54 protein-coding genes and 4 tRNA genes (2 of these 58 running past the window's edge) are annotated in these 57,671 nt (G+C 40.9%); 8 read left to right on the top strand and 50 right to left on the bottom strand.

Annotated features, from left to right (window positions below):
* The 37 genes from M4974_RS03145 to pepV all read right to left on the bottom strand — a co-directional run.
* Positions 1-396, bottom strand: the 5' portion of a protein-coding gene (locus tag M4974_RS03145) for a TrmH family RNA methyltransferase (RefSeq protein WP_248706051.1). Its footprint begins 378 nt before the window's first position; only the first 396 of its 774 coding nucleotides appear in the window; the start codon lies at positions 394-396; its stop codon lies beyond the left edge, outside the window.
* Positions 397-403: 7 nt separating this feature from the next.
* Positions 404-1,330, bottom strand: coding sequence for a membrane protein insertase YidC (yidC, locus tag M4974_RS03140; protein WP_248706050.1), 927 nt, complete (start codon positions 1,328-1,330; stop codon positions 404-406).
* Positions 1,331-1,413: 83 nt separating this feature from the next.
* Positions 1,414-2,520: a sensor histidine kinase gene (locus M4974_RS03135; protein WP_248706049.1), complete on the bottom strand. Its 1,107-nt coding sequence runs from the start codon at positions 2,518-2,520 to the stop codon at positions 1,414-1,416.
* A gap of 6 nt (positions 2,521-2,526) precedes the next feature.
* Entirely contained in the window at positions 2,527-3,216 is a 690-nt protein-coding gene (locus tag M4974_RS03130) for a response regulator transcription factor (protein ID WP_089938383.1), read from the bottom strand.
* A 97-nt stretch (positions 3,217-3,313) separates the two neighbouring features.
* On the bottom strand, positions 3,314-3,859 hold the full coding sequence (locus M4974_RS03125) for a DUF177 domain-containing protein (protein WP_248706048.1): 546 nt from the start codon (positions 3,857-3,859) through the stop codon (positions 3,314-3,316).
* A gap of 15 nt (positions 3,860-3,874) precedes the next feature.
* The gene (locus M4974_RS03120; protein ID WP_248706047.1) at positions 3,875-5,041 is read right to left on the bottom strand and encodes a nucleotidyltransferase; all 1,167 of its coding nucleotides are present in this window, start codon (positions 5,039-5,041) and stop codon (positions 3,875-3,877) included.
* The gene (locus M4974_RS03115; RefSeq protein WP_248706046.1) at positions 5,038-5,808 is read right to left on the bottom strand and encodes a class I SAM-dependent DNA methyltransferase; all 771 of its coding nucleotides are present in this window, start codon (positions 5,806-5,808) and stop codon (positions 5,038-5,040) included. The genes M4974_RS03120 and M4974_RS03115 overlap by 4 nt, the downstream gene beginning before the upstream one ends.
* 32 nt (positions 5,809-5,840) lie before the next feature.
* On the bottom strand, positions 5,841-6,209 hold the full coding sequence (gene rsfS, locus M4974_RS03110; protein ID WP_248706045.1) for a ribosome silencing factor: 369 nt from the start codon (positions 6,207-6,209) through the stop codon (positions 5,841-5,843).
* A 15-nt stretch (positions 6,210-6,224) separates the two neighbouring features.
* Complete coding sequence (gene yqeK / locus M4974_RS03105) at positions 6,225-6,800, bottom strand: bis(5'-nucleosyl)-tetraphosphatase (symmetrical) YqeK (protein ID WP_248706044.1); 576 nt, start codon at positions 6,798-6,800, stop codon at positions 6,225-6,227.
* A gap of 22 nt (positions 6,801-6,822) precedes the next feature.
* Positions 6,823-7,137 carry a ribosome assembly RNA-binding protein YhbY gene (yhbY, locus tag M4974_RS03100; RefSeq protein WP_248706043.1) on the bottom strand — a complete coding sequence of 105 codons (315 nt, stop codon included), beginning with the start codon at positions 7,135-7,137 and terminating at the stop codon, positions 6,823-6,825.
* The gene (yqeH, locus tag M4974_RS03095; RefSeq protein ID WP_248706042.1) at positions 7,137-8,276 is read right to left on the bottom strand and encodes a ribosome biogenesis GTPase YqeH; all 1,140 of its coding nucleotides are present in this window, start codon (positions 8,274-8,276) and stop codon (positions 7,137-7,139) included. The genes yhbY and yqeH overlap by 1 nt, the downstream gene beginning before the upstream one ends.
* Entirely contained in the window at positions 8,266-8,802 is a 537-nt protein-coding gene (locus tag M4974_RS03090; protein ID WP_248706041.1) for a YqeG family HAD IIIA-type phosphatase, read from the bottom strand. Before M4974_RS03090 ends, yqeH begins: the two co-directional genes overlap by 11 nt.
* A 102-nt stretch (positions 8,803-8,904) precedes the next feature.
* Entirely contained in the window at positions 8,905-9,525 is a 621-nt protein-coding gene (locus tag M4974_RS03085; RefSeq protein WP_248706040.1) for an aggregation-promoting factor C-terminal-like domain-containing protein, read from the bottom strand.
* A 139-nt stretch (positions 9,526-9,664) separates the two neighbouring features.
* Entirely contained in the window at positions 9,665-10,984 is a 1,320-nt protein-coding gene (locus M4974_RS03080) for an APC family permease (protein WP_248706039.1), read from the bottom strand.
* A gap of 126 nt (positions 10,985-11,110) precedes the next feature.
* Positions 11,111-12,262: a PTS sugar transporter subunit IIC gene (locus M4974_RS03075; protein WP_248706038.1), complete on the bottom strand. Its 1,152-nt coding sequence runs from the start codon at positions 12,260-12,262 to the stop codon at positions 11,111-11,113.
* 62 nt (positions 12,263-12,324) lie between these two features.
* Complete coding sequence (locus M4974_RS03070) at positions 12,325-13,320, bottom strand: D-2-hydroxyacid dehydrogenase (protein ID WP_248706037.1); 996 nt, start codon at positions 13,318-13,320, stop codon at positions 12,325-12,327.
* Between the two features lie 87 nt (positions 13,321-13,407).
* Entirely contained in the window at positions 13,408-14,010 is a 603-nt protein-coding gene (locus M4974_RS03065) for an ATP-dependent Clp protease proteolytic subunit (RefSeq protein ID WP_248706036.1), read from the bottom strand.
* Positions 14,011-14,103: 93 nt separating this feature from the next.
* Positions 14,104-15,048: a DNA-binding protein WhiA gene (gene whiA / locus M4974_RS03060; protein ID WP_248706035.1), complete on the bottom strand. Its 945-nt coding sequence runs from the start codon at positions 15,046-15,048 to the stop codon at positions 14,104-14,106.
* Between the two features lies 1 nt (position 15,049).
* Positions 15,050-16,015 (bottom strand): gluconeogenesis factor YvcK family protein, encoded by a 966-nt coding sequence (locus tag M4974_RS03055; RefSeq protein WP_248706034.1) that lies wholly within the window; start codon positions 16,013-16,015, stop codon positions 15,050-15,052.
* An 88-nt stretch (positions 16,016-16,103) separates the two neighbouring features.
* Entirely contained in the window at positions 16,104-16,712 is a 609-nt protein-coding gene (locus M4974_RS03050) for a JAB domain-containing protein (RefSeq protein WP_248706033.1), read from the bottom strand.
* 34 nt (positions 16,713-16,746) lie between these two features.
* A complete protein-coding gene (locus M4974_RS03045; RefSeq protein WP_248706032.1) occupies positions 16,747-18,141 on the bottom strand; it encodes an MFS transporter in 1,395 nt (464 codons plus the stop codon).
* Positions 18,120-19,313, bottom strand: coding sequence for a bifunctional folylpolyglutamate synthase/dihydrofolate synthase (locus tag M4974_RS03040; RefSeq protein WP_248706031.1), 1,194 nt, complete (start codon positions 19,311-19,313; stop codon positions 18,120-18,122). Before M4974_RS03040 ends, M4974_RS03045 begins: the two co-directional genes overlap by 22 nt.
* 56 nt (positions 19,314-19,369) lie before the next feature.
* On the bottom strand, positions 19,370-20,905 hold the full coding sequence (locus M4974_RS03035; RefSeq protein ID WP_305883169.1) for a DEAD/DEAH box helicase: 1,536 nt from the start codon (positions 20,903-20,905) through the stop codon (positions 19,370-19,372).
* Positions 20,906-20,945: 40 nt separating this feature from the next.
* Positions 20,946-22,124: a serine hydrolase domain-containing protein gene (locus tag M4974_RS03030; protein ID WP_248706030.1), complete on the bottom strand. Its 1,179-nt coding sequence runs from the start codon at positions 22,122-22,124 to the stop codon at positions 20,946-20,948.
* 14 nt (positions 22,125-22,138) lie between these two features.
* A complete protein-coding gene (locus M4974_RS03025) occupies positions 22,139-23,476 on the bottom strand; it encodes a UDP-N-acetylmuramoyl-tripeptide--D-alanyl-D-alanine ligase (RefSeq protein ID WP_248706029.1) in 1,338 nt (445 codons plus the stop codon).
* Positions 23,473-24,852, bottom strand: coding sequence for a 23S rRNA (uracil(1939)-C(5))-methyltransferase RlmD (rlmD, locus tag M4974_RS03020; protein ID WP_248706028.1), 1,380 nt, complete (start codon positions 24,850-24,852; stop codon positions 23,473-23,475). Before rlmD ends, M4974_RS03025 begins: the two co-directional genes overlap by 4 nt.
* Before the next feature lie 62 nt (positions 24,853-24,914).
* The gene (locus M4974_RS03015) at positions 24,915-25,172 is read right to left on the bottom strand and encodes a type B 50S ribosomal protein L31 (RefSeq protein ID WP_089938429.1); all 258 of its coding nucleotides are present in this window, start codon (positions 25,170-25,172) and stop codon (positions 24,915-24,917) included.
* A 91-nt stretch (positions 25,173-25,263) separates the two neighbouring features.
* Positions 25,264-26,550: a UDP-N-acetylglucosamine 1-carboxyvinyltransferase gene (locus tag M4974_RS03010; protein WP_248706027.1), complete on the bottom strand. Its 1,287-nt coding sequence runs from the start codon at positions 26,548-26,550 to the stop codon at positions 25,264-25,266.
* A gap of 75 nt (positions 26,551-26,625) precedes the next feature.
* Entirely contained in the window at positions 26,626-29,079 is a 2,454-nt protein-coding gene (pheT, locus tag M4974_RS03005; RefSeq protein WP_248706026.1) for a phenylalanine--tRNA ligase subunit beta, read from the bottom strand.
* A gap of 2 nt (positions 29,080-29,081) precedes the next feature.
* Positions 29,082-30,131, bottom strand: a complete 1,050-nt coding sequence (gene pheS / locus M4974_RS03000) for a phenylalanine--tRNA ligase subunit alpha (RefSeq protein ID WP_248715741.1) — start codon at positions 30,129-30,131, stop codon at positions 29,082-29,084.
* A 279-nt stretch (positions 30,132-30,410) separates the two neighbouring features.
* A complete protein-coding gene (locus M4974_RS02995) occupies positions 30,411-31,349 on the bottom strand; it encodes a phosphoglycerate dehydrogenase (RefSeq protein ID WP_248706024.1) in 939 nt (312 codons plus the stop codon).
* 9 nt (positions 31,350-31,358) lie between these two features.
* Positions 31,359-33,146 carry an oligoendopeptidase F gene (gene pepF, locus M4974_RS02990; protein WP_248706023.1) on the bottom strand — a complete coding sequence of 596 codons (1,788 nt, stop codon included), beginning with the start codon at positions 33,144-33,146 and terminating at the stop codon, positions 31,359-31,361.
* A 68-nt stretch (positions 33,147-33,214) separates the two neighbouring features.
* On the bottom strand, positions 33,215-34,213 hold the full coding sequence (locus tag M4974_RS02985) for a competence protein CoiA (RefSeq protein ID WP_248715740.1): 999 nt from the start codon (positions 34,211-34,213) through the stop codon (positions 33,215-33,217).
* A 51-nt stretch (positions 34,214-34,264) separates the two neighbouring features.
* The gene (locus tag M4974_RS02980; RefSeq protein WP_371831392.1) at positions 34,265-35,716 is read right to left on the bottom strand and encodes an ABC transporter substrate-binding protein/permease; all 1,452 of its coding nucleotides are present in this window, start codon (positions 35,714-35,716) and stop codon (positions 34,265-34,267) included.
* Between the two features lie 51 nt (positions 35,717-35,767).
* On the bottom strand, positions 35,768-36,517 hold the full coding sequence (locus M4974_RS02975) for an amino acid ABC transporter ATP-binding protein (RefSeq protein ID WP_248706021.1): 750 nt from the start codon (positions 36,515-36,517) through the stop codon (positions 35,768-35,770).
* Positions 36,514-37,959: an ABC transporter substrate-binding protein/permease gene (locus tag M4974_RS02970; protein ID WP_248706020.1), complete on the bottom strand. Its 1,446-nt coding sequence runs from the start codon at positions 37,957-37,959 to the stop codon at positions 36,514-36,516. The genes M4974_RS02975 and M4974_RS02970 overlap by 4 nt, the downstream gene beginning before the upstream one ends.
* Before the next feature lie 62 nt (positions 37,960-38,021).
* Positions 38,022-39,470 (bottom strand): dipeptidase PepV, encoded by a 1,449-nt coding sequence (gene pepV / locus M4974_RS02965; protein WP_248715739.1) that lies wholly within the window; start codon positions 39,468-39,470, stop codon positions 38,022-38,024.
* 140 nt (positions 39,471-39,610) lie between these two features.
* On the opposite strand from pepV, the gene M4974_RS02960 reads away from it, so the two are divergent.
* Positions 39,611-40,600: a sugar transferase gene (locus M4974_RS02960; protein WP_248706018.1), complete on the top strand. Its 990-nt coding sequence runs from the start codon at positions 39,611-39,613 to the stop codon at positions 40,598-40,600.
* Between the two features lie 31 nt (positions 40,601-40,631).
* On the opposite strand, the gene M4974_RS02955 is transcribed toward M4974_RS02960, so the two are convergent.
* From M4974_RS02955 to M4974_RS02945, 3 genes are all read right to left on the bottom strand, one after another.
* On the bottom strand, positions 40,632-41,075 hold the full coding sequence (locus M4974_RS02955; protein WP_248706017.1) for a chemotaxis protein: 444 nt from the start codon (positions 41,073-41,075) through the stop codon (positions 40,632-40,634).
* Between the two features lie 6 nt (positions 41,076-41,081).
* Positions 41,082-43,742 (bottom strand): calcium-translocating P-type ATPase, PMCA-type, encoded by a 2,661-nt coding sequence (locus tag M4974_RS02950; protein ID WP_248715738.1) that lies wholly within the window; start codon positions 43,740-43,742, stop codon positions 41,082-41,084.
* Between the two features lie 231 nt (positions 43,743-43,973).
* A complete protein-coding gene (locus M4974_RS02945) occupies positions 43,974-44,546 on the bottom strand; it encodes an SAP domain-containing protein (RefSeq protein WP_248706015.1) in 573 nt (190 codons plus the stop codon).
* A 423-nt stretch (positions 44,547-44,969) separates the two neighbouring features.
* Here M4974_RS02945 and M4974_RS02940 point away from each other — a divergent pair, with 423 nt between their 5' ends.
* Genes M4974_RS02940 through M4974_RS02925 form a run of 4 tightly spaced genes read left to right on the top strand, consistent with a single transcriptional unit; the run spans position 44,970 to position 48,985 of the window.
* Positions 44,970-45,809, top strand: coding sequence for a MetQ/NlpA family ABC transporter substrate-binding protein (locus tag M4974_RS02940; RefSeq protein WP_248706014.1), 840 nt, complete (start codon positions 44,970-44,972; stop codon positions 45,807-45,809).
* Between the two features lie 36 nt (positions 45,810-45,845).
* Positions 45,846-47,171 (top strand): M20/M25/M40 family metallo-hydrolase, encoded by a 1,326-nt coding sequence (locus tag M4974_RS02935; RefSeq protein WP_248706013.1) that lies wholly within the window; start codon positions 45,846-45,848, stop codon positions 47,169-47,171.
* Positions 47,172-47,207: 36 nt separating this feature from the next.
* Positions 47,208-48,293, top strand: coding sequence for a methionine ABC transporter ATP-binding protein (locus tag M4974_RS02930; RefSeq protein ID WP_248706012.1), 1,086 nt, complete (start codon positions 47,208-47,210; stop codon positions 48,291-48,293).
* Positions 48,290-48,985 carry a methionine ABC transporter permease gene (locus M4974_RS02925; protein ID WP_248706011.1) on the top strand — a complete coding sequence of 232 codons (696 nt, stop codon included), beginning with the start codon at positions 48,290-48,292 and terminating at the stop codon, positions 48,983-48,985. Before M4974_RS02930 ends, M4974_RS02925 begins: the two co-directional genes overlap by 4 nt.
* A 37-nt stretch (positions 48,986-49,022) precedes the next feature.
* Here M4974_RS02925 and M4974_RS02920 read toward each other — a convergent pair whose 3' ends face one another.
* Positions 49,023-49,721 (bottom strand): GntR family transcriptional regulator, encoded by a 699-nt coding sequence (locus M4974_RS02920; RefSeq protein WP_089938477.1) that lies wholly within the window; start codon positions 49,719-49,721, stop codon positions 49,023-49,025.
* Positions 49,722-49,887: 166 nt separating this feature from the next.
* Between M4974_RS02920 and M4974_RS02915 the strand changes: the two genes are divergently transcribed.
* Both M4974_RS02915 and M4974_RS02910 read left to right on the top strand, forming a co-directional pair.
* Positions 49,888-49,959: transfer RNA gene (locus M4974_RS02915), tRNA-Gln, on the top strand.
* Positions 49,960-50,017: 58 nt separating this feature from the next.
* Positions 50,018-50,530: a GNAT family N-acetyltransferase gene (locus M4974_RS02910; protein WP_248706010.1), complete on the top strand. Its 513-nt coding sequence runs from the start codon at positions 50,018-50,020 to the stop codon at positions 50,528-50,530.
* A gap of 15 nt (positions 50,531-50,545) precedes the next feature.
* On the opposite strand, the gene M4974_RS02905 is transcribed toward M4974_RS02910, so the two are convergent.
* The gene (locus M4974_RS02905; RefSeq protein ID WP_248706009.1) at positions 50,546-51,013 is read right to left on the bottom strand and encodes a glutathione peroxidase; all 468 of its coding nucleotides are present in this window, start codon (positions 51,011-51,013) and stop codon (positions 50,546-50,548) included.
* A 113-nt stretch (positions 51,014-51,126) separates the two neighbouring features.
* Here M4974_RS02905 and M4974_RS02900 point away from each other — a divergent pair, with 113 nt between their 5' ends.
* Positions 51,127-51,438: a hypothetical protein gene (locus M4974_RS02900; protein WP_248706008.1), complete on the top strand. Its 312-nt coding sequence runs from the start codon at positions 51,127-51,129 to the stop codon at positions 51,436-51,438.
* A gap of 111 nt (positions 51,439-51,549) precedes the next feature.
* On the opposite strand, the gene M4974_RS02895 is transcribed toward M4974_RS02900, so the two are convergent.
* From M4974_RS02895 to tilS, 8 genes are all read right to left on the bottom strand, one after another.
* A tRNA-Thr gene (locus M4974_RS02895) sits at positions 51,550-51,622 on the bottom strand.
* A 4-nt stretch (positions 51,623-51,626) separates the two neighbouring features.
* A tRNA-Asn gene (locus M4974_RS02890) sits at positions 51,627-51,699 on the bottom strand.
* Positions 51,700-51,819: 120 nt separating this feature from the next.
* Positions 51,820-51,892: transfer RNA gene (locus M4974_RS02885), tRNA-Asn, on the bottom strand.
* Positions 51,893-51,952: 60 nt separating this feature from the next.
* Positions 51,953-53,440, bottom strand: coding sequence for a lysine--tRNA ligase (gene lysS / locus M4974_RS02880; protein ID WP_248706007.1), 1,488 nt, complete (start codon positions 53,438-53,440; stop codon positions 51,953-51,955).
* An 80-nt stretch (positions 53,441-53,520) separates the two neighbouring features.
* On the bottom strand, positions 53,521-54,432 hold the full coding sequence (gene hslO / locus M4974_RS02875) for an Hsp33 family molecular chaperone HslO (protein ID WP_248706006.1): 912 nt from the start codon (positions 54,430-54,432) through the stop codon (positions 53,521-53,523).
* Between the two features lie 50 nt (positions 54,433-54,482).
* Complete coding sequence (gene ftsH / locus M4974_RS02870) at positions 54,483-56,576, bottom strand: ATP-dependent zinc metalloprotease FtsH (protein ID WP_248706005.1); 2,094 nt, start codon at positions 56,574-56,576, stop codon at positions 54,483-54,485.
* A 37-nt stretch (positions 56,577-56,613) separates the two neighbouring features.
* Positions 56,614-57,150, bottom strand: coding sequence for a hypoxanthine phosphoribosyltransferase (hpt, locus tag M4974_RS02865; RefSeq protein ID WP_248706004.1), 537 nt, complete (start codon positions 57,148-57,150; stop codon positions 56,614-56,616).
* Between the two features lie 15 nt (positions 57,151-57,165).
* Positions 57,166-57,671 carry the 3' portion of a tRNA lysidine(34) synthetase TilS gene (gene tilS, locus M4974_RS02860; RefSeq protein ID WP_248706003.1) on the bottom strand. Its footprint extends 787 nt past the window's final position, so only the last 506 of its 1,293 coding nucleotides appear in the window; its start codon lies beyond the right edge, outside the window; its stop codon occupies positions 57,166-57,168.

The raw sequence follows: 57,671 nt of genomic DNA, 5'->3' as shown, positions 1-57,671 counted from the left end.
ATCAGCTGTACGAATCAAAGTCCCAACATTTCCTGGATCTTGAATCTGGTCTAGTAATAACCACATCCCATCAAACACATAACTAGGCTCGAAACTTTTTTCAGGAAGACTAATTTCAGCAAAAATACCCTGAGGCGTATTAGTACCAGCAATGTGCTTAGCTACTTCAGCACTAATTTCAAAGGCTGGAACTCCATGAGGAACATCAGCCAAGTGTGCTTCCATTTGCTCGGGTGTGGCCATTACGGCGTGGAACTTAGCTGAAGCTTTAATAGCTTCTTGAACCAAATGCCAACCATCTAATAAATAGGTGCGATTTTCTTGACGACCCTTACGAGTCGCTAATTTAGTCCAACTTTTAACGCGACTATTTTGATTTGATAAAATTCTTTCCATGCTTAATTTATCCTTTACTATTGCGGTTTTGCTTACCGCTATTCCGTTGTTTTGTATTCGAAGAACTTGCAGTTGCGGTAACATCCCGAGGCGATAAATCAGCAGGCGTAACTGTGGCTGCCGGCTGGCTAGCCATCAAGTCTTCAGCAGTTTTTAACACCTTGAACTCGCGATTAACTTTAGCTTCTAGGGCTGGATACTGAACGTGTAAAATTGCTGTTTGAATCAAAGCAAAAATTCCACCCACGATAAAATATAGTCCAATTGATCCACTAGAAAACATTGAAAAGGCAGCAATCATAATAGGACTCATTAACAACATCATCCCAGAAACTTTCCTTTGTTCTTCGGGCATCCGTTGTAATGACAACCATGCCTGCAATAAATAAATCAAACCAGCTAAAATAGCAAAAACGATTTGAGGCTTATTGAGAGCTAATCCAAAGAAAGTCGCTGATTGCAATCCATGGGCGTGCATGATGGCTGAATACACCCCCGAGAAAATTGGTAACTGAATGGCCATCGTTAAAAAGGAAATTCCTCCGGTCATGCTCACGCCATTTTCCTTATAAAGTGACATTGATGCCGCTGCAGCAGCCTGCTGTTCTTGTGGATTCTTGGCATTTTGAGTAATATCACGAATTTTATCAACTTCGGGTTTTAAAATTCGAAGTTTCAATTGACTCATCGTTGTATTCTTTTGTTGATTGACAAATAGCGGCAAGATTGCTAAACGCAAGACAGCAGTGATAATGATAATTCCCCAACCGATACCGTTAACGCCCCCAACCCAGTGGGAAATCTGTAAAAGAATATCTGCTATTGGCCGCCCTAACCACTGATACATTCGACTGTGAGCACTATAACCACCGGTCAATAAAATAATGTCAAATACAATAAAGACAAAGGTCAAAACACGCTTTATCTGTTTCATGTTGTCTCCTAAATGTTTTATAAAAAATTTAATTCGTTCTATTATAACAAACCCACCTCATAAAAGGGGTGGGTTTTCATATATTAAAGTGGTGAGTTTTCGTCACTAGTTGGTTCCGATACCAAAGGTAAGCGAATCGTAAAAATTGAGCCAGAACCTAGCGCACTTTCAACGGTAATTTCACCGCCATATGCCTTAACTAAGCGCTCTGCAATACTAAGGCCTAGACCATTGCCTCCTTTTTCACGGGAACGAGCCCGATCAACTCGGTAAAACCGATTAAAGACTCGAGCCAAGTCTTCGGATTCAATTCCTTCTCCAAAATCTTGGACACCAATTTCAACCCGAGTAGCAGATTTAGAAAGAGCAAAGTGAATTTCTTTTCGGTCAGTTGAATACTTAATGGCATTGTCAGCTAGAATAATAATAATTTGTTCCAAATGATCTTGGCGAATATTTACCAGGGCAGGCTGCACTAAGTCATCATCAAAGGTTAAGATGAAATCTGGATGTAACATCTTAAAGTCATTGAAGGTCCGGTGAACAACCCCATCAACATCAGTAATTTGATTAACATTCTCGACTGGTACTTGTTCGGCACGAGTCAAGTTTAGCATCTCATTAATTAACGTTTCCATCCGCTTAACTTCCGATAAGGTTGATTGAATCGAATCAGCTAAAACCTCTGGATCATCCTTACCCCATCGATTCAACATTTCCATGTGCCCTTTAACCACCGCCACTGGCGTGCGTAATTCGTGTGACACATCGGAAACAAATTGTTGTTGCGCACCAATCAAATCCTGCAAACGATCAATCATTCGATTTAATATTCGACTTAAATCGGATAATTCATCATCAGGGCCTATTTTAGGGATGCGTTCTGGGGTCATAGGATCACTTTCAAACGCTTGAATTGTTTTTTCAATCACCGTAACTGGAGAAACAATAATTTTGGTAATCCAAGATGACACCAGAAAGACAATCAGGGCACCCAAAATGGCAATCAGCCACATCCAGTGTGATAAGGCCTTCGGCATAACACCATAGTGCTGCTGTAAAATAATAATTACTGCCGCTACAAATAGGCAACAAGTAAGAAAAAAAACCAAAGCCATCCCCAAAGACAACTGCCAACGCAGTGAAAAACGGAAAGACGCTTTAGTTTTTTGATCTTGATTTTCAATCATTTATCGTTAGCTCCGCATTACATAACCAGTGCCACGTACAGTTTGGATATATGATGCCTTACTGTCAGGGTCATCAATCTTATTACGTAAGTAACGAATATATACATCCACAACATTGGTTTCAACACCTGAATCAAATCCCCAAACTTCCTTGAGTAGTTGTTCACGGGACTGAACCACGTTAATATTTTCTACTAAGATTAATAGTAAATCATATTCACGCTTAGTCAAATTAATAATCTGATCACCACGACGAGCGATGCGGTTTTCTTTTTCAATCTTAAGATCTTTAAAATTAATAACTGAACGATGCTTATCGCTGGACTCTGTTTCAATCGTAATCCGACGTAACAATGAACGAACCCGAGCTAATAATTCCTCAATGGCAAAGGGTTTGACAACATAGTCATCAGCCCCATAGTCCAGGCCAGATACACGGTCAATGACAGAATCACGCGCTGTCATCATAATAATTGGTGTACGCTTCACTTCTCTAAGCCGTCGAGCAACTTCTAGTCCATTTAATTCTGGCAACATTAAATCTAATAAAATTACATCAAAATCATTCTTCGTAGCCATCTCTAAACCATCACGGCCATTGTCTACCGTTTGGACGTCATATCCTTCATGTTTGAGTTCTAAGGCGACGAACTTTGCCAAATTTTCCTCGTCCTCAACAATCAATACTTTACTCATAATCACCTCTATTTTTAAATTTATACTTTAAGCTAATTTCTTAACAATCTACCCTATCACATTTTATAGTTATTTTATAATAATTACAATATTTTTCTCATTTTTCGAAGAAATCATTTAACTTAGCCCAACGCGGATCTTCAACATCCTCAAGAGCTTCAACCGGCTGTTCATCATAATTACTTTCACTAATAACTTGCCAATCATTTCCCTTAGGAAATTCTTGATTGGCTGCTTCGGCTGGTGTTAATACCTGACTAGGAAACATCGCGACTAGGTTATCCAAAACAACTTGATCAACATCCAATTGGTCATTTTCTAATAGGAAAACCGCCTCATCTTCTTCAAACTGATTTAATTGTTCTTGCTTACCCACGTAGCGTTCCTGAATGTTTAAATCAATTGGCAATGAAACTGGCTCCATTGATCGGGTCGATGGCAATACCACCTCACCACTAACCTGAACAGTCAAACTGATGATATCACTGGCATTATATTGCACTTTACCAATCACTTTTAAGGGTAAAATTTCTAAAATTAAATCTGAAAAACGTTCTTGGACTAATGCCGATAAACCTAGCTCCGTATCGAGTAGTAAAGGGTTCTCCTGATATTTGACTAATTGCTTTTTAGCTAATTTCATTTTTATAACTCCTTTTTAAAGTTGGATGGGGGCATGTCCAACGTCTTGTTCTTCCGTAGCTTGGTTAGCCAATAACTGCCACACTTTCCCGGCTTTATAATCCAACCTTAAATTAGCTTTGGCTAAGGACATATCTACTCGGCTAATAATCGGTAAAGTGGCTTCGCGTTTAATACTATTCAAATATTGTTGGCCTTGGGCTGTGAAACCTAAAATTCTCAAATAGGGATCCTGCATGGCCGCCTGCATTTGATCAACTTTAATATTAAGCAAAGTATACAACAAAGTTCGCTGAATTCTAGCAAAAGTATACCGTTTTGATTTGACTGACTTAATAAAGGACTGATAGGACTGTGGCCCTTGTTTAGCAGCTGCGGTAGCGGCCAAACGATGTTCTAATCCTTCAGCCATTTGATAAACCTGACCCAATTGGCCAACAGTGTCGGTCAATAAGCGGTACTGTAATAATTGCCAAAATGGTGCTTCAAAATCAATGGTATTTGCGTTATTTTGTACAGCGTCAAAGGTGTTTTCAGGTACAACTGGTACTATTTTTTCTAACTTATGTTTATGTAAAGCTAGCCGAATAGAAGAAGCTGAAGCAATCACCTGATCGGGCCCAAAATCATTATCATGATAACCGGCCTGTTGACGGACAATTGGCCATAATTGTATATCGACTTGCAACTCTAAAACTGCCCGAGCGTATCCAAAGGCCAAAATATCATTAGGTTCCTTAATCTCAAAACCAGTGGTATCGGCTAGTTGCTGGGCATAGGAGCTAGCAAAGGTTTGATTTCGGTTAGTAAAATTCTGACCTTGATTAACCTCAGGAGCTTGCTTTGCTAAGGAAATAAAATCAATATCTGGATTTTCACTACCAAAGACAATGTCATGAATTCCTAAAGCAGCTAATAAGCGTACAGCTCCTTCTGCAAAAAGATGGCTAGGCTGTACCGCATAAAATACTGGTAGCTCAACTACTACATCAACGCCGGCTTCTAATGCTAATTTAGTCCGGGTCCACTTATCTAACAAAGCCGGTTCGCCCCGTTGTACAAAATTACCAGACATAACGGCCACAACGACATCAGCTCCAGTAATTTTTTTAGCTTGGGCAATATGATAACGATGTCCATTATGGAAGGGATTATATTCAACAATTAAACCAACAGCCTTCATTTGATATCCCCCTTGCTGGCTTTAAAGAACCAGCGCGTTGTTTTCAAATTTGGGACTGCTTGACCAAAGTCAGCACTAATTTCAATTTGGTTAAACCCAATTTTTTGTAATAATTCGTAATAAACAGCTTGCTCATAACTTTGTTCATGATGAACTTCTCGTAAAAGATTAAAGGCATCAAGTTCTTCATTGTAGGTGAAGAATTTTAGATCATGATCAACGCTGTTTTCATTTTCACCAGGGAAACTAGTCCACATAAAAATATTCTCTGGATTATCATCATTGTTATAACAATAATTGTCATAACCAACGTTAACTTGATAGGGCGTAATCACATCAAATAGAAATATACCACTAGGTGTTAAATGGTCAAAAACCTGTCGAAGAGCATCCTCTAAATCCTCCAAATTAGGTAAGTAGTTTAAACTATCAGCAAAACTAGTGATAATTGGATATTGAGTAGGCCAGTCACTGAAATCGCGCATATCCCCTTCTAATAGACGGGGACTAACGCCAGCTTGTTCGGCATGAGTTTGAGCTAATTGCAACATATTAGGCGATAAGTCTAATAAATCCACCTGATAGCCAGCTTGCTCCAGTAAAACTGCTAACCGGCCAGCACCCCCACCCAAATCAAGTAAGGGACTTGGATTAGTCATGTCCTGGACATATTGAGCCCAAGCTTGGTACATATCGTTATCAAACAACTCATCGTAACTTTTTGCAAAGGTTGTAAAATTGTCTTCCATTTGATTACCTTTTGTCATACAAAAAGCTGAAGTTCACTACTTCAGCTCTTTTAATCTGCCTGTAAAAATTCTGATATATCAACCAACGGCGCATCGTACCAAAGCTTTTCAAGGTTATAAAAATCACGGTGCTCACTGTCAAAAATATGAACAATCACATCGCCGAGATCAACCAAAACCCACTGTGCTACCTGAAAACCTTCAATAAAGCGAACTGTTCCGCCGGCCTCCTCATATTTATCTTTTAATTCATTGACAATCGCTTGGACTTGCCGATTTGATGGTGCTTCGGCAATGACAAAATAATCAGCCATTAATGAAACTGGCCCCATATCAAGAGCCACAATATCATTAGCCTTTTTACTGTCAATGGCTTTAACGGCAATTTCTAGTTCTTTTTTTGCATTTAATTCAGTCATGATTTCCCTTTCAGATTACTGAGTGACCCAATAATTATATGTGGTCAGTGACTTAGGATAGATTGGCCGTTCATTTTTAGCCAAATATGCTAAAGTGTGAACAACTTGAAAACGAACTCCTTGACCTAAATCCTCATCAGTGATGGTTCGCGCTGCTTGCACTCCTGGAAAATCACGATCACTTTCTAAATAGTCGGCCATAAAAATAACCTGCGATAGTTTAGACATATTAGCCCCGGCACCAGTAGTATGGTCGCGCACCGCTTGTAAAATCAATGAATCGGTAATATCCAATTCATCTTTAATTATTTCGGCTCCGACAATGCCATGCCATACTGGATTCCCCCAATTAACTAAATCAGGATCAAGATGCTTAGCGCTGATTACCGCTAAAAATTCAGCATTAGAGCGTTCTTTAGCATAATCATGCACTAAGCCAGCCACAGCAGCTTGCTCTGAATCAATTTTATTTTGAATTGCTAGTTTCTGCGCATAATCACGAACTCGCAAACAGTGTTCAAAACGTTTCCTAGAAAGCTGATGAGCCACTTTAGCTTCTAACTCAGCCATACTGCCACTATAATACTTCATACTACCTTCCCAAATAAAACTTTTATAATTTGGCGACTAAAGGAGAAAGCTTAGCATATTTTTCTTCTTTAGCTGGCAAGTACAAGACCGCCGTCCGGCCAATCGTTTGGACGACGGTGATCTCAGAGTGCTGGTGTAAAAATTCTGCCAAATCTTTCACATCTACTTCAGCCGTTTGCTGAATTGATACTTTAATTAGCTCCCGCTTAGCTAGTGCAGCCACAACTTCGTTAACCCATTGTTGGTTCAACCCATTTTTTCCAATTGAAAAAATCGGGGACAAGGGGTTGGCACTGGCCCTTAAGTAACGTTTTTGTTTTCCTGATAATTTTTGCATTAAATCATAGCCCTTCGTACTGTAACCGAGACACCCTTGGGCGCCCATCCGGCAATTCGTATACCAGCTGGCAACACAATCCAGCCCAAACCAGCAAATACGAGATCAGTTTTTTCATTTGTATTAAATTCATATTTAACTAAGGAACTCAAATTAGGCTCCGTTGGCTGTAATAAGTTTCCCGCATGCTTTTGATAGAATTCATCAGCGCCTACCAACTTAGTACGATGAAGCGGTAAATTATTCTCAAAATATGCTGTGACAGCGCTACGAGGCCCCTTTTCAAAATCAAATCGCGCTAACCCACCAATAAAAATAGTTTGTTGGTCATTTAGTTGGTAAGTACGTGGTTTGATTTCATTTTTAGGTAGGGCATACTTTAAGTCGTGACTATCTAGACGATGCGCCATTTGATCACTCTTGATAATTCCAGGTGTATCAATTAATTTTTGACCATCAGTCAAAGGAATTTCAATCTTGTCTAAGGTTGTTCCAGGAAAACGAGATGTAGTGATTAATTCTTGGACACCCATCGTTGATTTAATAATTTGGTTGATAAAAGTTGACTTACCCACATTGGTTGTACCCACAACATAAACATCTTGCCCCTGACGTAAATCTTCAATTTTTTGCAAAATTGCATCTAAGTTTTGGGGATGGATTGCTGAGGTCAAGACAATATCAACTGGATCAATTCCACTATCTTTAAGCTGGTCCTTTAACCATTGTTTTAATCGGTTCGCTTTTAAAGATTTTGGCAGCAAATCGACCTTATTTGCTACTACTAATATCGGATTTGACTTACCAACAAAACGGGGAAGCCCATCGATCAAGGAACCACTGATATCAAATACATCGACCACATAAACGATTAATGATTTGGTACTTGATATTTGGTGAAGGATACGCGCAAAGTCATCATCCGTTAATTCTACGGGTTGAATCTCATTATAATGGCGCAAACGAAAACAACGTTTGCACAAAAGCTGATCGCTTTCTAATGATTTTTTTAAAGCACTAATTGGTAAATAACCAGATTGTGTTGCTTTTGTGGTTTGCATACGCGCCCCACAGCCAATACAATATAAACCTTTTTCTAGTTCTTGCTGAATTGTTTCATCGGAGATTTCAGTTGTCACGAAGCGTTTTCTCCCATTTCAGGTTCGGGTTGTGTTTAAAAATAATTTTTTTAGCCTGGGTTTCGATACTGCGGTTTAACCAAGTCTGCCACATATCAGAATCAATTAATCTTTTAACCAAGACACTGCGTATTCCAGCTAAATGGGCAGCCCAAACGTCAGTTAACATTTGATCACCAACCATGATTACCTCTTGGGGCTGTAAATGTCGTTGGCGCATCACAGCCAAAATACCTCTTGGTAAGGGTTTTAAAGACCAGGCCACAAAGTCAATATTTAACGCATCAACGGCTTTAGCTACTCGTTTATTAGTATTATTAGAAATAACAATTAGCTCAATTCCGCCCTGCTTGAGATCCTGTAACCACTGATGTAGTTCAGGCGTCCCATCAGGATTATTCCAAGCCAAAAGAGTGTTATCCAAATCAGTTAAAACGGTCGTAATCCCGTGGTTACGCAGCTCTTCCACTGTTAAATCATAAATTGAATCTACCATGTAGGTCGGAGTTAAAAATTTTAATTGCATAACCATCACCAATTCTTCATTCCTCTGTAATTATACTATAGATAGCGTTTTCCTTCTAACCAAATAAAAAACGCCCTAACATGGGACGCTTTTACAATTATTTTAGTACCAACCATTGGTTTGAAAATGGCCAACTGCATTATCAACGGAACCATAACGATCGGCGATATAACCTTGCATGGCTGATAATTGCACATCGTAGTTACCACGGTAATCTTGTCCAGGAGCATAAGTCGCATAGGCGCTTTCAGATAACTGACCAATACCATGCATACTACCATTTTGGGCGTTGGGATTACCACCACTTTCACGCTCAATTAACCACTGCAAGTTACCACCAGCTGCTTTAGCTGGTGCGGCTGCTGTAGCAACTGAATTAACTGGTGTAACGACCGGTTCAGCCACAGCCTTAGTGGTTGTTTCTGAACTAGCAGTATTACTAACAGTTTGAGTGTCGTTAACAGCTCTAGCATTATTTTGATTAGTAGCACTGTTGTCATCAGTATCGTTAACTAAACTATCACCGTTAACCGGTGCTGATAGTTGAAGCGCTTGAACATTGTTCAAAGAATTTACGGCTGAATTTACTTCCCCGTTGTCAACTACGGCATGAACCTTAGTTGTTTTATTTGAATGCGTTGCAGGCGTTCCTGATTGGGCACCACCCAAAGTTAGAACCACCGCGGCCATAGCAATTGTACTGTATAAAATTTTATTTATCATAATGGATTTATTTTGCCGTTTTTATATAACAGTAGCATTACACTGAGTTACAAAACGATAACATTAAACAGTTTATGAAACTTTTTAACAAAAAATGTATAGAAAAATAGGCTAAAAATCTAATTTAGCCTATTGTGAATTATTTTTGTTTATGACGTAGGTTCAGTAAGACCGGATAGCCCAGCAAAACAATCAAAACCGAAATAAGGACGCCCTGAAAATCATGCATGATTTCAGAAACTTCAATATATAAGGAACCTACAATCGCCACAATCGGTACCAGCGGATATAGTGGCATCGAGAAACTACGATTTAATCCCTGTGGATCTCGTTTTCTTAGGATAAAGGTGCCAGCTAACACTAAAATATAGAACAAGAATGTCACAAAGACAGCATAGTTGGATAACTGATCAGGGTTAGTGAAGAAAATCATCAAAAAGGCAATCCCAATCATCAACCAAATCGCTGCGTTTGGTGTTTTAGAACGATGATGAAGGCTTCTAAAAATATTAGCAAACAAGAAATCGCCATTATCAGCCATCGCATAGAGGACACGCGGAAAAGAAACCACCTTACCATTTAAAGTCCCCAACAATGAGATCAAAATTGCGACACTAAGGAGTCGACCTCCCCAGTAGCCAAAAGCATTGGTCGCCATGGCTAGGGTTGTATTTTCACCCAAGCTAGCAATCTGATTGGCGGTAAGACTACGATAAACGCCAAAACTAACCCCAACATATGCCACAATCACTAGCAGAATACCAAAAACAATCGCTCGCGGTAAGGTCTTTTGCGGGTTCTTAATTTCCCCACTGATATTAGCCAGCGTGACCCAACCATCATAGGCAAATAAAGTAGCTAAGACAGCTACCCCGAAACCACCACCACTAGTATGACCGATAGCTGTGACCGTTTGGCCCAAGGCGTCATGATGGCCAAAGAATAGGCCAAAAACAATTAATGCAATAATTGGTAATAGTTTAATAACCGTAGTTACCATCTGGAAACCGGCACTAAAGCGATTAGGAATTGAATTAATCAAACCCACGCATGCTAAGGCGGCCATCCCAATCCAAATTGAATAGTGACTAGGCAAGTCAAACATGGCCACAAATAAAACGCCGAAATAGGCTGAAATTGCCCCCATCATGGCTGGGCCGTAAAAGACTACCTGCATCCAACCAGCTAAGTATCCCAATGTCCGGCCATAAAGCTGCTCAATATAATGGTAAATACCACCAGTTTTAGCCATTTGAGAACCGACCTCAGCTACGCTCATCCCCGAAGCTAAGGTTAAAATTCCTCCGGCAAACCAGGCCCACATAGCCGTGGTCGTATTACCAGCAACCTGTAAAACACTCCCTTGTTTAAAAAAGATTCCTGATCCAATAATAGTCCCAATGACCAGCGACAGTGATGCCCACAGCCCAAAACCGCGGTGTAATTGTTGTTTTTCCATCACACTCAAACTCCCTATTTCTAGTCTAATAGCTTTTATTCTATCACGGCGATTTATAGTTGGGGATACTTTTCTAATTTTCCCCATAAAAAAAGCTAGATATAAGTATCTAGCTTACTAAACAAATTATAATTCTTGCTTAAAATCACTTGGTTGATAAAGCTTTAACCACTTGCAGCAAATCCACTGAGCAATGAAGCCGGCAATTACCGGTACTACAAGCCAAGCAATCACCGCAACAACGGGCGTAATAAAATGATTCATCACATCCAATGGTACGGCCGGATCTTTAATCATTGACTGAATTGGTGATACCAAACCAATATAACCAAATCCTGCTGTGGTAGGCGTTCCTTGAATATTAAACAAGGCAACCGGAATACCGCTCAAAGCTGCAGTAATCAAAAATGGCACAATTGTAACTGGCTTAGCAAAAACTGAAGGCATCATCCCCTTCATAGCACCCAAAGCAATAGCCAAAGTAGTTCCACGCTTATTAACCTGCCAAGAGTTAATTAGCAAGACCACTGTCGTTGCCACAACACCCATCGCAGCAGCTCCCGAGCCAATCCCATGCAAGCTAATGGCTAAAGCAATTCCCACCGTAGAAACCGGCGTAATAATAATGATAGCAAAGGCCATAGCAATCAAGATTGCCATTGGAATTGGTGCTAATTTGGTAAAAAGCTCAACCCCATCGCCAATCCAAGTTGTTAAATGTCCAACATAAGGTGCTATGGTCTTACCAACGAGACCAACACCACCACCAACTAAAATTGGGCTCAAAATAATAGCAATAGAACCGAATCCGTCTAGATATCGAGCGATTAACCAGGTAACCAAAACTGCTAAACCAGCAACAATCATGGCATTAATCACGTCCCCAGCACCATTGGCAACAAACAAGCGAGTTGGTACTTTGACAGCCTGTGAGGTCATTGGATGTAGCGCACCTTTAGCCAGCATCACCCATTGAATTGAGTTTGAAGCGGCCATGGTTGCAATTGCTACCACCCCAGTATCCAGACTCTTCATGTGGAATTGCATCGCAACTGCCATTCCAATCAAAAATGGAATCATTGATGTAAACAAGGTCAGGATGGCTGTAAAATTAGCTCCTAAAGCAGTATTGCCAAGTCCTGAAAAATGGATAATATATTTCATTACCGCTGAAGGCAAAACCCCAATCAAAATTCCTTGGGCTGAACCACTCAAAACCTTAAAGAAAAACTCTTTTACGGTGAAGCGACTCTCACCGTTAAAAGTAGCATCTGACATTTTTATTCTCCCTCTCCAAAAACAGTAAAAAACCCCGCTAGCCGGGGAAATTTCACTGATACTTAGTACTTAACAGCAATTGCTGGAGTCTCCCCCTTGGCAAAGGCAACTGCTGCATCAAACGATTGGTGAACCATTTCTTGAACAGCCTTAGTTGTGTAGAAAGCAATGTGTGGTGTTACTAACACATTGTCACGAGCAATTAAGTCAGCAATCTTTGGATCAGGGAATTCTTTACCTTCCCAATCCTTGTTGAACAAACCAACTTCGTTTTCGTAAACATCCATAGCAAAGTCGGCAATTTTACCTGAATTTAAACCATCAATTACGGCATCTAAATCCATTAAGTTTCCACGAGCTACGTTTACCAAAACCACGCCATCTTTCATCTTGGCGATTGAATCAGCGTTAATCAAGTGCTGGTTTTCAGGAACACCAGGAACATAAAGTGAAATGGCATCAGCTTGAGCAAATAACTCATCTAAGCTATCAACATAAAGTCCCTCAGCTTGAAGCTCAGCATTAGGATATTTATCGTAAGCAATAACCTTGGCACCAAAGCCCTTCAAAATATTAATTGCTACACGACCAATGTGTCCAGTTCCAATAATTCCAACTGTTTGCATCCGCATTTCACGACCAATCGTTGGGGCCCAACGCAAATCATGACGTACAACCTTTTCATCCATTGGCTTAGTACGACGTAACAAACGAGAAAGCTGAATCATTGAATGTTCAGCAATCGCATTTGGAGAATAAACTGGCACGTTTGAGATATTGAACTTTAATTCACGGGCAGCATCGAAATCAATGTTATCAGTTCCAACGTTACGCAATGACAAGTTCGTTACACCTACAGCAGCCAAAGCTTCCAAAGTTTCACGAGTATAGTCTAATTGTTGATAAACTACAGCTGAATCTGCCCCGGCAGCCAACTTAGCTGTTTCGGGTGTCAATAATTCTTGAGTATAATCAACCTCGATTTCAGGATTAGCAGCTTCCCAATCCTTCAAAGAAGGCTTCTCATCATCACGAATTCCATAAGCAAAAATCTTCATTGTATCCTCCTGATATAACGCGGTATGAGTTTTATTTCACAACATCATTATACGCCTGACAGCAGCAAAAAGCATCTATCAGATTGTTTACTTACTAATAGGATTTTGCCCTGATTTTTCTAAAATACCATCAATAAACCCATACTCTAAAGTCTCTTGGGCGCTCATCCAATTATCACGTTCAGTATCGTGGGCAATCGTAGCCAGATCCTTACCAGAAGCATCGGCCAAGATTTTATTTAACTTAGCCCGCGTCTTGGTTAATTGTTCAGCGATGATGGCCATATCGGTTTGTTGCGTACCACCAGCGGCACCACCCATTGGTTGGTGAATCAAATACTCAGCATTGGGTAACATGAAACGATGACCCTTTTCACCTGATGCAGCAATAATGGTGCCCATGGAAGCAGCTAGCCCCATCACAATCGTCGTTACCGGTGCCTTGATAAAGTTCATAGTATCAGTGATTGATAGACCGGCGGTCACCGAACCCCCAGGAGAGTTGATGTACATAGAAATCTCTTTATCAGGGTCTTGGGCTTCTAAGAATAGCAGCTGAGCAACAATTGAAGTGGCCATACCATCTTCAACCTCACCTTGTACTAAAATAATTCGATCCTTTAACAAACGAGAAGGTAAATCATAGCTTTCCCGTCCATTAGCAGTCTGTTCAATTACACCTGGCCACATAATCTATACTCCTTTTATTTTATAATTTAATTTGTCACATTAAACACTCATTATAACGTATTTTATTTGTTTCCAACAATGATCCCTAATTGTTTATAATTTCGACAAATCATACGATTGCCCTGTTTTAATTTTCTCAGCTAAATTAGTTAATTTACGCATCCGATGGTTGGCACCAGACTTACTAATTTCTAAAAGATTGCCTAACTCTCCGAGTGATTCATCTGGATGCTGCCGGCGTGCTTTGGCTAGCGCTTCTAATTTAGGGGGCAAGAGACTTAAACTACCCAGTTCTTGTTCAATCAGAGCAATCTGAGCCAATTGTTTATTGGCCGCAATTGCTGTTTTTTGGATATTAGCTGTTTCCGCATTAACTAAACGATTGACTGAATTACGCATATCTCGCATCATTCGAATATCTTCGTATCGTAACATCGACTGAGTTGCACCAATTGTCGACAAAAAATCCACTATTTTTTCTGCGCGTTTGAGGTAAACGATAAAACCAGTATGCCGATCAATAATTTTAGCTGGCAAAGCAAATTCCTGCATCAAACTTAATAATTGTTCCACCAAGTCTTCATGGTTAGTATAAATTTCCAAATGATAATTTGCTTTTTCTGGGGAATTAACCGAACCAGCAGCCAAAAAAGCGCCGCGTAAAAACGAACGCTTCTTTTTGGGTTGATTTAAAATTCGACTAGGAATTTCTTGATTAATCCCAAAGGGATCCACCCCTAAATCTGCTAAAATTTCATTGACTTGGGTACTTAATCGCACGCCAAAAGATTTATGCTGATTTAAATGTAATTGTTCTGTAACAGTCACTTCAACACTAGCCGTAGGATAAATTTGCTTTAAGAGCGTGTAAATTCGGCGGGCAATCGCCGCATTTTCAGTTTGGATGTTGATAGCTTGGTTAGAACCAAGCTGATTTACTCCATTCATCCGCATTAGTGCGGACAATTCCGCCTTAGCATTGCCGTTATCCACAATTAAGCTGGTCAACTCTTTTTTTACTTCTGCGGCATATGACATATTACAACTCCAAAATTTTCATTAGTTCCGCACTCACCTTTTTACCATCGTGAAAGGCTCCCGCATCGCGTAACTGTAAATAGTCACCGGATAAGGAAATGGCCCCTTGTTTTTGTACACCAATAGGATCTTGAACCACCTGCTGGGAAAGCTCTGTCCACTTTTGATAATCGACAAAGTCGTCTGAAACTGGACTGGCATTGGTTAGGAGGTAATTAATCACTGGTTGGCCAATATGCCGATTCAAGGCTGATAAATGCTGAGCATCAGTATAGGCATCCGTTTCACCCTTTTGGGTCATAATATTAGCAATATAGACTTGTTTGGCCGCTGTTTGCTGAAGGGCTTGACGTACTTCTGGTAAAACCACATTGGGTAAAATTGAAGTAAATAAACTACCCGGTCCATAAACAATCATATCGGCTTCCAAAATGGCATCAACCACATCTGAAGAGGCGTGAACTGTTCGCTGCGAATCTTCATTAGTAACCCAGACTTCTTGAATTACCTTATGAGCCGCTGTAATCTCAGCTTCACCAGTTAATTGCTGTCCATCATCAAAACGAGCATTTAACACAAGTGGCTCATTGGCTACGGGATAAATATGGCCCTTAATTTTTAACAAACTTGATAGCCTTTGTACCGCATCAAAAATATTGCCATACATTTCAGTCATAGCGGCAATTAATAAATTACCAACTGCATGCTGGGCAAAAAAATCGTCTTGGGAGTTAAAACGGTATTGGAAAATTCTCAAGATTTCTGGATCAACATCAGCCATAGCGGCTAAGATATTTCGAATATCCCCAGGTGGCACAATATTAATATAATTGCGCAAAACGCCACTAGATCCGCCATCATCGGCAACAGTCACAATGGCTGACAGATCGACATCATACTTAATTAAGGGGCGGATAATAACTGGTAATCCAGACCCACCCCCAATAATTACAATTTTTGGTTTCATCGTATTTTCAGCTCTTTACTATATTCTTGTCGGTTCATGGTCATTTTACCATTTTTCAAACCGCTTAAAATAAAAAACGTTTAGCGACTTAAGCTAAACGTTCTAATTGCTGATTTTCCACCATGCTCCAATAATCTTGCTGAGAAACAATGAAAGAATCTAAGAGTGGTAAGTTCATAGTTTTACCCAACTGAAATAGTTTTTGAGAGAATGATAAGTCATGCGCTGAAGGATGAACATTCCCACTCGGATGATTGTGAACCATGAGTATCGCATAGGCATTAGCTTTTAAGGCCCGTTGAAAAATCTCACGGGGTGAAGCGGTAACCTGGGTTAGGGTCCCTACAAAAACTACTTCCCAGCCAATTACATTTAACTGTGTATCAACCATGGCTACACAGAGCTGTTCCTGAGCCTGTCCCCCAATTTCTTTTTGAGCAAAATGTCCAAAAGTTGCTGAGTGCTGAGCACTTAATAGTTGGGGACGCCGTGCTTTGATTACTTGCTGCCCAATATTAATACCGAGCAATAAGGCCTGATTAGCCACCGGATTATGGGCAATAAACGCCTGAGCTGTTTCATCATCAATTTCATTAAGACTATAGTCGTGGGGAAAATAACGTTGAAAAGTGTCCAATTCGTGGCGTGGATGATGGCCTAAACTTTCGTAAAATTGTTGTACTTGGGCTAATATCATAACTTGTTTTCTCCTCACAAGTCATAATACGTAGTTAGTCTGCCTTTGTTTGATAACTATTTCGAATCGCAATGATTGAAAAGCAAAAAGCAAAAATCATTAAGAGTAAGTCTAGGCGATAGGTCCAGCTAATGGCAGTTTCAGTCGCTTGAGCAATATTAGTCGATTGACTCTGGAAAGCTGAAATAATCCCAGCTGCCAAAGCAATCCCAATCGCTGCTGAGTAATTATTACTAGCCGCAAAAATTGAATTACCTGCGCTGTGGAATTTACGAGCTACATGGCTAACGGCATTGGTCATGTTATTACCAAACCAGCAACCAGCGCCAAGTTGTACTAAACCAAATCCAAGAGTCATATTCAAAACGGTGAAAGGCATCAATACCATCCACAACATGCCCGCTCCAAATAAACTTAACCCCAGAGCATTAGGTAATTTAGCACCATAACGGTCATATAGATTACCAGACAAAATTGACATAAAGGCAAAGCCAATTGCACCAGGGAAGAGGGCAAAACCAGCGACCTGTGAACTTTGGTGCAAAACTAATTGCAAGCCCATTGGAATAGCATAGTTAAAAGTCAAATTAATCGTTTGAATCGTAAAGGCTGCCGCAACCGCATAAGCAAAAATATTCGATTTAAAAATAGCTAGATCCAGTAATGGATGTGTTTGCTTCCGAGCATAAAGGCAGTAGCCAACCAAACCAAGTAACATAATCGTCAAGGTGATTAAACTAACTGGGTCAGTAAAGCCATTCGAACTAATATGTTCAATGGCTAAAATACCAGACACAAAGAACGCACTAAGTAGAACCCATCCGATTAAATCAAGCCTTTCTTTAACCAAGGAATCTAATTGTTTGATAGTAAACCATCCCAATCCTAGGGATAGAATTTGGACCGGCAAAACCACCCAAAAGACCATGTGCCAACCATAATGTTCGGTTAGAAATCCACCAAAAGCTGGTCCTAAAGCCGGTGCAAAAGAAACGATCAAGGAGGCTAAACCAATCATTGTCCCCCGCTTACGCTCTGGTACCTGTTCAAACACCACATTGTTCATCAATGGTAGGCCAACTCCACCACCAATACCTTGCAAAAGTCGACCAAATAAAATTAGCCAAAAACTATTACTAACTGCATCAATTGCGATTCCAATCACTGAAATAATGCCAGCGACCATAAATTGACTTCGATTAGTAAAATTCTTTTTTAACCAGGGAGACAAAATAATGACTAAACTGGTTAGCAAAATAACTCCAGAAGTTAACCACTGAACCGTAGCTGAATTAACACTTAATTCAGTCATGATGGTTGGAAAACTAACATTTAAAGCCGTTTCAAGCATAATATCAGTAAAACCTAACAAGGCAATTGATAAAATGCTTAAAATTAAACGTAGCGTTAGTTGTTTTTCTGCTGCCATACAACACTCCTTACTTCACTTATAAAATACAAAGATCCAGTAAAAACGGTCAAATCTTTTACAGGAACCTGCAACAATGTAACCCAGTTATCAATCACCGTCAATCCTGACTGATGTTGGAACTGGTCTAGTTTTAAGCTGGGCCGATTATTGACCCCCTCAAAGTTGACTAAAATAATTTTAAATTGATCATCATCAATTAGCTGGGGTAAATATTCACCAATATTTTTATCCGCCAAACTACCAATCACCAGGCGAATTTTACCAGCGTAGCGTTGTTTTAGCGCTGCTACCAAGGCTGTTAAACCAGCAACATTATGGGCGCCATCAATTAAAATATTAGGAGCTATTTTTTCAAAACGGCCGGGAAAATGGCTGGCTGTTAAACCAGCTTCGATAACTGCTTTTGGTAAATCAGGTTGAAGAACTCGCACTGCCGCCACTGCGATTGCCGTATTTTCAACCTGATACTTTCCGGGTAACCCTGGTAAAAACTCACCAGCCTGTCCGGTAATAATTGGTTGTTGGTGCGCCTGAATAATTGGTAGGGTTTCTGATGGTAAATTACCGATTACCACCTGCATATCATCATGGATAATTCCCGCCTTTTGAAGGGCAATTTCACTTAAGGTTTTACCCAAAATTTGACAATGATCATAGGCTAAACTTGTAATAACAGCAATCCGACTGGTAGGCAAAACATTGGTTGAATCATATAAACCACCCAAACCAACTTCAACAACCGCTACATCTAAAGGTTGATTTGCAAAATATAAAATCATAATTGCCGTTAATACCTCAAACTCAGTTGGTCTAAAGTCATTTCCCAACTTTTTTTCGACCGCTTTTACCGCCTGAGCTACTTTTTGGGTATATATGAGCAAATCTGCTGGTTCAATCCATTGGTTATTTACCTGAATACGCTCACGAAAATCCACAACAAAAGGGGAAATAAAGAGCCCAGTTTGATAGCCACCGGCAACTAAAATATGACTAATCATCGTGGCAACTGAGCCCTTCCCATTGGTACCAGCCACATGAATAACAGCTGGTAATTGCTTCTGGGGTTGACCTAAAACAGTCAACAAGTAGTGCATTCGTTTGAGCGTATTCGCTTGGCCATATTTAGGTCGACTATGAATATAATTGATTGCTTCAGCTACTGTTTTCATCGTTTTATATCCTAATGAAAACCGCCCAATAAATGGACGGTTTTAAGAAACATTAATTAACCCTTTTCACGGACAGTAAAGCCATGAGAAGAACTCTTAGAGCGGTAGCCACCATTGCGGTTACCGCCACGGTCATTACGGTCGCGACGATCACTATGGTGTGATGAACCACCACGGCCGCCACGATAACCACCGCCATTCCCACGACGACGCTTATCACCATAGCTGCGACCGCCACCACGACGGTTAGAAGATGAACCACCACGACGACGAGGTAATGGACGCTCCCGCGAAATTTCAACCGGAGCATTTTGCTTGTCCAAACCAGCCAAATCAGCCAACAAAGCGGCTGCTAATTGTTCAGCTGAATATTCTTCCAACAATTGCTTGGTTTGGTGCTGGATATCTTCCGTATTAACACTATGAATCAACTTACCAACTTCACCAACGGCGGTATTGATACGACCAATCCGTGCTTCCTGTAAAGTAGCTGGGCGCAAAGGCTCCATGCGCTTTTTAGTTAATTCTTCAATTGCCCGAAGGTAATCCATTTCATTTGGAGCTACCAAAGTTACAGAAGTTCCTTCTGCTCCGGCACGACCCGTACGGCCGATACGGTGGACATAGCTTTCAGGATCTTGGGGAATATCGAAGTTATAGACATGCGTCACATCTTTAACATCTAATCCACGCGCAGCCACATCAGTTGCTACCAAAAGATTGATTTCGTGGTTTTTGAATTGATCCAAAACTCGTGAACGCATTTGCTGTGTTAAATCACCGTGCAAACCAGCAGCATGATAACCACGCGCTTCCAAACCACGTGCTAATTCTTCAACACGACGCTTAGTACGACCAAAGACAATTCCTAGCTTAGGTGCTTGTACATCAAAAATACGAGTCAATGTATCAAACTTTTCTTGTGGACGAGTTCGAACAAAGTATTGTTCAACCAAATCAGTAGTCAACTGCTTAGCCTTAATTTGAACGTGTTCTGGATTAGTCATAAACTGCACACCAATCCGCTTAATCGCAGCTGGCATGGTAGCAGAGAATAACAAAGTTTGGCGTTGAGCGGGTACTTCGGCAATAATCGCCTCAATATCATCCAAAAATCCCATGTTAAGCATTTCATCGGCTTCATCCAACACCAAAGTCTTAACATCACCCAACTTAACAGTGTGACGCTTAATGTGGTCTAGTAAACGGCCGGGAGTTCCCACCAAAATTTGAGGATGGGACTTTAGCTGTTGAATTTGACGGCGAATGTCAGAACCACCAAAAACAACTTGAACATTAACATGCTTATCGTGGCCTAATTTTTTTAATTCTTCGGCCGTCTGAATGGCTAATTCACGAGTTGGTGAAATAATAGCCGCCTGGATATTGGGATTATCTAAATCAATATTTTCCAAAATTGGCAAACCAAAGGCTGCTGTCTTTCCCGTTCCAGTCTGTGCTTGTCCGATAACATCACGACCTGCTAAAGTAAGCGGAATCGTCTTTTCTTGGATGGGCGTTGCTTCCACATAACCATGAGTAGCAATTGCATCTAAAATATCTTGGGACAAACCTAATTCACTAAATTTCAAAATTTTCTCCTTAAATGTGTACAAAGTGGTGTACACGCCATCACCTCGTTGATGAGGCACTTATTACTTCTTGATAAAGATGATGGGACAATTCCTCAAAGGAGTGGCCCTTGTAGTATTGATTGCTCAATAATATGACAGCGTTTTGCCCATCATTACTAATCACTACCGAAGGTTCATAGCCATTAAAAATACCATGAGCAGTCCGACAGTCATTTGGTTGCTGATACATGCCACTAGCATAAGTAGCCGGTGGTATGGTTTGCAACATTTGCTGAGGATACTTTACCAGCTTTTGATCGAAAACTAGGCGATAAAACCGGTACAACATACCCGTTGACATAGCGACATTGCCCGTACCGGTTTCCCGCTGCTTTTCAACTAGGCTCACCGAAACCGGTGAATCCAAATTTTCTTGGTAACCCAAGGACATTTTGGTATTGCGATTAAAATCTTGATAATCAACAATATCTAAATGGTATTGATCATTAAAAACCTGATTGAATAGCGTAGAAAACTGACTGTTCGTTAACTGCATAAGAATCCCAGCCAATAGACGATAATTGACGGGCTGATATGACCAAGCCGCCCCATCCCCAGGACTAGCCACCTGATCAGCATGTCGTGCCGAATAGGCAACATTATCTGCTTGCGATTCAAATGATTGTGGCTGTTTTTCTTGTCGCAAACCACTGGTCATCGTCAATAATTGACGAATGGTAATCTTGGAGGCATTGACGACCCTTGGATAAAAGCGACTGAGCTTGGTCTCATATGTCAACTTACCAGCTTCAATTTGTTGGACAATTAAGGCCGCCGTCATGGCTTTTTCTAACGAGGCAATGTGATAAAGCGATTGAGCCGTATTGGGCCGATTTTTTTGATAATCAGCTTGGCCATAACCAGTTTGTAAAACAATCTGACCATGACGCACAATTAAGGCGGTTCCAATGTAATTAGCTTGTCTAAGCTGATCATCTAAATAATGACTTAACTGACTAACCGGTTGCACAGTCTGTGAAAGACTTTGAGCATAGTCGGCATTATGATTGACCGCTACTTTCATCTGAGTACTTAGTGCACCAGAATTGACAAACCAAGGACTAAAAACCATGAACAAAACGGCCAAAGCCATCAATACACTGGCTTTAATCCAAGAACCACCAAACCATTTGGACGGCAATTCAGCAGGGTATAAATCAACACGTTGCATTGACATTGCTCAACCCCTTATTATGAACTGGCATTCATCAAAGCTGCAACCACTCGCTCTAAATGAATACCATGACTCCCCTTTAACAAAACTGCATCTTGGGCGCCTAACTGCTGTTGTAAGTCAACTAACAGCGGCTCAATGTTGTCTGTTAAATAGCAGTGAACCTTTTTTGCACCTAATTGCTGAACTAAAACTGGCGCCAAATACTCAGTCATCAAATCACCAACCAAGTAGATGTCCGTTAAGTCTGCCGCCAATATGGCAGGGGCCAACTGAGCATGAAAGTCACCGGCTTGCTCCCCCAACTCCAACATATCACCTAAAACAGCATAGTGGTGATTAGCAGGGAGATTTCCTAAGGCTTCTAAAGCAAGCTTAGTAGCCGTTGGATTAGCATTGTAAACATCACTTAGTACCATCACCCCAGTTGGGTTAGTAAGGTACTCTAAACGATTACTTGTCACCTGCAGATTAGCCAGCGCATTTTTGATTTTCGTGATCGAAATTCGAAAGAGCTGACCTATTTTTATTGCGGCCAGGGCATTCACAACATTATACAGACCTAAGAGCGGAATTGCAAATGACTCTCCTTGATAAACAAAATCTGTCGTCTGTTGTCGACTTACAATATTGGATACTCCACTACCAAAAGTTAGCACTGGCACAGCTACTTTAGCTTGGGTTAACAGCGGTTCATCATCTGGGATCAATAAAGGTCCGTTAGGTTTCAGGCCATGGATAATTTCTAATTTAGCTTGGGCAATCTTATCGCGCGTTTTGAAAAATTCAATATGAGCCTCACCAATCATGGTAATTACCGCAATATCAGGCTCAACTAAATCAGATAACTGGGTTAATTGCCCCGGCCGATCCATTCCTAGTTCAATCACTAAGACTTCCGTGTCAACTGGCATAGCCAAAAGAGTCATTGGTACCCCAATTTCATTATTAAAATTTTCGGGCGTTTTAAAAGTCTTATACTGACTGGCTAAAATAGCAGCCGTCATATCTTTAGTAGTTGTTTTACCATTTGAACCAGTAATCGCTACTACTTTGGGCTGGACATGTTGTAGCCAACCGCGCCCTAATTGCTGTAATCCTGCTAGCGTATCAGCTACAATCACCGCCGGAATATGTTCCGCCAATGGATGTTGCTGGTCAGCTAAGACCGCAACTGCACCAGCCGCTAAGGCTTGATTAATATAGCGATGTCCATCATTTTCCGCTACCAAAGCTACAAATAAATCACCTGGTTTAACCTGCCGAGAATCAAAGGTCACACCAGTCACGGTCAGATTTTCTCCCTGACAATAGCCACCAACAAATTTGGTAATTTCTGATAGGGTTAATTTCATGGTACTAACCTTTCTAAAACAGTAATGGTTTCCACATGGGAAGTTTGTGGAAATTGATCAACCGGAATGACCGGTCGCACAATTTGATAGCCTAATTTTGCTAATTGAGCACAATCTCGCCCAGCTGTAACCGGACTACAACTGATATAAACAAGACGCTGAGGCTGCATTTGAACTGTGGCTTCAATTAATTTATGCGTTAAGCCCCGACGTGGTGGATCAACGATTACTACATCTGGTTTAATACCCTGAGCTGCCCAATCAACAAATTGATCCGGTGCATCCGCTAAAATATAGTCGGCATTGTTAATTTGGTTGATAGTCACGTTTTTCTTGGCATCAGCCACTGCTCCGGCAACAACTTCCACGCCAATCACCTGACGAACTTGGTCGGCGACACTAATGCCAATTGTGCCAATCCCAGAATAGGCATCTACCACTAAATCACTCGGTTGTAACTGAGCGGCTTGAGCAGCAAGTTGGTACAATTTTTCAGTCATCGATGGATTCACTTGGTAAAAAGAATTTGGCCCAATTAGGAACCGATAACCCAATAAAGAATCATAAATGGCCCCTGCCCCCCATAAAACTTGATTATGCGGACTTAACAAGACGTAATCAGCTTTAGGACTAACATTCAAAATCAAACTCTTTAATTCTGGTAAGGCAGCTACAATCGCCTTTACCACCTCATCTAATTGAGGAATTACAGCTTCATTACTAACCAAAACAACCATTAATTCATGACTATAATAGCCCCGACGAACCATTACATAACGAAGGGCTCCTTCCTGTCGGTCCGGATCAAAGGCTGAAACTTGTAAATCAGCTAAAATTTGACGAACTGTTTCAATTGCTTGATCGATTTTAGAATCATTAACATAGTAATCGGTCATTGAAACTAAATGATGACTGCCACGTTGATAAAAACCAGTTAGTAGCTCACCATCTTGCCATTTTAGGGGCACAATCGTTTTATTACGATAGTAGGTGGGCTGATCCATCCCGACCGGTGGTTCAACATCAACCGTTAAACCAGCCTGTTGAAAAGCTAGGCGAACTTGTTCTTTTTTCCACTGGAGTTGGGCAGAATATTGCCAATTAACCAACGGTGCTGTACCAGCTTCAATCAAATACTGACGATCTTGATTTTCACGTTCCGGCGATGACGTTAACCACCGTTGAATACGACCATAGGCCGACTTTTTATCAACTTGGATAATTTCAACTTCCACCAGTTCACCCGGAATAGCATCAGCTACATAAATGGGATAATCAGCCTGTGCCCAGATAATGCCCATTCCGTTAAATCGTAACGAGTCAACTTCTCCCTGGAACTTTTGATTGAGTTGTACCGGTAAAACTGTTTTAGCCATACTACTCCTCCTCAAACGAAAAGCGCCCACAAAAAGTGAGCGCTCTAAAGTCGAAAACTAAATTAGTTATTCTTGAAACCAAAATTAGCAAACTTCTTGTTGAACTTGTCGACAGCACCATCGGCCTGAGTAAACTTCTGCTTACCAGTGTAGAATGGGTGTGAGTCTGAAGTAATATCCATACGAACTGCTGGATACTCTTGGCCTTCAAATTCAACTGTAGTTTCTGAAGTCAACGTTGAAGCTGACAAGAACTTCTTACCAGTAGCAGCATCAATAAATACTACTTGGTGGTAATCGGGATGGATATCTTTTTTCATGTGAGTTCTCCTTAACGCCCTGAATGATTAAAAACAGAGTCAGTAATTAACTAGTACATAATAACACATCTGATAATCTAGATGCAATTGATTAAGGCATTAAATTAATTAAATCAATTCCTTCAATGGCAATATCAACCCCTAAATCAGTGAGCTTTTCTTGAATCCGATCATAGCCACGTAAAATATGATCAGCATTGTTAATCACAGTGGTGCCATCCGCCATGATACCGGCAATAATTAAGGCAGCCCCAGCTCGAATTTCAGCCGCTTCAACGGTAGTTCCAACCAGTCGAGCCGAATGATTAATCTTAATTTCACCGGGCTTCAAAGAGCTAATGTCACCGCCCATTCGGCGTAATTCAGCAATATGGCGAACTCGCTTAGGGTAAATCGTATCATAGATGGTACTCTCACCATCAGCTAAGAGTAAAAGCGGTGTTACCGGTTGTTGCAAATCAGTGGCAAAACCAGGATAAGGCATGGTTTTAATTGCTACGGCTTGGAGTTCTTCAGAGGGATAAACATGAATGGCATCTTCACCAATATCCAAATTAACGCCCATTTCAATCAACTTAGAAGTAAAGGACTCTAAGTGTTCAGGAATCACATTTTTAATAGTTACGCCATCCCCAAAAGCCGCCGCCATACTCATATAGGTCCCGGCTTCAATCCGATCTGGAATAACCGTATGGGTGTTTCGAGCGATTAACTGGTCAACCCCCATAATTCGAATTGTATCTGTTCCAACACCACGGATATTAGCTCCCATATTGTTCAAGAAGGTGGCAATATCAATAATCTCTGGTTCTCGGGCTGCATTTTCAATAATAGTTTGACCCTTAGCTTTTACAGCGGCCAAAATAATGTTAATCGTCGCTCCCACCGAAACAGTGTCTAGGGCTACCCGTGCGCCAACTAGGCCGTGATCACTGGCATCAATATGAATGATATCATTGCTTTCAGTCACTGTGGCGCCCAGCGCTTCAAAGCCCTTAATGTGTTGATCAATTGGCCGACGACCTAAGTTGTCCCCACCTGGGAAAGTAACTGTTGCGCGCCCAAAACGGCCTAATAAGGCACCCATAAAGTAATAAGAGGCTCTTAATGACTTTATGGCACCACTTGGCAGGTCACTTTCTCGAATTTTGGTGGGATCAATGGCTAATTCACCGTTCTCAAAAACGGATGAAACATTCATCGCTTGTAATATTAATTGTAAATTTTTAACATCTAAAATTTGTGGCACAGTGTCAAACTTGACCGGAGAATCGGCTAAAATCGCCGCTGGAATCAAGGCAACTGTAGAGTTCTTAGCTCCGCCAATTGTCACTTCTCCATGAATGCGACGACCACCATTGATGATTATTTTTGCCATAAGTGAAATTATCCCGCTAACATTGCATTTTAATTAAAATTATATCTTTTTTTAAGAGTTAACTCAAATGTAAAATTAGCGAATTTCAGCTTGGAATTGGTCTTTAAGCTGCTCAATAATTCGTTCTACATCCTGATTAATATCTTCTTCAACAAGGGTTGCGTCCCGGTCTTGATAGGTTAATTGATAAGCCATTGACTTTTTATGGGTTGGTAAAGAGTCCCCTTGATAGAGGTCAAAAATATTTAAGTGAACCAAGTGTGGTCCGGCAGTAACTTTGATGGCGTGTTCAATTTGTTGATTACTAATGTTTTCATCAACTAAAATTGCTAAATCACGACTAATTTGTGGATAACGTGACACAGGGATATAACTTATCTCCTGCTCGCGTTGCGTTAGTACCGCTTCTAAATCTAATTCAAAACCAAAAACTGGATTTAATTTTTTAGCCTGAGTAATTTGCGGATGAATTTGTCCGACAAAGCCCAAATAAACATCCTTAACATAGATATCAGCCGTTTGACCTGGATGCATGGCAACATGACGATCAGTAGCTTGGAAAGTAACATCCGTTAAGCCAATCTCTTGACAATACTTTGTCACAATGCCCTTGATATCGTAGAAATCAACCGGCTTTACATTTTTAGCTGCCTGCCAACTGGAATGCTGCAAGTTACCAGTCAAAACACCCGCTAAATGTTCTTTTTCAGTTGGCTGTTGATTAACTTGGTGGTTAATAAAAATTCGACCTTGTTCATAGAGAGCAACATTTTCAACTGAACGGGCACTGTTATAAGAAATATCATCAAGCAAACCGGCTAGTAAATTTTGTCGAGCGACCCGCCGGTCTGAACTCATCGGATAATCCAAAGCCACCAATGATTCTTCACTTTCGTTGGCAAACAAGCGGGCCTTTTCCGGCGTAGTTAATGCATAAGAAATAGCTTGATTTAAGCCCATGGATTCCATCAAACGGCGACTAGCCCGAATACCACGTTGACGAATTGTCAACTTACCAGGCGTTGTCGGACCCTCAATTGTCGCGGTTGGTAAGTTATCATAACCGTACAAGCGAGCAACTTCTTCAATTAAGTCGGCAGGAATGCTAAGGTCTGGACGGCGCCCCGGCACATTGACCGTAAATTCTTCACCGTCTAATTGATACAGCAAGCCCAATCGATCAAAAATATCAGCAACCATTGCTGAGGATAAATCAGTTCCTAAAATTTGATTGATTCGAGCAACTGTAATGGTCACTACCGGATTGGCTTGAAGGACTTGACTACCAATTAATCGACCTTGGGCAACTTGTGCAGCGGCTAAATCAGCAACCATGCTAGCAGCATGGTCTAACACAGTAAAGGTATTATCGGCATCAACGCCGCGTTCAAAACGACCAGACGCTTCACTGTGAATCGTGTGTCGACGAGCTGCTGCTCTGATGTGACTAGCATCAAAAATAGCTCCTTCTAAGACTAAATTATGCGTATTTTGATCGATTTCAGCTAACTGACCACCCATTACCCCTGCCAGTACCAAAGGCTGACCAGCACTAGCAATCACAATATCAGCTTGTGGCCGCAATTGGCACTCTTGACCATCTAAAAGGGTTAGTTTTTCATCATTTTGGGCCAAACGAACGTCTAATTGCTTAGCCGGCAATTTATCTAAATCATAGGCGTGTAATGGTTGGCCGTATAAAATCATCATATAATTGGTAATATCAACAATATTATTAATTGGGCGAATACCAGCATTCCACAGGCGCCGTTGCAACCATAGTGGTGATTCCTGAACTTGGACATTATTGATAATCCGCAAACCATATTTAGGGGCTAACTGTTCATCAACATTGACTGTCAGTTGGTTGGCCGCACTTTGTGATTCCTCTTTCAATTCAAAAGTTGGTAAGGTTACTTTTTGTTTTAAAATTGCCCCAAACTCATAAGCAGCACCAATCATTGACAGCATATCTGACCGATTAGGCGTTAAATCCGTATCGATAACCGGATCTAACATTCCCAATACTTCTAGGGCATTGTCACCAGGCTTTACCCCAGACTGCTCATCAAAGACATATATGCCTTCTTCCAAGCTATTGGGAGCAATCTTACTGTCAAAACCAATTTCTTGAAGGGCAGCTAACATGCCAAACGATTCTTCACCACGGAGTTTAACAGTTTTAATTTCAACTAATTCACCGCTTTGGCGATCAATAATGTGGGCACCCACCTGGGCCAAGATAACTAATTGATTCACTGCAACGTTAGGCGCACCGGTAACAATTTGAATCGGTTCTGCTTGGCCAATTGATACCTGGGTAATTACCATATGGTCTGAATCAGGATGGGGTTCAACTGATAGCACCTTAGCAACCACCAACCCATCTTGTTTCCCAGCTAAAGTACCAACTGAATCAACTTCCACACTGGTTCTCTCTAATGTTTCAGCTAAGTTTTGAACAGGTTGAGCGGCTAAATCAATTTTTTGATCAAGATATTCATTAAGCCAACGTAAATTTGTTTTCATCCTTATTCTCCCTTGCGATTAAATTGTTCTAAGAAACGAACATCATTCAAATAAAACTGACGAATATTTTCCACACCATATTTCAACATGGCAAAACGATCTGGTCCCAGTCCAAAGGCAAAAGCCGAATACTTTTCAGGGTCAACGCCGTCCATCTTTAAGACGTTCGGATGAGTCATCCCTGCTCCCAAAACCTCAATCCACTTAATATCTTCTGGCTTAGTACTTGGGGTCACTGGATTCCAAGAAACATCAACCTCAACGGATGGTTCAGTAAATGGGAAATAAGACGGACGTAGGCGGATTTGATGTTTTTCACCAAAGAGCTCTTGCATGATAGCTAGCAAAGTTCCCCTTAAATCAGCCATAGTAATGTTTTCTCCGACAACCATTCCTTCCACTTGATGGAATTGATGGGAATGGGTCGCATCATCAGTATCTCGCCGGTAAACCTTACCTGGGGCAATCATTTTCAACGGTCCCTTAGAGAAATCATGCTTTTCTAGAGACCGAGACTGAACTGGTGAAGTTTGGGTTCGCATTAAAATTTCAGGCGTAATATAAAAGGTATCTTGCATATCACGAGCAGGATGATCCTTTGGTAAATTTTCCCGCTCAAAGTTATATTCATCGGTTTCAACTTCCGGTGAATCAATCGGATCATCAATCACTTGAAAACCCATCCCCAAGAAATGTTCCTCAATTTCATCAATAATCTGTTGTAAAACGTGTGGTTGTCCTTGAATTGGCTGACTTCCTGGGAGAGTCACGTCAATTTTTTCAGCAGCCAAGCGAACATTCATCTTTTCTTGCTCAACTTCAGCTTTACGCTGGGCTAACAAATCAGTAATGGCCGTACGAACTTCGTTACCGACTTGACCGACAATTTTACGGTCACTGGGATCAAGATCCTTCATCCCTTTTAACAGGGAGGTTAAGTCCCCTTTACGACCTAAAAATTCAATCCGTAATTGTTCTAAATCAGCATTTTGCGCTTCAATTGCCGTCAACGCTTTTATTTTTAATTGCTTTAAATCATCAACTAATGTCATCGTTAGCCTTTCTTTTCTTAAAATCAATAAAAAAACCCTGCTACTTAAAAAGTAACAAGGGACGAATATTAACTATACGCGGTACCACCCACATTCTGGCTTAGCCAGCAGCTCTGATAGCTTTATCGCAGCTTAACGTTGGTGGTTAAACCAAACACTCCTGACTGAAATTCATAGCACCTTAATGACGGTCTTCCACTATTCACCGCTCGCTGGCATTTGGTTACTATTACTAAGTCATTCAACGCAAATTAAGTATAACAAATTCAATACTTATCGTCAGCCCTTTTCGCTAACTGGATTCAAAGCTTTTTTACCAGCTAAAACTTGTAATATATTTTGGGCAGCTAAAACACCAACCTCATCCAAAGCTTCCTGAGAAACTGAAGCAACATGCGGAAGGACAAAGGCATTAGGTAAACTTAGCAATTCATTATCAGCTCGAATTGGTTCTTGAGCCACCACATCCAAACCAGCCGAAGCAATCTCACCAGTTTTTAATGCTTGAATCAAAGCCGGTTCGTCCACCACTGATCCACGACCAACATTGACTAAAACAGCCGTTGTCTTCATCTTTCTAAAGGCTGCTTGGTCAATTAAATTATGGGTAGCAGGTGTTCCTGGAAGAGCCGAAACAACGTAATCAGCCTTGGTAAAAATTTCATCTAAATTAGCCATGTGTCCGTTAGCAACGGGATAATCATGACGAGCATACACTAAGACTTTGGCGTTAAAACCAGTTAACATATGGGCAATCTTTTGACCAATATGTCCAAATCCTAAAATCCCAACTGTTTTATCTGATAATTGAATACCGGGATGCCTTTGGGCATAATTTTTAGCCGCCGGATCAGTAATTTGAGCTTGTCGACTGGCAAAAAAGCGCCCAGCCATTAACATCAAAGTAATCGCTGTTTCAGCAACGGCCGTGGCATTGGCTCCAGGAGTATTAGTGACCTCAATTCCCCGGTCTCTAGCAGCTTGAACATCAACGTTGTCATATCCCACGCCAAAACGGGCAATCACCCTTAAATTGGGCAGTTTGTCCATGATTTCAGCCGTAATAGGATGCATCATTAAAATCATGGCTTCAATATCTGGATAGTCAGTAAAATCACGATCCTGATGTTGTGGACTGCTGACCACTTCCAAACCAGCTTTTTGTAAGGTTTGGACGGCTACCTGAGATACGCCATCAAATACTAGTACTTTTGTCATCCGATCCTCCTAGCGTGTTAGCAATGTTTCTAATTCTGTTAAACGGGCCTCAAAGAGTTCAAAGGCCTGGTCTAAGTAGGCACTACTACGCATATCAACCCCAGCAGCTTGAATCACATCCAAAGGATTAGCAGAAGAACCAGCTTTTAGATAAGTTTTGTAAGCACTCGCACCATTTTGGTTTAAGATTTTATCGGACAAAGTGGTTGCGGCTGCTTCTCCGGTTGCGTACTGATAAACATAGAAATTATAGTAAAAATGCGGAATTCTTGCCCATTCATAGGCAATCTGTTCATCTGGGAAAAGATCAGGTCCGTAAAACTTTTGATTTAATTGACCATAATATTCACTCATCACATCGGCAGTTAAGGCCCGCCCAGCAGCATCTTGTTCGTGCAACCACTGTTCAAACTCAGCAAATTGAGTTTGCCGGAAAACCGTCCCCTTAAAGCCATCTAGGTATTGGTTTAACACATAGGCTCTAAATTTTGGTTCGGTATGGGTTTGCAACAAATAATCAGTCAATAAACTTTCATTAGTTGTTGAGGCAATTTCCGCCAAAAAAATTGGATAATCCCCATAGTGATAGGGTTGATTATGACGAGTTAGGTAAGAATGGACCGAATGCCCCATTTCATGTACTAGGGTATAAACATTATCCAAAGTGTCCTGCCAGTTTAGCAAGATATATGGATGAGTATCATAAGACCCGCCTGAGTAAGCTCCACTACGCTTTCCTTTATTTTCAACCACATCAATCCAACGCTGAGCAAATGCCTTTTTCACAATCGCTATATAATCTTCTCCCAAAGGCGCTAAGGCCTTTACAGCAATTTCTTGGGCCTCCTGATAAGTAACTTTATAATCAATTTCCTCAACTAACGGTACATACAAATCATAGGGATGTACATCATTTAACTTTAAAACTTGCTTTCGTAAAGCCACAAAGCGGTGTAGTAACGGTAAATGCTCATTAACACTGTGTGTCAAAGTATCGTACACTTCTTCAGGAATCTGGTTGGGCGTCACTGCGGCTTGACGAGCCGACTGATAATGACGGGTTTTAGCCAAAAAATTATGCGTTTTGACGTTAGCTGACAAGGTTGAAGCAAAGGTGTTTTTTAAACCAATATAAGCGTCATAGAGTTGGTCAAAAGCCTCTTGCCGAACTGAACCTTGCTGCGACTGCAATAGAATTGAGTACAAACCATTGGTCAATTCAACTTCTTGACCATTTTCATCAGTAACCGTCCCAAATTCAATATCAGCATTGTCTAAAGCACCAAAGGTCTGTTGTGAAGCATTAAAAATATCACTGGCACCGGCTAACAAGGCTTCTTGGTCAGCGGGCAAAGTGTGCTTTTTTTGCTGGAGAATAACTGCTAAAAAGTGCTGATAAGGCTTTAAAACTGGATTAGCTAGGTACTGGTCTAACTTTTCATTTGGAATGGCTAAAATTTCGGGTTGAATAAAGGCCGTGGCCTGACTAACTTGGGCATATAAACTCTGTACTCGGGCATTCAAGGCTGCATATTGATCATTAGTTGTATCTTGATCATATTTTTGGTGAGCATAGACAAACACCTTTTCAAACTGACGCTCTAGCTTCAAATCAGCTTGAAGGGCCGTTACCAAGGAAGTCGCACTCGTGCCCACCTGCCCTTGATATTGCTGCAATGCTTCAGCTGCCTGCACGACAGCTTGAAAAGCCAGTTCAAAATTATCATCACTGGCAAAAATGGAAGCTAAATCCCAAGTTAATTCTTCCGGAACTGCTTGTCTTGTAATCTGTGCCATATAAATTTACTGTACAAATATCGTACAGTTCCTCCTTTATCTTTTCCTAATTTTATCACATCCCCAGTCTAATCCCGCCAGACTGGTAAGTGAAAAACTTGAATTTCTCCATCAGCTAAACCAATATGCCCACCTTTTTGTAAGTCAAGCAGCACTTCTTTAACCGATAGAAAAACTTGCTCGGGTGTCAAGATAAAATAAGGTTCCAGGCGTTTGACTAAGGAAGTTATGGTCAGGACTGTTTGATCTTGAAAAGGAGCCAATAACAGCCAAATTACCAGTCGAAAATGCCAATTAGGCACCTTAAGGCCAAAAGTCGTCCCTAATAAAATCCAATCAGGTACTTGATCCAAGCGACGGTGCTGCTGGTATAAGTAATCAATTAGGGCTGAATCAACTCGTTTTTGTAACATTAATTGCTGTAATTTTTGACGTTGATAGTTAGCTTTTAAGTCAGTAATCGGAACTGTAAAACTCAAATTTTCCAGTCTACTGACCTTTTTTTCACAGTATTTTAAACGTTGAAAATCAGCTTTTAGCCAGTTCGATTGACAGCGTAAATAATTATCCGAGGGTAAATAAAAATATAAAACGCCCGCCTGGATAAAACGTTGAATTGTTTGAGGTCGTAAGTTTTTATGATAATATTTTGGTCCTAAAATCCAATACACACTGATGCCCTGAGACCGATAACCCTGATTACGTTCGGCCAAGCGCTTGGCTGATATCGGGCTACACTGATATTCAATGGCAATCATCCCGCTTTGAGGATGCTGCCATAGTAAATCCGGTCGCTGATCAATTGCTGCTAAGACCGGTTCTAATTGAATAGTCCCCTGGCCCTTTAATAATTGATATAAAGCTAATTTACCAGTTAAATGAGTACTAGATTCTCCCTCACTAAAGGTGTGTTGGCAGACTGATAAATCACGATGGGCAAAATGAGCCACTTTATGCTCACCTCGTTTTAAAATTAGTGGCTGTCGACAGGCTGGACAAAAATAAGATGCCATTGTAGTTTGAACCTGATGCGCACTAATATAACGATTATATTCATCAATTGCCATCAACATAAATAAAAAAACCTCCACTTCATTTTACGAAATGGCGGTTAATTTTTAACGAACTTTCTTTTCGACCCAATTGCTTAACCAGGTCAACAAAGTAATAACAATTAGGTAAATGGCCGCAACAATCGCCCAAACTCTAAATCCTTGTGAATTACGAGCAACAATCAGGGTTCCAGTTTGTGTTAATTCCAAAATACCGATTGCCGAAAGAATTGATGTGTCCTTCAAGGTAATGATGAATTGGTTAATAAAACTTGGCACCATAATCTTAAGCCCTTGGGGCACAATCACTTTACGCATAGCCGACCCATAAGGTAATCCCAAACTACGAGCAGCTTCCATTTGACCCTTATCGACAGCTTCAAACCCACCTCGAACAAAAGCACCGGTATAGGCTCCCTCGTTTAAAATCAAGGTAATCAAACCAGCGGTAAAGGCTGGAATCTTAACACCAATTACACCTGGTAATCCAATGTAAATAAAGAAGGCTAAGACCATCAATGGCAATCCACGGAAAGTATAAATAATTGTTGTTGCTAAACCGCGGAAAAACTTATTTTGGCTGATACCCATAATTCCTAGAATCAGACCCCATAGGGAAGCAAAGATAATGCCAAATACAGTTAAGACAACGGTCTCCCACAAGCCCTTAGCAAAAGCACTCTTATTTGAAGTCAGAATACCCCAAACCGAATTGTTATCTTTTTTATCACCAGCAAAAGTCGATTGCTTGGCATTTAAATACTTAGCAATAATTTTATCGTAAGTGCCGTCCTGCTTCATTTCAGCAAAGGCCTGGTTGAAATCAGCTAATAGTTGCGCATTCTCACCCTTTTTGACAAAGAATCCACAGCCCCCAGCATTTCCCAAGTCATTGGCATTCATTACCTTTAATTTCATACCATTCTTAATGGCATAAGAAATAACTGGCATATCTTCAAAGGTTGCTGCTGAGTTCCCATTAACGACATCGTTATACATGGTATCGGTATCATTAAAATACTTAATCTTAAAACCGTACTTATCTTGTAAAGACTTACCATAAGTCGCAGCAGCAGTCCCAGTTTTTAAGGCAACGGTTTTACCCTTTAAATCCTCAAGACTTTTAACCTTACTGCCATCTTTGACCACCCAGGCAACCCCAGATTGATAATAAGGAACAGATACGTCATAAACCTGTTTACGCTCATCAGTAATCATCATTCCGGCGATAATTCCGTCAGCTTGACCGTTAGCAACCATTTGAGCAGCAGCATTAAAACTCATTGGCTTAAGCGTATAGGTAAAGTGCTTTCGCTTAGCAACTTCTTTTAAAATATCCATGTCGATACCGACATATTGGTTGTTCTTATCTTGGAAATCAAACGGCGCGTAAGTAGCATCAGTTGAAATAATATAATTTGGCTCATCGGCCGCGGCCGTCGGCTGACTAGCAAATTGCCACAGACCAAACATCATAGCTACTGCTGCCAGTAACGAAATGATTCCTTTTTTTTGCATTTCTTTCCCCTCACAAAAAGGTGGCAAATTGCCACCCTTCCCCTTTGTTCATTATGCCTGCATTACTTTACTTAAGAACTCTTGTAGACGAGCATTCTTAGGGGCATTGAAAATTTGTTCTGGTTCACCAGACTCTTGAATCTTACCCGATTCAAAGAAAACAACTCGATCGGCAACTTGCTTAGCAAAGCCCATTTCATGGGTCACAATAATCATTGTCATTCCTGACCTAGCTAAATCTTTCATAACATCCAAAACATCGCCAACCATTTCAGGATCAAGAGCCGAAGTTGGTTCATCAAAAAGCATAATATCCGGATCCATAGCTAAGGCACGAGCAATGGCCACTCGCTGCTTTTGTCCACCAGACAAAGAGCCAACAGACATGTCGGCCTTATCAGCTAAACCAACAGTTTCTAGCAATTCACGAGCACGCTTTTCGGCTTCTTCCTTGCCCATCTTACCTAATTGAACAGGTGCCAACATTACATTTTGAATAACCGTGTAGTTATTAAACAAATTAAAGTTTTGGAAAACCATTCCGATATTTTCACGAACCTTATTAATATCCGTTTTTTTATCCAAAATATCATAACCATCAACTAAAATTGTGCCACTGTCAGGCATTTCTAGTTGATTAAGCATCCGCAAGAAAGTTGACTTTCCTGAACCAGAAGGGCCAATCATAACAACCACTTCGTTAGGATGAACATCTAATGAAATGTCACGCAATACGTGGTTACTACCATATGACTTATTGACGTCTTCAACATGCACTTTTACTTGTTTCTGTTCACTCATGCCTTTGTCCTTTTTTCTACCCAATTACTTAACCATGTTAGTAACGTTATTACTACCAAGTATATCACAGCAATAATTGCCCAGACCTTGAAGCCCTGTGAATTTCGAGAAACAATCAGGGTTCCAGTTTGCGTTAATTCCAAGATACCGATTGCCGAAAGAATCGAAGTATCCTTCAAGGTTATAATAAACTGATTAATGAAGCTTGGCACCATAATCTTGATACCCTGTGGCATGATTACCTTACGCATAGCAACCCCATAGGATAGTCCCAAACTACGAGCGGCTTCCATCTGTCCCCGCTCAACCGCTTCAAAGCCACCCCGAACAAAGGCTCCAGTATAAGCTCCTTCGTTTAAAATCAAGGTGATAACCCCTGCTACAAAGGCCGGAATCTTAAAGCCAATCGCAGTTGGCAAACCAATATAAATGAAGAAGGCCAAAACCATCATTGGCAACCCACGGAAGATATAAATAATCGTTGTGGCGGTTCCACGCACAAACTTATTTTGGCTAATTCCCATAATACCAAGGATAATTCCCCAAATTGATGCTAGGAAAATCCCCATAACCGTTAGTAAGATGGTCTCAAACAAGCCATCAAGAAAGGCCTTTTTATTTGAAGTTAAGATACCCCAAACTGTAGTACTATTAGCTTTATTTCCCGTAAAAGTGCTAGCCGAAGCATCTAGGTACTTATTGACAATTTTGTCGTATGTACCATCTTTTTTAATTTCAGCAAAGCCTTTATCGAAGGAAGCTAATAACTTGGCGTTGCCACCCTTTTTAACTGCAAAGCCGTACTCACCGGCCTCAAAGGGATCCTTAGGGTTCATGACCTTTAATTGGGTACCGTTTTTAATACTGTATTGCAAAACCGGTAAATCACCAAAAGTAGCCACCGAATTACCATTGATAACATCGCGGTAGAGGGTTTCAGAATCGTTGAAGTAAGTCACTTTAAAGCCGTACTTCTTTTGAACTGATAGGGCGTAGTTAGCCCCCGATGTTCCAGTTTTAATCGCCACCGTCTTACCACGCAAATCATCCAAGGACTTAACCTTAGAATCCTTACTTACCGCCCAAGCAATTCCAGACTTATAGTAGGGAGTACTAAAATCAAACACTTGACGACGCTCATCAGTGATTGACATCCCGGCAATGACCCCATCGGCTTGGTCAGAAGTTACTGACTGTGTCGCCGCATTAAAGCTCATTGGCTTAAGCGTGTAAGTGAACCCCTCGCGCTTAGCGATTTCTTTTAGGATATCTTGGTCAATACCAACATATTGATTATTTTTATCCTGGAAATCAAAAGGCGGATAAGTTGCATCAGTTGTGATGACGTAGTTTGGCGTTGTATCAGCTGAAGCTGTCAAACCCTGGCTAACCATTACCAAACCAGCCATAAATGTTGTTAGTAATAATAATATTCTCTTCATAATATCCTAATTCTATCAAAAAAAAATGATTGGTCCCATAGCAATGTGAACTTTACTTACATTTAATCTAAATGATCAGATAAACGAGCTAAACTTTCAGCAAAAATTGCTTGCGCGCGGCTGATATTATCAATGACCACATACTCATCCGCTTGGTGGCTGGTCATCTCTACATCAGGGAATTGACCCCCAAAGGCAACACTGCGGTTAAACAAACGAGCATACGAACCACCGTTAGAAATATTGTAACTAGGTTTTGTATTAGTTTGATTCGCATAAACCTGTTCTAAAGTAGTGACAATTTCATCATCTAAATCAACCAAATGGGGATGACTAATAAAATTATGGTGGAGATACACCCTAGCCTGTAAGCCACGGAGATGTCGTTGAACCTGAGTCATCATGGCAACCTTAGTGATACCTTCAGGATAACGGAAATTAATATGAACTTCACTGGGCTTTTTATCAGTGAAGTGCATTTGTCCAACATTCATCACCAAATCACCCATAATATCATTATGGAAACGTAAACCTAACTTGTCAGCAAAAGGACTTTGGTGGTTTTGTTGGCCGATAAATTGCAAGAAGGCTTGGGCCTGTCCTTCAAATGGATATTGACTCAAAAAATTAGCTAAATAGGTTCCCGCATTTTGACCCAATTGTGGATAGGCACCATGCGCTGCAACCCCGTTTAACAACAAGTGTAGGGTCTGATCATCATCACTAGTTGTGGCTTCCCCACTTAAATCAGGCTGATTGGCTAAATAATCTTCATAAGCGCGTAACACGATTTGGGTTTGATCTTGTGGTAAGTGAATCAGCGCCTCAGCTCGACCTGGGACGACATTGTCACGATTACCAGCATCAAATTTAGCCAAACCCCATGAACCTTGATTATTACCGGTAAAATCAATCGATAAGGTCAAAAAGCCCATCTCGCCGGGAACTACTGGAAAAGCTCCATCTGGTGAAAAGCTCACAGTTGGCTCAGGATTATCCACTAGATAATTATCCATATCGCGCCAGTTACTCTCTTCGTCACTACCAATAATTAGTTCAATCCGGCGTTTTGGTTGAAACTGATTATCCCGTAACTGCTTAATAGCAAAATAAGCGGCCATTAAATCTGATTTCATATCGTGGGTACCCCGGCCATAAAGGCAACCATGAACAATTTTGGGCTCAAAAGGCTGGGTAACCGTCCAATCGCTTCCACCTGGAACAACATCGGTATGAGCCAAAATCCCTACCGTTTGCGTAGCATCTTGAGGACCAAAAGAAATTACCGTCACCATGTTTTTGGCCGTTCGTCGAACCTTAAAACCATCCTGGCGAGCCATATTTTCTAAATAACTCAAGGCTGCTGCCACACCAGCGCCTAATGGTTGATTCACATTAGCAGTTTGAGCGTCGTATACCGAAGGAATGGCAATCAGTGCTTCCAGTCGTTTTAATAATTCTGCTTGATATTTCTGGGCTTGTTTTAGCCATTGATTAGATTGATTTGCCATAATCTGCTTCCCTTTCGCGTGGTTACTTGTTTTATTCTAGCATTATTCATTTTTTAATAATAAACAAATTAGTATTTTTTCATAAAAATCGTTTCATTACCTTATAAAATTCCCTTTTTATCCCATGCTATAATACTGACATGACCAGATTTATCACGCAAACAATTGAACCCTGGATGCCTTTGGGAGCCTTAAAAGCTAAAGGAGACTATGCTAAGATTGCCCAATCAGCCGGCTGGCAAATATTACCGTTAGCACGGTATAACGATCAACGTTTTGACGACCAAACTCGCCAAGAAAAAATTAATCAGTGGTTACAAGGAACTCAACCAGGCGATACCGTCCTACATCAATTTCCCACCTATATGAGCGCTAGCTTTGAGCAAAATTGGTTGGCCAGTTTAAAGACCCGCCAACTACAGAGCATCCTATTAATTCATGATATCGAACCACTTCGGCTTCATAAAACCGACCCATGGGAATTTGATTTATTAAAGGGCTATGATTTAATTATTGCCCATTCCTCGGCCATGATAACGAGCCTAAAAGAACAAGGGATTACCGGACCTTTTATAGTTCAGCCCCTCTTTGATTATTTAAGCGAATCGCCTGGACTAGCCCAGTATAGCCACACAATTAATTTTGCCGGCACTTTTCAAAAATCCCCCTGGCTACAAGAATATAATGACTACCCGATTGAAGTTTTTGGTCATCAGCCTAAAAAATGGCAGAGCTTGAGTTTACCAGAACCCATTCATCTGCGCGGTAACTATGCTCCAGACCAGTTGCCACGAGAACTTAATAGTGGCTTTGGTCTACTGTGGGATGACGATTTTGATGACCGATATTACCAACGATATACTCGCATTAATGCCCCCCACAAGGCCAGCCTCTACCTTAGCGCTGGCCTACCGCTAATCGCCTGGGAAGAAAGTACGATTGGAAAGATTATTACGGAAAAACAAATTGGCTTTACCATCAGTAGTTTAGAAGAACTCTCACAAGTTCAAAATATTTCAACCCAACAATACGAAAGCTGGCAAACTAATCTAAGCCCTCTCCGGGAAAAAATTAACCGAGGTGGTTTTACCCTAGCAACTCTAGCACAAATTAAAAAGCAACTCGACTGAGTTGCTTTTTAACTTGGTTATATATTAATCATTAACCAGCAGTACCAAAAATCTTACCAACATTGGCCTGAACTTTAGCTAGGTAAGTTTGTTGGTCTTCTTCGGACTGACTAAACTTAACTTCATCAATGGTTTGCTGGTCAACGTCTAAAGCATTAGCCATCATAGCGGTTGCTTCAGCATACTTTTGATAGTTATTAACCAAGGACTTGTTGACTCCTAACCAACGAACCGGCGCCTTTAAGTCGGCTAGCTTGGTGGCATTTTCTTGATAAATCGTCACAACATCGTCAAATTCCGCCTTGATTTCCGCAAAATCAACGGCTGACATCTCCGCTAATTGGTTAGCCTGACGAGCATCATCTAACTTCACAAAGTAGGGGGATACATGATTAGCAGCATCTTGGGTAGTCGACAAAATTTCTTGTAGGGCTTGAATGTAATGTTGAATTTGTTTGGGGTTAAATTTAGGCACGATATTTTATCCTTTATTAAATAGTGAGCGTTGAATCCATTTTACCAGTTCAACAATTAAAATGATACTCATCCCCGCTAGGATGACCACCGCCCACTGATAGGCATCAAGATGAGAAACATGGAAAATTGGATTTAGCGGTTCAATCAAAACTACAGCAGCCATTGCTAAGACCGAGAATAACAAGGACCAATTGAAGAATTTATTTTGAAAGGCATGGCTACCCAAAAGTGAACCATACACGGATTTCACATTAATAGCATTAAACATCTGCATCAAGCCCAGAGTCATAAAGGCCATCGTTAATGCATCCGCATGAATCAATTGACTACCACTATGATCTGGAAAGACCAAGGCAAATCCGTAGACGCCCAAGACAATTGCAGCCTGTAAGAGTCCCTGCCAAATAATAGCTGGTCCAACCCCACCGGACAAGAAGCTAGCTTGGCGTCCTCGGGGTTTACGCTGCATAATGCCTGGTTGGGCTGGTTCAACTCCTAAAGCAATCGCTGGTAACGTATCAGTGACTAAGTTAATCCACAAAATCATAACTGGTGCTAAGATATGCCACCCTAAGAGGGTCATCACAAAGATGGCAACCACTTCGGCTAAGTTGGAAGCCAGCAAATACTGCAAAGCTTTTTGAATATTAGAAAAGACTTTACGTCCTTCTTCAACGGCATTGACGATGGTAGCAAAATTATCATCGGCCAAGACCATATCGGCCGCACCCTTAGAAACTTCCGTACCAGTAATTCCCATGGCAATCCCAATATCAGCCGTTTTTAGGGCGGGGGCATCATTAACCCCATCCCCAGTCATGGCCACGACCTTACCTCGCTTTTGCCAAGCTTTAACAATTTTAACCTTGTGTTCTGGTGCTACTCGAGCATAAACATTATATTTAGTAACTTGATCATCAAATTCCTGTTCGGACATTGCATCTAAATCAGACCCAGAAATAACAGCTTGATCAAGGTCTTTATCGTCCAAAATACCTAAACGAATAGCAATCGCAGCCGCTGTGTCACGATGATCACCAGTAATCATAATTGGCCGAATACCAGCTATTTTGGCGGCTTGAACAGCTTGAGCCACCTCGGGTCGTTCAGGATCAATCATTCCAACAAAACCAATGAAAACTAAGTCATGTTCAACAGCGTCTGAAGTCATCTGCTGAGGTTCTTCTGGTAAAATTTGATAAGCAAAAGCCAGTACTCGTAGGGCCTGACGAGCCATGTCAGAGTTAAGCGCTAATAATTTTTCATGCATGGCTTCATCTAATGGCACAATATTACCATTAATTTCGATGCGATTTGCTCGAGCCAACAGCTCATCCGGTGCTCCCTTAGTTGTTACCAAGTATCCTTCCGGTGCTGGATGAACAGTCGACATTAATTTCCGTTCAGAATCAAAAGGAATTTCATTAAGACGGGGCATTTCTGCAAATAAGCGATCTAAATCACGTTGATGATTTTCGTTAAAAGTAATTAATGCCGTTTCGGTTGGATCCCCAATTAGACCATCATCGGTCCGCTTTGTATCATTATTAAGAGCCATAATATCGGCTAGTCGTTGAGCCGATCCACTCAACGTCGCCGTATTGGCAGCATCTTCAATTTTCCCATCAATGACAATCTTTTCCACTGTCATTTTGTTTTGAGTTAAAGTTCCTGTTTTATCCGAACCAATAATATCAGTCGAGCCCAGGGTTTCAACTGCCGGTAATTTACGAACCAAGGCATGACGGGCAGCCATCCGAGTTGTTCCCAAGGCTAAGGTGATCGTGACAATGGCTGGCAATCCTTCTGGAATAGCTGCTACTGCCAAAGAAATCGATGTTAACAGCATATCTACCAAGGATTCTTGTCCCCGAAGCGTGCCAACCACAAAGGTCAAGGCAGCAATAGCTAAAATTAAGTAGGTCAAAACTCGGCCCAGTTGCTTCAAGTTTTCTTGTAAGGGGGTTTTGGTTTCATCGGTGGCCTCTAAGGCGCCAGCTATATGACCAACTTCAGTACCCATACCAGTTGCAATCACAACACCCAAACCGCGTCCATAGGTCACGTTGGTATTCATAAAGGCTAAGTTCGTTCGATCCCCTAACGGTAAATCGACTTGGTCTAATTGAATATCCACTTTGTCAACCGGCACTGATTCACCAGTTAAGGCTGATTCTTCAATCTGTAGGGAAGCTGATTCCAGTAAACGCAAATCAGCTGGCACCACATCCCCGGCTTCTAGCCGAACAATATCGCCTAAGACTAGGTCAGTTGAAGAAATTTCGCCATCCCAACCGTCACGAATCACATTAGCTTTGGGCGTCGACATTTCTTTTAAAGCGTTAATCGCCCCTTCGGCCTTCGCTTCTTGAAAGACACCAAAGATAGCGTTAATCACGACAATTGCCAAGATGAAAATTGCATCCGTCAATTCACCCGTAAAAGCGGCTATCAAAGCGGCTATCAACAAAATAATAATCATCAGATCTTTAAATTGATCAATAAACTTTTGCCATAAAGTCGTTGATTTAGCAGCATTGAGTTGGTTAGGCCCGTTGGTATCTAAACGTTGCTGGGCCACTTGGGCCGACAAACCAGTCTGTTGACCACTATCCAGCTTCTCTAAAATCTCAGTCGCACTTTGATTATAAAATGGTTTTTCCATTCAGTTCTTCTCCTTTATTTTTACCGGTGAGTCCTGCACAAAAGCAAAAAGACCCATACCGGCGCCAAAAAACACCCATATGAGTCTCACTGTTTAATGCCAAACCGGCGCTGAGCGCGATATAAAACATTGCTGTTTTGCTTTGACGATTTGGCCACGAATATTTCGTCAGTTACTCCCTCAGAAATTTACTATATTTGTATTCTATCAGATAGTTCGCTAATAAGACAATTATTTTTGTTGAGCTTGATACTGACGCCATAAATCACTAGTATAAGAATTTTCTTGCGGACGATTTTTCACAAAATGCCACAGCTGCGCCGCCATGTGCAGATTCTTTTCAGCTGGCAGGCTATCATCAGCAAAAAAGTCATGAACGAAATTATTCCATTGATAGCTGGCCTCATCTTCATCATCTAAGCTACCAAAACGCTTGCCTTCATAAATATCCATTAAATCAGAAACATGGATACTTGAGTCTTGATTCTTTTGGGCTAAACGACATAAGGTGGCCATTTGTTTTGTGAAATGAAAATTAGCCACCTGATAATAGTTGGCAAAATAGTCGCGTGCCACTTGATTAAAGGAAAAGCCCGAATTAATCAGCGGCATTTCTGGTGAAATTTGATCGAGTGTTAGTCTTATTTTATGATTGCGGGCAGGTTGGTCACCTCCCCGTTTACCACCAGATTGAATACAGGCTAAAAGCTGTGCTTTAGTCCCACTGGTAGACCAGCCATGTTGGCGACAAATGTCCTGTAAATCTTTTTTATAATAATATTGATTTTCCTTTAGAAGTTCCATCCAACACCCTCCAACTAACCATTATTAATTTTATTCTATACCTATCCAAAAAATAATTTGACAATTTTAATAAATATGATTAAGATGTACCTACATGTAACAAACAAGTTGAGCAGAAAAGTAACTAACCAACAAAAATCAGAAAGTCACCGGTTGATGAGAGGTGACATGCGGGCGTTAGTGAAAATGATCTGTGATTGGCATGTGCGAATCGGTTTACCGTTTAGCATATGACGGATTGGCCCTCGTTACCAGGCACACCATTCGACTAGGATCATCTCCCGATGTCCGATGGTTAGTGAGCAGCTGTTTGAGTAATCAAACAGCGAAATCTCAGAATGGTAACGCGTAAATCGCTTCTGTATATCCTACAGGAGCGATTTTTTTGTTACCTAAATTGTTTATTATTGAGGAGAAAAGAATATGAGCAAGAAATCCAAAATCATCACCAGTCTAATAGTTATCTGTATCGGTATTGCCGCTTACTTTAGTTTTTTCAACCATCCCCAAGATGTTAATAAAACCGTTAAAATCGGGGTCATGGCCGGTGATCAAAGTGAAGATGAAATTTGGGACAATGCCATCAAAACTGCCAAAGAAAAGTATGGCATTACCTTAAAAACTGTTAAATTCAATGATTATTCTCAACCCAACAAGGCCCTGGCCAACCATGATATTGATTTAAACGCTTTCCAAAACTATCCTTTCTTAGAAAATTGGAATAAAGCTAATAAATCTGACATCGTTTCCATTGGGGATACTTGGACGACACCTCTTCGCCTTTACTCTAGTAACTATAAGAACATCAGTGATTTTAATAATGGTGATCAAATTGCCGTTGCCAACGATGTAACCAATGAAAATCGTGGCTTACATTTATTAGCCGAAGCCGGTTTAATTAAGTTAAAGGACACCAACAAGGCAACCACCCAGGACATTACCGAAAATCCCAAGAATTTAAAGATCACCGCAGTCGATGCCTCACAAACGGCTAAGTCATTGAAAGATCCTCAGTTTGCTGGGGCAGTCATTAATACCAACTTTGCTAAGTCAGCTAAGATTGATTTCAACTCAGCAATTTATGTTGAAGGTTTGAATAAAAATACCACCCAGTTCTTCAATTTCATCGCGGCTAACAAAAAGGATGAAAACAATCAAACTTATAAAAATGTCGTTAAGTCCATTCAAACTGCCAAGACCAAGGAATTAGTCGAAAAGAACTACCACGGTGCCGAAGTAACTGTTTGGGATTATAAGAAGTAACTTTTAACCTACGATTCAAGTAGCAGAAAGGATTCTATGACAACTATTCAAGATAAATACCTTCATTTATTAAAGGACTTAGTGGCTATTCCCTCGGTTTCCGCCCAACGCTTGAATCTACCCGAAACCGCCCAATTAATTGCCCAGGCTTTTATTGAACTAGGTGGTCAGGTCACAGTTGATGATGCCTACTTCGCACCGCTAGTGATTGCCCAGTTCCATAGTCCTAAACCAAATGCAAAAACCTTATTAATCTATAATCATTACGATGTCCAACCGGCGGAACCACTAGATTTATGGGAAAGTAATCCCTGGCAGTTACGCCAAGCAGGTAATTTTCTCTTTGGTCGAGGTGTTAATGATGATAAGGGAAACCTAACTGCACGAATGACCGCTTTAGCCCAATACCTGAATGATTTCGATGCTCTTCCAGTTAATATCACGTTTATCGTTGAAGGTGCGGAAGAATCCGCTTCCTTACATTTAAATGATTATTTAGCTAAACATCCTGAATTACAGGCTGATTTAACCATTTGGGAATCTGGTAATAAAAATAGTCAGGGTCAGCTAGAAATTATCGGTGGTAACAAAGGAATTGTTACTTTTAATGTAAGCAGTCAAACTGGTCAAGATGACCTCCATTCCTCCTGGGCGGGCGTCATCGATTCAGCTACTTGGCGGTTAATTGCTGGACTAAATTCCCTACGTGATCAAACTGGAAAAATCCCAATTCCAGCCTTTAATCAAGCTGCCCAAAAACCCAATCAACGTGAACTTGATTTAGTGAATCAAATCCCTTTCAATCGACAGGAATTAACCCAAAGTTTAGGTTTGGATGCTGGGCAATTAACCCAACTTTCTGATCAAGAATTAAAATACCAACTCTATTTTGAACCGACCTTCAATATTGAAGGTTTCGCCAGTGGCTATCAAGGTCCTGGTGTTAAAACAATTCTACCCCATCAGGCTAGCGCCAAATTAGATGTTCGCTTAGTTCCAGGAATGACCCCCAAAGTTGTCTTAGAGCAAATACGGACCCAACTTAATCAGACTGGATTTACGGACTTAATTATCGAAGAAACCTTGAGTCAACTCGGTTATCGTAGTGATATGTCAGATGAAAATATTTTAAAAGTTATTGAACTGACGCAAAATATTTATCCAACAGATCCAGTGATTATGCCAACTTCGGCCGGTACTGGTCCGATGGCTTATGTCCATAATGCTATTCCCGCGCCGATTGTGGGTTTTGGTATTGGTAATAGTCAGTCTCGTGATCATGCACCCAATGAAAATATTCGGCTAACTGACTACCAAGAACATATTCAATTAATTAAAGCGCTCATCGCTAGCTACCAATAATATGAAAGGGAAGTGCCCGCCGGCACACTTTATGCCATGACTGAATCAATCATTTCTTTAAAAAATATTAATGTCACCTTCCGGCAAAAAAACAAAACCATCAACGCCGTTCAAAATGTCTCCCTAGAGGTTCAATCCGGTGATATTTATGGGGTCGTCGGTTATTCTGGAGCTGGTAAATCAACGCTAGTTCGAACGGTTAATTTACTCCAAGTCCCTACTAGTGGCCAGGTTATCGTTCAGGACAGTACTTTCTTTGACCGCCAAACTAATCAAAGCCACGCCAAAATTATTAACAGTAATCAATTACGGCAAAAGCGACGTAAAATTGGAATGATTTTCCAACATTTTAATCTCCTAAATGAACGAACTGTTGCTGAAAATGTAGCCTTTGCTTTGGAACATGCCAAACTATCGGACACCCAAAAAGCCGATAAGGTCGGCGAACTCTTGAAGTTAGTTGAACTCAGTGACCGATCACAACAATACCCTTCCCAACTTTCCGGTGGACAAAAACAGCGAGTCGCCATTGCTCGGGCACTGGCTAATGATCCTGAAATTTTAATTTCCGATGAAGCTACTTCAGCCCTCGATCCTAAAACCACTAATCAGATTCTAGGCCTTTTGAAAAAGTTAAACCAAGAATACGGTTTAACCATCCTCCTGATTACCCACGAAATGCAGGCCGTTAAGGAGATTGCTAATAAGGTTGCCGTTATGCAAAATGGGCAAATCATTGAGCGAGGCTCCCTACTAAATATTTTTGCTAATCCCAAAGAGCAATTAACCAAGGAATTTATCGAAACTGCCACTAATTTAGACCAGGCAATTGCCACGGTTAGCCAACAAGCCCTCGTTCAAAACTTACAAGAGAACCAGATTTTTGCCCGGTTAACCTACACTGGTAATAATACGAACGAACCCTTAATTGCTGGATTATATCGACAGTACCAAATTGTCGCCAATATTTTATATGGTGATATTGAAATTTTACAAGGAACCGAAGTTGGGTCGCTGCTAGTTATTTTAACTGGTGAGCAAGACAAATTAACCGCTGGTATTGCTCAGTTGGCGCAAGCTGGTGTTAACGTAGAAATATTGAAAGGATCACATGCCCTATGAGTAATTGGATTTCACAAACCTTCCCCAATGTAATCTACCAAGGCTGGACTGGCGATACCGGTTGGTGGACCGCCATCGTTCAAACCATTTATATGACGTTCTGGTCAGCTATTTTTGGTGGTATTTTAGGCTTAATCTTTGGTATTGGCCTAATTGTGACTGCCTCTGATGGCATTACTCCTAACCGAACGCTATACTGGATTTTAGATAAAGTCGTCTCCATTTTCCGAGCCGTACCTTTCATTATTTTGCTGGCTTTCATTGCACCAGTTACTAAAGCCATTGTCGGTACCCAGATTGGTACAGCTGCTGCCTTAGTACCACTATCCTTGGGAGTATTTCCTTTCTATGCCCGTCAAATTCAAGTTGCTTTAAGTGAAGTTGATCATGGTATTGTCGAAGCGGCTCAATCAATTGGTGCTACTTTTACTGACATTGTTTTTGGGGTTTATTTCCGTGAAGGTCGTTCAGAAATTATCCGAGTTTCGACCGTAACTTTAATTAGTCTAATTGGTTTAACTGCCATGGCCGGTGCCATTGGTGCTGGTGGCTTAGGAAACATGGCTATTTCCTACGGTTATAACCGCTTTGCAACCGATACAACCGTGGTAGCAACCCTATTAGTTCTTATTTTTGTGTTAATTGTTCAACTTGTTGGTGACTGGTTAGCCAAACGCTTAAATCATAAATAAAAAAAGGCTGTGCAATTTAAAGTTGCACAGCCTTTTCTTAACGACTTAATTTAAATTCAAAACGCTCACCAACATAGTAGGAACGAACATATTCAAAAGGAACATCATTTTGATCATAAGAAACTTGACGGACGGATAAAATTGGATCACCACGTTTAATTTGTAAGAAGTCTGCCAAACGCTCAGTGGCCAAGCTAGCTGTCACTGTTTGGTCAGCATGTCCAGGCTGAATGCCCGCTTGAATTAAGGTGGCATACAATGACTCCGTTAAATCAGAACGGGTAAAATTATTGACTAATTTAACCGGTAAGGTAGTTTGCTCTAACAAGATTGGCGTGTCATCTCCCAGTCGCAAACGCTCCATGACCAAAACTTCATCCCCAGGATCTAACTGTAAATGTTCAACTTCTGAAGCTGAGGCCATAGTGATTTTATAGCTAACCGTTACGGTTTGGGCGACGCGACCACTTTTAGCCATCAAATCAGTAAAACTAGTGACTCCTAGTACTCGTTCAGATATTTTTTTCTCAGCGACATAGGTACCGGAACCAACCTTCCGCTCCAAAATACCTTCATCTACTAAGGTTTGAATGGCCTGACGTAAGGTCATTCGGGAAACATTAAATGATTCAGCTAAGTCCCGTTCCGCAGGTAGGCGTTGATTTTTTTGCCACTCACCGGCAGTAATTCGAGCCAAAATTTCGTTGTGTATTTCAATATATCTTGGTAAAGACATAATCCTATCCCTCACAATTTAACTACTCTCTCAAAGTAGTCGTTACTTATTACACAATCCATTATAATTGGTCTAGTCTTCTTTGGCAAATGAGGACAGTTTCCTTAATTTCTAAAATTTACAGCTTGCAATTCATCTAATTTTCGGGTAATATATATCAAGTAATTGCCCCTTGGCCAAGCGGTAAGGCGGTGGCTTCTGGTGCCACTATGCGCTGGTTCGAATCCAGCAGGGGCAATATTGAAGACGGTATCGATTGATATCGTCTTTTTTACTAAAAAAAGGAGCATACAATCATGAATATTCGTCCCTTAGAGAAAAAGGACCTCCCCCATTTATACCGCCAGCAAAATTCTCGGCCGGTAATGGCCTTGTGGTTTGAGGAACCTTATACTTCCTTTGACGAATTGAGCATCCTTTACGATCGACATGTTTTAGATCAATCAGAACGGCGATTTGTGATTGAGGTTGAAGGTGATTTTGCCGGAATTGTTGAACTAGTTGAAATCGACACGATTCATCGGCATGCCGAAATTCAAATCATTGTTGATCCACAATATCAGAGACAGGGTTTAGCTCAAGCTGGTATGCAATTAGGGATTGAATACGCCTTTAATGTCCTTAATTTACATAAAATTTACCTATACGTGGATGTCAATAATTCAGCCGCCATTCATATTTATAAAAAATTAGGTTTTCAAGAAGAAGGTCAACTACGCCAGCATTATTTTGCGGAAGGTTGCTACCACGATAGTTTCCTAATGGGGCTATTCTTTACCGAATTTAGTACTAAAAAAGCCAGCTCATAATAAGCTGGCTTTTTTCTAGCTATTTAAAGCTTGTTGAATGTCAGATGACATTTTAGCGGGCGCTGTAGTGGGTGAATAGCGATGAATCATCTGTCCGTTACGACCAATTAAAAATTTTGTGTAATTCCATTTGATTCGCCCATGACCAGCAGCCTGTTTGAGGTAGGTGAAAAGCGGATCTTCTCCTTCCCCGTTGACTAGCACTGGTTGAGTCATAGGAAAAGTAACCCCATAATGTAGCTGACAATACTGACTTATTTCATCGGCAGCAATTTCTTGGTGAAATTGATTAGAAGGCAAACCAAGAATTGCTAACCCTTGAGACTGATATTCCTGATATAAAGCTTCTAGGCCTTCTAATTGTGGCGCTAAACCACATTTACTGGCCGTATTCACAATCAACAGGACTTTACCCCGGTACTGATTAAAATCGATTGTTTGGCCGCTCATTTCTTTTTCGGTGAAGCTGTAAATTGTACACATGCTGAGTAACTCCTTGTAAATATAAATTCGTAACATTTTTATTTTAATCTTATTTAGAACACTTATACTAGTATTTTAGGATAAAATATAAGTACCTTGAAAGGAGTTCGATAATGAGTGATTATCAAATTATTAAGGTCCGAGTCAAAAAAGGACTGACAGCTAAAGATGGTAACGAAGCCATTTTAATTGGTGCCGAAGTAGCTGATCAAAATATGCATCACTATCTAGGATTAAATACCAATATCGTCAAATCAGTCCAGCGGATTGCCATGGAAATCCAAAAGGGCAATCACTATTCCTATGTTAACGCAAGTGGTGAACCGATTCCTGTCATCCAAAATACGGCTGAAAGCGCGACTAGCATTGCCACTGATGCCAAGTATCGTGATCAAAACAGTTTGCTAGATTTACCAAGATTTTAACGTACAAACAATGTACGAAAATTATAGAGATTAATGAAAGTAACACTCTTATAAAACAAATAAAAAACGCCTATATGAAGGCGTTTTTATTATCCTAATTTTTACTGTAAATGCCGACGAAAGGATTCGAACCTTCGACCCCAGGTTTACGATACCCGTGCTCTACCAACTGAGCTACGTCGGCAATACTCCGACTGCCGGGCTCGAACCGGCGACAACCTGATTAACAGTCAGGTGCTCTACCAACTGAGCTAAGTCGGAATAAGATTGTCTTTAAAACAACTATTATATTATGCCATGCTTAAATAAAAGTGTCAATCGTTTTTCATGATATTATCATACGAAAAAACCAGTAAACCTTAAGCTTACTGGTTTTGATTACTCCGACTGCCGGGCTCGAACCGGCGACAACCTGATTAACAGTCAGGTGCTCTACCAACTGAGCTAAGTCGGAATTAAGTCGCTCACACAACTTAATCATTATACCTAATATATGACATTTCTGTCAACATTTTTATTCAGGACGCATGGTTGGGAATAAAACTACATCACGAATCGTTACTGAATCAGTTAACAACATAATTAACCGATCGATTCCAATTCCCAAGCCCCCTGTAGGTGGCATACCGTATTCTAAGGCCTCTAGGAAATCTTCATCAATTCCTTCCGCCTCATCATTACCCTCAGCTCGTTCAGCTGCTTGGGTTTCAAAACGGGCCCGCTGATCGATTGGATCATTTAATTCAGTAAAGGCATTGGCATATTCACTGCCCATAATAAAGAGCTCAAATCGATCTGTAAAACGTGGATCATCAGCATTCTTTTTAGCCAAAGGTGACACTTCCACTGGGTGACCATAAACAAATGTTGGCTGAGTCAATGTGTCTTCGACATATTCTTCGAAGAAAGCGTTGATGATATGCCCAATTTGCCAATAAGTTTCATATTGAACATGATGTTGCTTAGCCAAGGCTTGCGCTTCTTCCAAAGTCATAGCCGGCCAGAAGTCAACGCCGGTCCGATTCTTGATTAAATCAACCATATGCTGACGAGCAAAAGGCTTATTCAAGTCAATGGCCGTTCCCTGGTAGGTAATCTTTAAGTCCGGTGAAACTGACTTAGCGGCCGCCTTAAAAATACCCTCAGTTTCATTCATAACGTCGTTAAAATCCCAATAAGCAGCATAAGATTCTAAGGAAGTAAATTCAGGATTATGTTTTGGATCCATACCTTCATTACGGAAAATTCGGCCAATTTCATAGACCCGTTCCATACCACCAACAATCAAACGCTTGAGATATAACTCAGTGGCAATTCGCATATACATATCAATGTTTAAGGCATTGTGATGGGTCACAAAGGGACGCGCAGCAGCTCCACCCGCCTGGGTTTGTAAAATTGGAGTTTCCACTTCTAAGAAATGCTGGCCATCCATATAATGACGAATGGCTGAAATAATGTGAGAACGCTGTTGAAACTTCCGGAATGAATCTTCGTTAGCAATCAAGTCCAAATAACGCTTACGATAACGGGTTTCCACATCTGAAATTCCGTGATATTTATCTGGCATTGGTCGCAAGGCTTTTGCCAAATGAGTCAAATGAGTTACCAAAACAGTTAATTCACCGGCTTCAGTCTTCATCATGATTCCTTTGATACCCAAAAAATCACCTAAATCAGCCCGCTTGATAATTGGATAGTTGTCACCTAAATCATCACGACGAGCATAAATTTGAATCTTACCAGAGGCATCACGGATATCAGCAAAAATAACCTTACCGGCACCACGTTTAGCGACCATACGACCGGCAATAATCACCTCATGCTGATTTTCCATTAAGTCATCAAGGGTATTTTGATCGTACTGAGCGTGTAAGTCACCTGCCATTGAATCGCGGTCAAAGCGCTTTCCAAAGGGGTCTAAATCTAAATCATCAACCAAGGCCTTCATCTTTTGACGACGAGCAACCATTTGGTCATTTAGGGCTCTTTCTTCAGCCATATGTTTAATCCTTCCTACAACACATTATTAATCTCTAACTTCAATCTTATCAAATCATAGGCTAGTGACAAAGCCTAAAATTACGAATCTTTATCTTCATCGAGATCACGAGCTAAGATATCGGCTAAAATTGTTTCTAATTCATTTTGTTCAAAATAATGCCGCTTACCAGAGAACTTACCGATAATCTCAGCCCCGCCATCCTCATCGATCATTGCTTGAACTTCCGTGGCCGGTAAAGTTGCCAACATCTTAGCATATTCTTCTTTAGGCGGTTCAGCTGCTAAACCAACATTCAAATCGGCTAATTCCGTAAAACTATTTTCACCAAAAATATTATTAAGAATGGCCTTTGGCTCTGATCCTTGAGAAATCAATTTATTTAAAGGCGTCATGGCCTTTAGCTTATCTTCTAAATCGCTTAACTGGTCATCAGTGGCGCCGGGTAAAGCTTGAATTAAAAAGCCACTAGCCATATCAACTAGGCCTTGTTTGTCTAAGTGGACCCCCACACCAATCACAGATGGAATCTGCTCTGATTGAGCTAGATAATAGGTAAAATCATCACCAATTTCACCACTCACCAGCTGACTTTGGCCGATATACGGATCAGAATATGGGGCAAATTTAGTAATTTGTAAGAAACCGTTGTGTCCAACCGCAGTCCCAATTTGAAGTTGCTGATGCTCATCTAAAGTTCCTTCCAATTGAGCGTTGGTTACGTATCCTCGAACGCTTCCCTTAGCATCAGCTTCAGTTACAACGTTGCCAATTGGTCCACGACCAGCAATTTTAGCGTTTAAACGTTCTTCCCCTTTTAGAGTAGCCTGAGCCAACAATTCAGTGGCCAACAAAGCTCGCCCTAAAATCACTGAAGCAATACGACTGGTTTCATGGGCCTGACAAGCTTGGCTAACTAGATTCGTTCCATTTAAGGCGAAAGCACGAAAAGCATCATCTTTAGTAATAACTTTAATTAACTGATTATTCATAATTTCCTTCTTTGTCAAAAATAAAAAGTTGGCCTAAGCCAACTTTCTAATTATTTGTTATCCGAATTCGGAGCATCGTCAGGCTTTTCCGGTGCATCATCTGGATTAGTTTCCAATGGTTGCTCTGGATTAGCTCCCCCCTTATCCACTCGTTCCTCGGCTTCAGATTCTTTTGCATCTAATTCAGCTTTGGTCTGTTCAAAGGACTTAGCTCCATCATTACTCTCATCTGGTCCCTTAGGAGTAAAAGTACCAGTATTGTAAATATCTTTAATTTGTTGCTCATCCAAAGTTTCAACTTCAAGCAGAGCTTCTGCGATGGCTTGAAGCTTATCACGATGATCAGCAATAATTTGCTTAGCATCTTCAAAAGCTTCGTGAGTTAATCGACGAACTTCTTCATCAATTAAGTTTGCTGTCTCATCGGAATAATTACGATTACCAGCCTGTTCGCTATAACCAACGCTAGCATTTCCTTCAAGTTGAACCATGCCCAATTTGTCTGACATACCATAGGCCGTAACCATTTGGCGAGCCAAACCGGTTGCCTGCTGGAAATCATTAGCGGCCCCTGAACTAGCTTCGTCAAAGACTGAAATTTCGGCAGCCCGTCCCCCCATTAAACCAGCTAGCTGTTCCTTGGCTTCTGAGTAACGGACATTATAACGATCAGTCTTTGGTGTCATCAAGGCATATCCACCGATGCGGCCACGCGGCACAATCGTCACCTTACGGACAACTGAGGCATCTGAACGAACCAATCCAACCAAAGCGTGCCCAGCTTCGTGATAAGCAGTGGTCTTGCGTTCAACTTCAGACATCGAACGGTTAGTTTTAGCTGGACCTTGGAAAATCCGATCTTCAGCTTCATCAATATCAGCAGCATCAATCTCTTTTTTATCGCGACGAGCTGCTAACAAAGCTGATTCGTTCAATAAGTTTTCCAAGTCAGCCCCAACATAACCAGGAGTTTGTTGGGCAATAGCTTTCAAATCAACGTTCTTAGCCAAAGGTTTATTCTTCGCATGCACGCGAAGAATAGCTTCACGACCTTTCACATCTGGTGCACCAACCATAATCTTACGGTCAAATCGTCCCGAACGAAGCAAGGCAGGATCCAACACGTCAGAACGGTTGGTAGAAGCCAAAATAATGACTCCTTCAGAACCTTCAAACCCATCCATTTCAATCAAGATTTGGTTCAAAGTCTGTTCACGTTCATCGTTACCACCACCGATACCAGAACCACGACGGCGACCAACCGCATCAATTTCATCAATGAAGATAATGGCCGGAGCGGTTTTCTTTGCCTGTTCGAACAAATCACGAACACGTGAAGCACCAACCCCAACAAACATTTCCACAAAGTCTGAACCAGACATAGAGAAGAATGGCACGCTGGCTTCACCAGCAACAGCCTTGGCTAACAAAGTTTTACCAGTTCCCGGAGGTCCCTCAAGTAAAACACCCTTTGGAATACGAGCACCCAAGTTAACAAACTTCTTCGGTGACTTTAGGAACTCAACAACTTCAACCAGTTCTTCTTTTTCTTCATCAGCACCGGCAACGTTGTCAAAACGAATCTTATTGTCTTTGGGATCCGATGGCTTAGCCTTAGACTTACCAAAGCCACCCATCATACCACCTTGGCCACCCTTACCAGAAGACTGACTCATCATGATGTAAAAGACGGCAAAGACCAAAATCAAGGGCACAATTGAGATAATCAAGTTCAACCAGAAACCAGATGATGGTGCTGGTTTAGTCGTCATATCAGTATTAGTGTCTTTAGCCTGCTGGCTAATATCTTTTAGTGAAGCATCGTTTGGTAGCACACTAGTGGTGAATTTGGTTGTCTTACTTTGGCTCTGCAAGATTGAATTCAAACCAGAACTGTTGCTATCCTTTGATGACTTATCACTGTCACGGTAAGTTCCAGAAACCGTATAAACATCGCTTCCTGGTTGGACGGTAAAGGACTTAATATCCTTATCGCCTAGGGCCTTAATAAATTGGCTTGAACTAATTGTCTTAGTGCCACCCTTGTCGCCACCGACAAAGGAATAAATTCCAGCAATAATAGCTAGAAAGATAATCACGTAAAGAAAGCTGCTTCTAAAAAAGCCGCTGTTATTATTTTTCATTCGATATCCTCAATTCCTTTAGTTAAAACCCGCTGTCTTAACTATAAATATCTTTCTTTAAAATACCGACATAAGGTAAATTACGATAAAGTTCCTTGTAATCTAGACCATAACCAACCACAAACTCATTCCGAACATCAAAACCAACATAGTCAGCTTTAATGTCAACTTTACGGCCGGCTTTCTTATCTAGTAAAGTTGCTACTCGAATCGACGATGCTCCTCGACTAGCCAAAAGCTCTTCCATAAACAGTAATGACTGACCAGTATCAACAATGTCTTCTAAGATCATTACATCGCGTCCACTAACATCTTGCCGAATATCCGTAATCAATTGAATGTCATTTGAACTGGCCACGCCTCCGTGATAGCTCGAAATTTTGATAAATTCCAAGTCCACGTAGAGGTCAATTTCACGTATCAAATCGGCTGTCCAAAGATAGGCACCCTTTAAAACTGATAAAACTAACGGTCGCCGACCAGCGTAGTCTTCAGTGATCTGCCGACCTAATCGTTGTGCAGACTCTTGAATTGCCGCTTGATCAAACAATATCTCTTCTATGTCGTTATTCACCTAGATTTCCTCAATTCACCATACTAGCCAAGTCGAATCTTGATTCGCTTGAGCAGAGGAATCTTGACTCATTTGCCACTTACCGTTTGGCAAGCGCACCCCCAGAATTTTATTATCGCTGGCCGTTAAAACTAAGGCATGATGACGATTTTCTAAAGGTATTTTAGCATCAATCAGCACTCTACGGACTGCCTTTGACCCACCTTTTATAGCTAACCGATCAGCACTTTTAAACGATCTTAAGAACAAATGGTTAACACCTGGTAAGCTCGGTAGTTTAATCATATGTTCATACCCCTTGGGTTGCTGGTTACTCCAGCAAAGTGGCTTATCAGTCAAAAAATTCCATTGATTTAATTTTAACATAACTGATAAATTTTCTTGGGCTTTCTTTGACTTTTTAGCCTTTTTTTTCAAGCAAATTTTTTGGTAAGTCTTATGGAATTGCCAGTCTTCGCCTAAATCAATGTAACCGCTCGGTTTTTGCCAATTCTTTAACAAACGACCAATCGCCATCAGCT

Source organism: Convivina praedatoris, assembly GCF_933208495.1.
Taxonomy (GTDB): domain Bacteria; phylum Bacillota; class Bacilli; order Lactobacillales; family Lactobacillaceae; genus Convivina; species Convivina praedatoris.
Note: the sequence above shows the minus strand (reverse complement) of the source record. Positions and strands in the feature narration are given on the sequence as shown.

Bases quoted from the DNA above. Each gene is read 5' to 3' on its own strand.
- yidC (WP_248706050.1), bottom strand. From the start codon at position 1,330: ATGAAACAGATAAAGCGTGTTTTGACCTTTGTCTTTATTGTATTTGAC.
- M4974_RS03135 (WP_248706049.1), bottom strand. From the start codon at position 2,520: ATGATTGAAAATCAAGATCAAAAAACTAAAGCGTCTTTCCGTTTTTCA.
- M4974_RS03130 (WP_089938383.1), bottom strand. From the start codon at position 3,216: ATGAGTAAAGTATTGATTGTTGAGGACGAGGAAAATTTGGCAAAGTTC.
- M4974_RS03125 (WP_248706048.1), bottom strand. From the start codon at position 3,859: ATGAAATTAGCTAAAAAGCAATTAGTCAAATATCAGGAGAACCCTTTA.
- M4974_RS03120 (WP_248706047.1), bottom strand. From the start codon at position 5,041: ATGAAGGCTGTTGGTTTAATTGTTGAATATAATCCCTTCCATAATGGA.
- M4974_RS03115 (WP_248706046.1), bottom strand. From the start codon at position 5,808: ATGACAAAAGGTAATCAAATGGAAGACAATTTTACAACCTTTGCAAAA.
- rsfS (WP_248706045.1), bottom strand. From the start codon at position 6,209: ATGACTGAATTAAATGCAAAAAAAGAACTAGAAATTGCCGTTAAAGCC.
- yqeK (WP_248706044.1), bottom strand. From the start codon at position 6,800: ATGAAGTATTATAGTGGCAGTATGGCTGAGTTAGAAGCTAAAGTGGCT.
- yhbY (WP_248706043.1), bottom strand. From the start codon at position 7,137: ATGCAAAAATTATCAGGAAAACAAAAACGTTACTTAAGGGCCAGTGCC.
- M4974_RS03090 (WP_248706041.1), bottom strand. From the start codon at position 8,802: ATGCAATTAAAATTTTTAACTCCGACCTACATGGTAGATTCAATTTAT.
- M4974_RS03085 (WP_248706040.1), bottom strand. From the start codon at position 9,525: ATGATAAATAAAATTTTATACAGTACAATTGCTATGGCCGCGGTGGTT.
- M4974_RS03080 (WP_248706039.1), bottom strand. From the start codon at position 10,984: ATGGAAAAACAACAATTACACCGCGGTTTTGGGCTGTGGGCATCACTG.
- M4974_RS03075 (WP_248706038.1), bottom strand. From the start codon at position 12,262: ATGTCAGATGCTACTTTTAACGGTGAGAGTCGCTTCACCGTAAAAGAG.
- M4974_RS03070 (WP_248706037.1), bottom strand. From the start codon at position 13,320: ATGAAGATTTTTGCTTATGGAATTCGTGATGATGAGAAGCCTTCTTTG.
- M4974_RS03065 (WP_248706036.1), bottom strand. From the start codon at position 14,010: ATGTGGCCAGGTGTAATTGAACAGACTGCTAATGGACGGGAAAGCTAT.
- whiA (WP_248706035.1), bottom strand. From the start codon at position 15,048: ATGTCATATGCCGCAGAAGTAAAAAAAGAGTTGACCAGCTTAATTGTG.
- M4974_RS03055 (WP_248706034.1), bottom strand. From the start codon at position 16,015: ATGAAACCAAAAATTGTAATTATTGGGGGTGGGTCTGGATTACCAGTT.
- M4974_RS03050 (WP_248706033.1), bottom strand. From the start codon at position 16,712: ATGATATTAGCCCAAGTACAACAATTTTACGAAAGTTTAGGCCATCAT.
- M4974_RS03045 (WP_248706032.1), bottom strand. From the start codon at position 18,141: ATGGCAGCAGAAAAACAACTAACGCTACGTTTAATTTTAAGCATTTTA.
- M4974_RS03040 (WP_248706031.1), bottom strand. From the start codon at position 19,313: ATGAAAACAGTAGCTGAAGCAATCAATTATATTCATAGTCGACCTAAA.
- M4974_RS03030 (WP_248706030.1), bottom strand. From the start codon at position 22,124: ATGTCAATGCAACGTGTTGATTTATACCCTGCTGAATTGCCGTCCAAA.
- M4974_RS03025 (WP_248706029.1), bottom strand. From the start codon at position 23,476: ATGAAATTAACCCTATCAGAAATTACCAAATTTGTTGGTGGCTATTGT.
- rlmD (WP_248706028.1), bottom strand. From the start codon at position 24,852: ATGGCTAAAACAGTTTTACCGGTACAACTCAATCAAAAGTTCCAGGGA.
- M4974_RS03015 (WP_089938429.1), bottom strand. From the start codon at position 25,172: ATGAAAAAAGATATCCATCCCGATTACCACCAAGTAGTATTTATTGAT.
- M4974_RS03010 (WP_248706027.1), bottom strand. From the start codon at position 26,550: ATGGCAAAAATAATCATCAATGGTGGTCGTCGCATTCATGGAGAAGTG.
- pheT (WP_248706026.1), bottom strand. From the start codon at position 29,079: ATGAAAACAAATTTACGTTGGCTTAATGAATATCTTGATCAAAAAATT.
- pheS (WP_248715741.1), bottom strand. From the start codon at position 30,131: ATGACATTAGTTGATGATTTAAAGCAATTAAAAATAAAAGCGTTGACG.
- M4974_RS02995 (WP_248706024.1), bottom strand. From the start codon at position 31,349: ATGACAAAAGTACTAGTATTTGATGGCGTATCTCAGGTAGCCGTCCAA.
- pepF (WP_248706023.1), bottom strand. From the start codon at position 33,146: ATGGCACAGATTACAAGACAAGCAGTTCCGGAAGAATTAACTTGGGAT.
- M4974_RS02985 (WP_248715740.1), bottom strand. From the start codon at position 34,213: ATGGCAATTGATGAATATAATCGTTATATTAGTGCGCATCAGGTTCAA.
- M4974_RS02980 (WP_371831392.1), bottom strand. From the start codon at position 35,716: ATGCAAAAAAAAGGAATCATTTCGTTACTGGCAGCAGTAGCTATGATG.
- M4974_RS02975 (WP_248706021.1), bottom strand. From the start codon at position 36,517: ATGAGTGAACAGAAACAAGTAAAAGTGCATGTTGAAGACGTCAATAAG.
- M4974_RS02970 (WP_248706020.1), bottom strand. From the start codon at position 37,959: ATGAAGAGAATATTATTATTACTAACAACATTTATGGCTGGTTTGGTA.
- pepV (WP_248715739.1), bottom strand. From the start codon at position 39,470: ATGGCAAATCAATCTAATCAATGGCTAAAACAAGCCCAGAAATATCAA.
- M4974_RS02960 (WP_248706018.1), top strand. From the start codon at position 39,611: ATGACCAGATTTATCACGCAAACAATTGAACCCTGGATGCCTTTGGGA.
- M4974_RS02950 (WP_248715738.1), bottom strand. From the start codon at position 43,742: ATGGAAAAACCATTTTATAATCAAAGTGCGACTGAGATTTTAGAGAAG.
- M4974_RS02945 (WP_248706015.1), bottom strand. From the start codon at position 44,546: ATGGAACTTCTAAAGGAAAATCAATATTATTATAAAAAAGATTTACAG.
- M4974_RS02940 (WP_248706014.1), top strand. From the start codon at position 44,970: ATGAGCAAGAAATCCAAAATCATCACCAGTCTAATAGTTATCTGTATC.
- M4974_RS02935 (WP_248706013.1), top strand. From the start codon at position 45,846: ATGACAACTATTCAAGATAAATACCTTCATTTATTAAAGGACTTAGTG.
- M4974_RS02930 (WP_248706012.1), top strand. From the start codon at position 47,208: ATGACTGAATCAATCATTTCTTTAAAAAATATTAATGTCACCTTCCGG.
- M4974_RS02925 (WP_248706011.1), top strand. From the start codon at position 48,290: ATGAGTAATTGGATTTCACAAACCTTCCCCAATGTAATCTACCAAGGC.
- M4974_RS02920 (WP_089938477.1), bottom strand. From the start codon at position 49,721: ATGTCTTTACCAAGATATATTGAAATACACAACGAAATTTTGGCTCGA.
- M4974_RS02910 (WP_248706010.1), top strand. From the start codon at position 50,018: ATGAATATTCGTCCCTTAGAGAAAAAGGACCTCCCCCATTTATACCGC.
- M4974_RS02905 (WP_248706009.1), bottom strand. From the start codon at position 51,013: ATGTGTACAATTTACAGCTTCACCGAAAAAGAAATGAGCGGCCAAACA.
- M4974_RS02900 (WP_248706008.1), top strand. From the start codon at position 51,127: ATGAGTGATTATCAAATTATTAAGGTCCGAGTCAAAAAAGGACTGACA.
- lysS (WP_248706007.1), bottom strand. From the start codon at position 53,440: ATGGCTGAAGAAAGAGCCCTAAATGACCAAATGGTTGCTCGTCGTCAA.
- hslO (WP_248706006.1), bottom strand. From the start codon at position 54,432: ATGAATAATCAGTTAATTAAAGTTATTACTAAAGATGATGCTTTTCGT.
- ftsH (WP_248706005.1), bottom strand. From the start codon at position 56,576: ATGAAAAATAATAACAGCGGCTTTTTTAGAAGCAGCTTTCTTTACGTG.